This is a genomic window from Cryobacterium sp. TMT3-29-2 (assembly GCF_004564305.1).
Classification (GTDB): domain Bacteria; phylum Actinomycetota; class Actinomycetes; order Actinomycetales; family Microbacteriaceae; genus Cryobacterium; species Cryobacterium sinapicolor.
Map to the genome: position 1 here is coordinate 1 of NZ_SOGK01000091.1, position 55,843 is coordinate 55,843.

Consider the following 55,843-nt stretch of genomic DNA (forward strand, 5'->3'; position numbering starts at 1 on the left):
CGGGGAGATCGATATGCTTCCTGCGCGAATTCGCGAGGGTGAATCCCGCCGTGCGATACAGCCACGGCAGCACCGCCTCCCGTGGCAGGTCGTCGCGGCGCCGCCAAGCTGTCGCGAAGACCTCAGCGGCCAGGTCCTCGGCATCCTGACGCGGTCCGCGTCGGGCGAAGTAGCGCACGAGCGCAGTCGAGTGCTCCCGGACGATCACGGTGAACCAGTCGACATCGGCCGCCGTCTCGGCCGGGCCCGCGCTGTCAGGCATCGCCTCTCCCTCACTTACGTCGGCGCTGGCTGGGGTGTTGGCGATGCTCACACAATGAATATGTCGCTTCCGCCGTAAGTCTTGCACGCAGCACCCCCGAATTTGCGGAGATCGTGTCGCCGTCCTGCTGACAGACTTCACCCTCCGCACAATCACTGCCTGCATCAGCGACAACATCAAGGTCCACGGGGAACCCGTTATCTATACGATTCGCCAACGCGACAGCAAATCGCACAACCCCGGCGCCTACCCGGCCGGCCGGCGTAGTGCGGGCAGACAAGGACAAAAACCCCGCGTCACACGCGACCGGCGGGGCTGACCGCGGACCTCTATTCGTCCCGGTCCGCAGACAAACGATTCCTGCTCCCGATAGCGACGCCAAGCGCAACCGTGATGAGCGTCGCTGCGACCGCAAACGCCCAACGTGTACCAGTGGCGACATCCTCTGAAGCCGCAGTGGTGATATCCGTTGCCCCTGATGCGAAGGCGAAAACCGCGCCCATCACAGATGCACCGGTGAGAAGGCCGAGATTGCGCGACAGGTTGAGCATGCCGGAGATCACACCGCGCTGGTCAGCGCGGATGCCGGTCATGACGGTGGTGTTGTTGGCCGTCTGAAACAGCGCATAGCTGGCAGTGATGACAACGAGAGAGGTGACGTACCCCGCGATTCCGAACGATACCGGTACCAAAGACATCGAAATCGACCCAACCACCATGCCGATCAACCCGACAAAGACCACACGCTGGGCGCCCAGACGATCTACCATCCGCCCGGCCGGGACGCCGGTTAATGCGGCGACGACGGGACCGGCCGACATCACGAGTCCGATCAGTGCAGTCTGGATCCCGAGCGCACGAGAGAGATGGAATGGACCCACCACAAGTGTTGTCATCATCACGGTCGAGACCAACGCGCTCATCGCAAGGCCGGCGCTGAGTACGGGTTTACGGAAGTTCGCCAGGCGCACCAACGGTGACGTCACTCGCCTCTCGACGAGCACAAACAGGCCCAACCCCACCACGGCAGCCAGCATCAAAACCAGACTCAATGTTCCGAAAACACCGTGCTCGAGGGTCACGGCGAGCAAATATGCCCCGAGCGTGAGGGCGAGCAGCAACATCCCCACATAATCGAAGCCGAGCCGCCCTACCTTTTGTGTTGGGCCGTCAGCTGGCAGGTACCGTCGCGCAAGAACGAAGGTCAGGAGGCCCAGCGGCGCAGTGACGAAGAAGATTGCTCTCCAGCCGAAGCCGGCGATCAAGACGCCGCCGAGCGACGGCCCGAGGGCGGTGCCGACCGCCGACATTGTCCCCAACAACCCCATGGCCCTCCCGATCCGGGACGGTGGGACCGTCTCAGCTACGAACGCCATACTGAGCGCCATCATGCTGGCTGCGCCGAGACCCTGAGCTGCGCGGGCAGCAATGAGGAGCCACAAGGTCGGCGCCACTCCGGAGAGGAACGTGGCCGCTGTGAAGACAGCGATCCCTGCCAGTAAAAGGCGTCGACGTCCTGCTATGTCTCCGAGGCGTCCGACGCCGACGATCAGGGTGGATATGGCAAGAAGGTAGGCCAGGACAATCCATTGGACTTGCTGGAAGGATGCAGAGAACCCCTCCGCCAGGCTCGGCAGGGCTACATTGACGATGCTTGTGCTCAGCGCGGGTAGCAACATGGAGAGCGAGAGGGTGAGAATCGCCCACCGAAACGCCGGCGCTACGCTCGGTTTTCCGGGCAGTGGCTTGTCTTGATTGACGCTCGTGGTTGTCACTGTGAACTCTGCTTCCCTGCACACTCTGGATGGACTCCATCAGAGTAGGGCCGCCCGTGAGTATGGCGGAAGACGCAAAATAAGCAATTGACTAATGTGTCTGACGCCATAGTTGGCCCTTCCATGGGAGACTTGTCCTATGGCAAGACCAGACTTGAATCTCTTGGTTACCCTGGACGTGCTGCTTCAGGAGGGTAATGTCACCCGGGCGGCCGAACGGCTTAGACTCAGCCCCTCAGCGATGAGCAGAGCGCTTGCCCGATTGCGCAAGACAACAGGCGATCCCTTGTTGGTCAGGGCCGGGCGTGGGCTGGTGCGCACGCCCCACGCGCTGGAGTTGGGCGAGCGTGTAGGGGAGCTTGTGCGTGAGGCTGAGGCCTTATTGGGCCCACCTGAAACGGTCGACCTCGGTGCTCTGTCCGGAACTTTCACCCTGCGGACCAGTGATGGTTTCGTCGAGAGCTTTGGCCCCGACCTTATGCGCCGTGTCATCGACAAGGCTCCGGGCGTACGGCTGCGCTTCATGCAGAAGGTTGACAAGGAGACCGCTTCCCTGCGAGACGGTACCGTCGACCTTGAAATCGGAGTGGCAGACCAGATCATGAGGGATGAGCTTCATGCTGAGTCATTGTTCAAGGACCGCTTTGTGGGCGTCGTCCGCACGGGGCATCCTCTGATGCAAAGCAAAATCACTCCCAAACAATATGCGTCCGGTGGCCACATCCGCGTCTCACGGCGAGGTCGCGAAAGGGGGGCTGTCGATGAAGCACTCAAGCCGTACGGACTGGAACGAGAGATCACCGTCGTCGTCGGCGGCTTTGCAGCGGCACTGGCCCTGGCCCGTGGGTCAGATCTGATCGCAACGGTTCCCGAGCGGCACACCAGGAACCTGCGCGCCGACCTGTCCATGTTCCTACTCCCGATCCCCACACCAGAAATCACGGTTTCGATGCTCTGGCACCCGAGGCTGCACGTAGACCCAGCACATCGATGGCTCCGGGCCTGCATGCGAAGCGCGTGCGCGGAGATCGACGGCCCCGGCTAAGCCCACAATGCCGCTGACCGCTGCCGACGCGCCAAACTCCGGGTAGGCACGTCTCCCCGTTCGAGCCGGATTGTAGGTAGGACCCGCCGACCACGAACGTTGCGCCCGTCGTGGAGCCTGATGACAACGCTGTTCTCAGCTGAGCCCCTCGCCTCTGGGATAGTCGCGCCCGCCTGCTGATGACTGGCCGCGGTGGCCATCTGGTGATGGGTGCTGGTCGCCCGCTCCGTGCCTCCTTAGGATGAAACAATGACGATGGTGGTTCTGGCGACAAAGCTCTTCGTCCCGCCGCCGCGCTCCCAAAGCATCGTCCGTCCACGTCTCGTCGACCAGCTGACTGCTGGAATCCGAGCGGGACGACGATTGAGCCTCGTCTCCGCACCGGCCGGGTTTGGCAAGACCACACTGTTTGTCGAGTGGGTTGCGCAGACCCGTCAGCTTGATCCGACCGTCCGAATTGCCTGGGTGTCCCTGGAGCAAAGCGATAACGACCCCGCCCGATTCCTCATCTACCTGGCTGCGGCTCTCGACCGGGCCTACCCCGATGGCGGCCCGGCGGATCACGACCCGCGCCTGTCCACTGAAGTGACCCTCACGTCACTCATCAATAGGATGTCGCGGAACACACAGCCGACGATCCTGTTTCTGGATGACTTCCAACTCATCGAGGACCCATCCGTCCGGGATGCCGTAGCGTTCCTCCTCGACCATCTGCCTCCCACGATGCACCTTGCCATAGCGAGCCGCTCCGACCCACTTCTTCCCCTGGCGCGCCTGCGAGCGAGCGGTGACCTGACGGAATTGCGCGCAGCCGACCTGCGCTTCACGCCCGATGAAGCGGCCGCGTTCCTCAAGCACTCGACAGGCTTGGCGCTCACACGAGAGGACGTCGCAGCCCTCGAGACCCGCACCGAAGGCTGGATCGCGGGCCTTCAACTTGCCGCGCTTTCCATGCGCGAGACCGCAGACATCCCCGCCTTCATAGACGCCTTCACCGGCAGCAACCGGTTCGTCATCGACTACCTCATCGAAGAGGTACTCCACCAGGCACCACTGCACATCCGAGAATTCCTCTGCCAGACCGCAATTCTTGACCGACTCAGTGGCCCACTCTGCGACGCCGTGACCGGGCGCACGGACAGCGCCCTTATGCTGCAGTCGCTGGAGCGGGCAAATCTATTCATCGTTCCCCTGGATGACACGCGGCGGTGGTACCGATACCACCACCTCTTTGCGGACGTCCTCCGATCCAGGCTGCTCATGCACGGCACCGAGCATGTGGCGGCACTCCATCGCCTCGCTAGCGAGTGGTTCGAGAAGAATGACTTTCCCGACGACGCGGTCAAGCACGCGTTCGAGGCCGCAGACTTCCCGCGGGCCGCGCGTGTGATCGAAGCCACCATTCCCGCCGTCCGTAGAAGCAGACAGGATGCGACTCTCCTCGGCTGGCTTGCGACGCTGCCGGATGATGCAAAGAAACGCAGACCAGTGCTTCGGGTTTTCTCCGCGTGGTCCTCACTCCTTTCCGGTGACAATTCCTCCGCGGATCGCCAGCTGACCGAGGCCGAACACCTCCTCGGTGCCGGCAGCGAAGACGGGGCGCCCGCGCACGATTCCGAGCCGGGCGAGGAGCTCCAGACCCTGCCCGTCACGATCGAGCTGTACCGTGCGTCCCTCGCTCTGGCCACGGGAGACCTGCCAGGGGTCAGGCTCCATGCCCAGCGCGCGTTCGACACCGCAAGACCTGATGATCATCTGGGGCTAGGCGCCGCGGCAGGCCTGCTGGGCCTCGCATCCTGGGCCGGCGGGGACCTCGAGTCGGGCGTGACCACGTTCCGGGGCTCCGCGAACAACCTCCGTTTGGCGGGCAATGTGACCGACGCGTTGAGCACGACCATGGTGGTCGCCGACATGCTGAGGCCACTCGGGAGGCTTCGGGAAGCCGAGAAAAACTATGCGGATGCGCTTCAGCAGTCCATCGCGCATGGCAACGACGGCCAGCCAACGGCCGACCTTCACGCGGGCATCAGCGACCTGCTACGGGATCGCAATGAACTCACACTCGCCAAGAAGCATCTCGAGGCAAGCCACAAGCTCGGCGAGCGCGCCCTCTCGCACGAGCATCGATACCGGTGGTTCGTGGCGATGGCGAGAGTGCACGAAGCCGAGGGCGAGCCGGATCTCGCGCTCGCGTCACTTGATCAGGCAGGTCAGCACTACCGCAGTGGATTCTTGCCCGAGGTCCGCCCGATTGCGGGCATGAAGGCGCGCATGTGGATCGCACTGGGGCGCCTTCCCGAGGCACGGGCGTGGGTGGAGGAGCTGAGGCTCACGCCCGCCGACACCGCGGACTACGCCCAAGAATTCGGACACATAACCCTCACCCGGCTGCTCATCGCGGAGCACCGCGCTGACCCCCTGGGCGAATCCCTCAACGACGCGAAGGCGCTGCTCGATCGACTGCTCCGCGCAGCCGAGGCGGGCGGGCGGATGGGGAGCGCCAGCGAAATCCTGGTGCTGCAGGCAATCGCATTCGGGGCGCAGGGTGAGGCAACCCGCGCGCTCGTCCCGCTGGCTCGCGCCCTCGCGTGGGCCGAGCCGGAGGGCCATGTCCGTCTTTTCGTCGACGAGGGCGCACCGATGCTAGCGCTCCTCCGCACAGCCGCCGGTGCGGGCATCCGCCCGGACTTCGTGCGTCAACTCAGCCAGGCCCTGCGCGACACCGCGGGCGCCTACGCTCCGGGTGCGCCGATCGAGACGCTGAGCGAGCGCGAACTGCACGTGCTCCGACTCCTGGCCACGGAACTGTCCGGCCCGGAGATCGCCCGCGAGCTCTACGTCTCGCTCAACACCATGCGGACCCACACCAGACACATCTTCCTCAAACTCGGCGTGAGCAGTCGCCCGGCCGCCGTCCGCCGCGCCGAATCGTGGGGCCTGATCTAGGTACCCCGTTCCACAACAATCACCATGCGATCCACGGATGTGGTGATGTCGCGTCACCACATCGCTCCGTAGTTTTCGGATGTGCCCGGAAAACCGTCCGGGCAACCGAAACACAGGGAGCGCACCTTGAGCATCTCGACATCCACCCTTACCCGCGGGGCCGCGGTCGCCGCCGCCCTCGCGGGATTGGCCTACATCGTCATCCAGTTCATCCACCCTGCCGACGCCGTCGCCTCACTGTCGACGCAGCGGTGGGTGGTCGTGCATATCCTGAGCTTCTCCGAAGCGGTGCTGGCTCTCGTCGGAATTACCGGCATCTATCTCAGGCAGGTGCGGCAATTCGGGATCCTGGGGCTCATTGGGTATCTGATGTTTGGCTTCTTCTTCATCCTGCAGTCCGCCTTCAACTTCGCTGAAGCGTTCATCGCCCCCCTCTTCGTATCCGACGCCCCCCAGATTTCCATGGACTTCGTCGGCCTGTTCGGACGGTACGCGGCCGTGACCGACCTCGGGCCGCTCGCTGCTCTTCCGCAGGTCGGCGCACTCCTGTACATCGGTGGCGCGCTGCTCTTCGGAATCGCCGTCATCCGGGCCCGGTTGCTATCGCGCGGAGCGGGCATCCTACTGATCGCCGCCGCTGCCGCGACCCCCATCGCCGGTGCGCTGCTGCCCCACGCGCTCGAACGCATGGCCGCCGTTCCCATGGGCCTCGCCCTGGTTTGGCTCGGCTTCTCCCTTTTCTCCGACCAGCGCCTGAACACTGCGGCGCGACGGGTGAACGCCAACGAGGCCCACCTCGACAGCGCGGTGAAATGAGCCGGTACGAAATCCGCCTTGGAGGGCAGCTTGACTCGAGGTGGAGCGAATGGTTCGAGGGCCTCACTCTCATAACCGATTCAGATGGATGCACCACCCTCACCGGGCCCGTCATCGATCAAGCCGCCCTGCACGGATTGATTCGGCGCGTGAATGACCTGGGAGTGCCCCTCATCTCGGTCAGCATCCTGCACGACGACGCGCCCGCCAGCGACGCCACCCATCTATCCAGGGAGGAGAACAGAACATGACCGCTGACATCGCCACAACCCGGGCGTCAAAATCATGGCTCACACTCGCTGGACTCATTCTTCTCAGCCTCATCCCCATGCTTGCCGGTGCCGTCCGGCTCGGCGAGCTGACCGGCGGAGCCGCGCCGACTGTGCACAACGAACGATTCCTTGACTCCCCCATTCCCGTCCTGATCCACATCATTAGCGTCACCGTCTTCAGCCTGCTCGGGGCTTTTCAGTTCGTTCCGGCACGACGACGCCGCACCAACCGATGGCACCGGGCGGCGGGCCGCGTCCTCATCCCGACCGGACTGCTGACAGCACTATCCGGCATCTGGATGGCGGCCTTCTACCCGCACCCCCTCGGAGATGGCGACGTGCTGGAAGCTCTCCGCCTGCTCTTCGGGTTCGCGATGGTCGCGAGCATCCTGCTCGGCATTCGAGGCATTGTACGGCGCAAATTTAGTGCGCACGGCGACTGGATGACACGGGCGTACGCGATCGGCATGGGCGCCGGAACTCAGGCGATCGTACTCATCCCCGGCTCGATCATCTTCGGATCAACCCACGAGCTCTCGAGGACCGTCCTCATGGGAGCGGCCTGGGTCATCAACCTCGCTGTTGCCGAGGCGGTCATCCGGAGCAGGGCGCGGCGACTGCTAGACCGCTCGGCAGGGACGCATAAACACTCAACCAACCTGACAGGAATCACAGCATGACGACCCAAATTACATCACCAGTGCAGCTGCACGGCCGGTTCGATGCGAGCCCATCACGATGGTTGTGGCTGGTGAAGATGGTGCTTGCCATCCCTCACTTCGTGATTCTGGCCGCGCTGAACGGTGCGTTCCTACTCGTAACCCTGGCGTCAGGCATCGTCATCGCGTTCACCGGACGCTACCCACGGTCGCTCTTCGACTTCACAGTCGGGGTGCTGCGGTGGAACTGGCGGGTCGGGTTTTACGTCTACGCCGCCCTCGGAACCGACAGCTACCCGCCGTTCACCCTGCGCGACACGGAATACCCTGCCCGCTTCGACGTCGCCTACCCGACACGCCTCTCTCGAGGGCTCGTCGTGGTCAAGTGGATGCTTGCCCTCCCCCACGTTGCGATCGTGATCCTCGTGATGGCCAACATCCTCACCTTTGTGCCCTCCTCAACGGGTTCAAGCGGCGGTGCCTTCTCAATCGTCAACGTGCTCGCGGTAATCGCCGGAGCATTTCTCCTCATGACCGGTCGGTACCCGCAACCCCTGTTCGACCTGCTCATCGGCATCAACCGTTGGATCTACCGGGTCGTCGCCTACGTCGCGTTCATGTCCGACGTGTACCCGCCGTTCCGGCTCGACACGGGTGCGAACGAACCGCGTACGGCCACAGCCGAGCGTGAAGCCGGAGCCATATTGCCCAGCTGAGGGGAGAAAGCGTTGCCGCCCCAGTACCAAAAAGCCACGAAAGTCCCGTGGATGTCCCCATCACTAGAACGGACGACTCACCATGACACCAGGAATCGCTATTGCCTTTGTCTTAACGCTCACAGCCCTCGCCACCTTCCAGCTACTGCTGGCGGCGGGACTTCCCTTCGGCCGTTGGGCCTGGGGCGGACAGCACCCTGTTCTCCCCCCGCGTCTGCGGGTCGGCAGCGTGCTGGCGGTGGTGACCTATGCCATCTTCGCTTTCATCGCGCTTGAGCGCGTCGACGTCACAAACGTCTTCACCGATCCCCTCGTCGCGGTCATCACCATGTGGGTGATCGCGGGCTACCTGATGCTGAGCGTGCTGCCGAACCTCGCCTCGAAGAGCGCAAAAGAGAAGAGAGTGATGGTTCCCGTCTCGCTCACCCTGGGGATTCTCGCGACACTCATCGCCGTCAGCTGAGCCTGGAAGGCCAACACGTCCGCGCTCCACCGCCCCAGAAGGATGTGATCATCGTCACGCCGTCGGCTCCATCTACCGCCGGTGCGGCACCTCGCCGATTGATCCTCGTGTCATGTGTCGGTCGTCGGGTGTCGCTGGTCCTATGAGGGCTCCAGGCTCATCCGCTCGTTTCATTCTTTTTGGCGCGGGACCAGGATTCTCGGCTGCACTACTGCCACAGGCCGACGGCGTCGGGAAAAAACGCAATGTTGTTTATCGCTCCTTTATTTCGGCGTATAGGCGTCCCGTGTGTAGGGCAAGATATGAGATTTCGTCGATGGAGACTACTCGGTGAATCGCATCGCCAATCAATTGGGCGATGTCGATTGCGGCATCCACGGCTTCCGGGTAGAGCTGCCGTACCGCGGCGAGCAAATCCTGATGGGAGCTGTGAAGCTGTTCGTCGGCGGCAGCTCGGGCGAACACGTAGCGCAGATGCGTCACAAATCGTGCGGCACTGCTCGCGTTCTCGTCGATTGGCTGACCCCACCGCTCCGCCAGACGAAGAAATACGCGGCCAATAGTCTCGGTCATGACGACGGTCTTTGAAAAATCTCCCTTCGTCCACTGCTGGTTGACGAAGTGCAGGGCGAAGGCCACCCACTCATCGTCTTGCAGTCGGACCCCAAGTCTTTCGGACACCAAGGTCACCACCTGACGCCCCAAGGCTGCTTCGGACGGGTAGAGCTGGGCCACCTCCCAACGGAGCGGGAAATCGATGCGAATCCCCTCAGTAGCCCGACGCACTGCGAAGGTGAGGTGGTCCAGGACCGGGATCATCAGAGATTGTCGGGGCTCGAGGCCGAGTGCTGCATGACCCAGTTCAGTGATGGTCTGGGCCAAGGCGATTTGGTCCAGGGGTGCCTCACTCAGCAGCCCCGCGACCTGGGCCGCGCGGTACGCCCCGTCAGCGACGAAGCGCTGATTGGCCACGATGGTGTCAATGGTCTCTCCTGGACTCCGCTGAAACCCTATACCTTTGCCCAGTAACACGACCTCTATCGTGTCGAATTCTATGGCGAGAACCACATTGTTGTTGTATACCCTTTTGATTCTGGCTTGCGTGGATCGTGTCACTTCCATCGGGTGCGCTCCTGAAAACGTTGGCAGTCTTGTTTGTGACGGCGAGACTCCTCGTCGCGCTCGTTCCCCTTCTGTTCCGAAGTCTTCGTACGAATCAGGACATCATGAACGGACAGATGCAATTGAGGCACCGCCTCGTGGCATCGAGACATGATGGGCTCGCAAACCCAAAAACGTGGCTTTCCTCGTCGGCCCAGATCTACGTTTGCCGCCGGGGGCGAAAAACCCGTCGACAGACATAAGTCCGTTTCCGGATCGCGTTTGCCGGCCGACCCGGCAATTGTAGGTGCCAAAAGACAATCCGTATCTGCGGGCGATTCGCGGGCGATTCCTTCCATGACTACCTTTTCACTTCCGCCGGACCGTGATCACGGACTCGCCGTTGGCCTCAAGGTCTGGCGAGCTCATAACAAATTTGGCGCCGTTCATCAAGATGACGGGGGTGACCATCGAGGGCACCTTCAGTTTGATGTCGTCGAGGTCGCAGCTGATGATGACGTCTCCGCGAGCCACCCGCTCGCCAACCTTTCGGTGCCCGACTAACCCTTCCCCTTTGAGAGTGACGGTGTCGATTCCGATATGAACCAGGACCTCCGCCCCAGCGTCGGTGCGGACAGCGTAGGCATGGCGTGTCTCCGCTATCAGGACAAGCTCGCCGTCCACCGGGCTGCGGAACGAACCGTTGGTCGGCTCGATGGCGAATCCGTCACCGACGGAGCGCCGTGCGAAGACAGGGTCCGGGACTTCATCCAGAGAAACGATTCGCCCTGCGACCGGGCTGTAGACGGACTCGCCCCTTTTTTTGAATGGGTTCTGCATCGCCGTGCTCCTTTAATCGTCGAGGCCGAGGCTCTCATTGATAGCGTTCTTGTACAAGATGGCTTTGCCGCCGTAGACGGCCTGAACGCCACCCTGGACTTCAAAGACATCCGTGGCTCCGAGCCTGCGCAGCGCGGTTTTATCCACCTTGGCGGGGTCCTTCACGGATACGCGCAAGCGTGTGATGCAGGCGTCGACCTCTTCAAGGTTGGCGGCACCGCCAAGCGCTTCTAGGACCCTTGCGGCTTCCATTTGAACCGCGCTTTCGCCGGTGCGGCCGCCGACCACAGCAGGCACGAGGGCGGCGCCTTCCGGGACATCCGGTTCTGCATCCCTGGCGATAGTGTCCTCCAAGTGTCCGGGAGTGCCGATTCGGAACCGTTTGATCGCGAAGCGGAAGGAGAAGTAGTACAGGGCGAACCAGACCACGCCAATAGGTAGCACGAGCAACCAGTTCGTTCGGTCGTTGCCCTGCAGAACGCCAAAGAGCATGAAGTCGATCACGCCGCCGGAGAAAGTGTTTCCAATACTGATGTTCAGGATGTCAGCGATGAAGAAGGAGGCACCATCGAGCAGGGCATGGAACACGTACAGCAGCGGCGCGACGAACAAGAACATGAACTCGATGGGCTCAGTGATGCCCGTGATGAATGAGGTCAAAGCCACGGAGAGGAAGAGGCCCGTGTACTTGGCGCGGCGGCCCTTGGGGATGCAGTGCCACATTGCCAGGCAGGCTCCCGGAAGGCCGAACATCATCGTCGCGAAACGGCCGGCAAAGTAGCGGGTCCCTTCGGTGAACATTCCGACGTGATTGGGATCGGCCAGCTGGGCGAAGAAAATCTTCTGTGCGCCGTCGACCGACACTCCGTTGACCAGCTCAGTTCCACCCAGTGACGTGAACCAGAACATGGGATAGATCATGTGATGCAGGCCAACAGCTCCACTGAGACGCAAAAAGAACCCGTAGAAGAACGTCCCTACAGGCCCAAGTCCCGCAATCGCCATACCAGCGCTGACCATCACCTGCTGGATGGGCGGCCATGCGAGGAAGAAAAACATTCCCACGAAGATCGCGGCGAACGCTGTCACGATCGGCACAAAACGGGATCCGCCGAAGAAGCCGAGGACGGCCGGCAATTCGATATTGCGGTAGCGGTTGTGCAGCCAGACGGCCGTGGCGCCGATGACCAGAGCGCCGACTACGCCGGTGTCTACCGGCTCGGCGCCAGGCTTGAAGATGTCCAACATCGCTTTGATGGTGGCGGTCATCACCAGGTAGCCCACGATACCGGCCAAGGCCGCGGTGCCCTTGTCGCGCTTCGCCAAGCCGATGCAGAGCCCAATAGACAGAAGCAGAGCAAGGTTAGTGAAGACCGTCGCCCCGGCGGCGGACATAACGCCGAAGATTCCCTGCAGGATCGCGTTGTCCAATCCCGGGTATGCCTTGACAGTATTCGGGTTAGACAGTGCGCCGCCGATGCCGAGCAGGAGACCGGCGGCTGGAAGGATGGCGATCGGTAGCATAAATGCTTTTCCGACCTTCTGAAGTTGCTTGAACACTATTGCTTCTTTCATTTCGGGCACGACGACTCCGTCGTGGGTGAAGGGAAAAACGACCTCTTAAGCGAGAGCCGTTACGAAGTCCGAAGTAATTTCCATTGGACGGGTAATTGCACCGCCGACCACCACGCAGAAGGCACCCAGATCGATCATTTGGCGGGCCTGCAGCGGGGTGCGGATCCGGCCTTCAGCGATGATTGGCACGTCAGCCCTGGCCACCAACTGCTCGACCAGCGAAAAGTTCGGACCGGGGGCCCCTTGTGATTGGGGCGTATACCCGCTTAGCGTGGTCCCCACGAAGTCGACACCACACTCGGCCGCGGCCAAGCCTTCCTTGAGGGTGGCGACATCTGCCATAAGGACAAGATTCGGGAATGCGGCCCGGATCTGAGCAATGAAGCCAGCCGGGCTGAGTTTGTCCACCCGCTCACGGAGAGTGCAATCCAGTGCCACGATATCTGCACCAACGGCCACAAGAGCTTGCACTTCAGCCATGGTGGCGGTGATATATGGCTCGTACGGCAGGTACTGGTTCTTGATGAGACCGATCACGGGAAGCCCCACAGCCGCCTTGATTTCGAGGACGTCACGCGCGGAGTTGCACCGGATCCCGACTGCCCCTCCCTGCTCAGCGGCCATCGCGAGGAGCGGCATCACGCCGCCTCCAGCAGCGAACAAAGGTTCGCCTGGAAGCGCCTGGCAAGACACAACGAGACCGCCACGGAGGCGGTTTATAAGACGGGGATTTGTCATGGATATTCCTCGGACCCTAGAAGACGTATTTGCCCATGCGCATAACGGCGCATGAAGGTACGTCTCAGGTTTTGCCGAAAGTAACAATCCCGATGACTTACGCGAAAATTCGCGTCTGATTTGAAGCATACAGCTACCACGCCAATTTCGGTCGCACAATGTCGAAAGGCCCGAGCAAATTGTGGCCATTTATGACGAGGAATGAAGGCGGTGCCCGAGATCGTAGCCCGAAATCGGAAACCTACCGACGGGCCTCTGGCAGAACCAATTCGATAAGACGAGTAAACGTGCCCCCAAACATTATTGCCATGTGGAGCTCCGTGGAGCGCGCAGCGTTCCGAGCATCCGTGTTAGTCAGCCTGTTCGTGCGCATACGTTCCATGACCTCCTCCAATGCAAGCCGTGTGACCGTTGACGCGACTGGGAGATGCGTCCCCGATGAGCCCTCCCCTGGTTCTCCATCTCCGCCTCAACGCGGCGTATCCGTTCGCTGAGCAGCTCGACAGCTCGGGCGTAGACGATATTCTTCCCCGGCACAAGCGTGAGCCCGATGCGCGCGCTGTGCGCTGCATGTAACTGAGCGGGCCGCCCGCCCAGGGCGGCGCCACGTCGATCCCCCTCACCGGCACCGTCCCTGACCGCATCGAAAATCAAGTGGTGCGGATGCCCCCACCCGCGGATATCGCCGAGGATGTCGTTGAACTAGTGGGACCGATAGCAGGACCCCTTGTCGGTCATCGTGCGCAGCACGGTGATGCCACTGCCAGTCGGTGCCCACAAGGCGTTCCCAAACACCACACCCTCGAGACTTTTGGGCTTCTGCGGGTTAGCACCGAATCTGCCTCCGTGGACGGCCCCGCGCAGACGCCGGACCGTTCGTGAGCAGGTTCTCTGCGCATACCGCGACTGCGCTGGTCATCGTCGGCCCGGTGTCCGCGGCGGCGGGCTTCACGCCGGAGGACTTTCCGAGGCGCGTTCACACGGCGAAATCAATTGGTCGTTGCGGGTCCGACTGGGACGGCGGGGGTTCGAGGCCAGGTCCCGGCGGAGCGCAGGATGAAGGCCAGGATCAGCACCTCGACTCCGATGGTGAGGCCGTAGTAGAAGGCCCAGTCCAAGGAAGCCCCCGCCGCGTTGAACACCATGACGGGGATGTACAGCGATGCAACAACGAGGTTCGTCGCCCGGTTCACACGGGCGGGCAGCGTCATGGAGAGCATCACCATCAGGGCCGGGATCGCGATGATCGCGAAGAAAATCGACATCAATGTCCCGCTGATGTCGAAGTCGAAGATGACGCCACCCCGGATTACGTCGATTTCGCCGGGCTGGTAGAGGTGGAAGTAGTCGACGTAGATGACGAGGAACATGAGACTGGTCCAGGCTGCTGCGAGCTTGGCTTGCACGGGGATCGGCGGGTTGTCGAGCAAGTGCGGGGTGTTCGTTTGGATAGTGCTGGTTCTGGACATGGCGGACCTTTCAGAATTTCGGATAAAACTTACGACTGTAAGGATTGATCGCCAGCGTAGCCTTACGGGCGTAAGTGCGCAAGGATGGGTGAATGACGCTGCGCACACCGCTAAGCCGGGAGAGGATCGTCGGCGCGGCCGCCGCAGTAGCCGATCGCGCGGGTGTTGCGGCCGTGAGCATGCGCAGTGTAGCGAAGGAGCTCGGCGTTGAGGCGATGTCCCTTTACCATCACGTTCCTAGCAAGGAGGCGCTGCTGGACGACCTCGCCGACTGGGTATTCGAGAGGATCGAGATGCCCGAGGTGGGCGACACCTGGCGCGAGGCGCTGACCGATCGGGCACGATCGGCACGATCGGTACTCACCGCTCATCCGTGGGCGCTCGGAATGATGGAATCGCGACCCAACCCGGGCCCGGCACTGCTGAAGCATCACGACCGACTGCTTGGCGTGCTGATGATGTCGGGCTTCAGCGCCGCGCTTGCGACACATGCATTCTCGGCGATTGACGCCTACGTGTACGGATTCGCGCTGACCGAGACGAGCCTGCCGTTCGAACCGGGGGGCGGCGCCGAGGAGGCGTTCGCCGTCAAGGTCGCGGCGCCGGCGGAGCTGTATCCGCACATTGCGCGGTCGCGCGCCGAGCTGTTCGGCGATGGCGGTTACGCGTTCGCGGACGAGTTCGATTATGGGTTGGAGTTGTTGCTGGAGAGCCTGGAGCGTCGGGTCGCCGACGCGGGCCCCGCGCCGCGAGCCTTAGCGCATCCGCCGCAGGACTTGCCCGACTAACGCAACAAGCCACGGGTGTAGGACACTGGCCAGGGAAAATACCCTATGGTGGCCGCGTTAAGGGCGCTTGCATCATATTCGGGCTCGCAGGCTGGTTTGTGGACGCAGCAGGAGGATGACAAGGGCGTCGGGGCGCCAGTCGTAGAGCTGTATTGCACCCAATTTCCGTGTATGCGGCTGTGAGATTTGTGAGGTTGGGGAGCGCAGTGAGCGCCCGCATTGGGTTCCCTCCGGGAGCCGTCCTACTTCTTGTCGCGGGGAGCCGTGTGGTGTTCGGCACGCACTTCGGCGCCGTGCCAAGGCTCATACACGCCAGAAATTGGACGCCACGCACTGCTCGTGACAACTGAAACCGCGCTGACCCTCGACGCTACAGCGACGCCCTCAAACGGTTCCGGCGAAAGTTGCCAGAAGACAGAGCATCGGCATGCTCGGGCGCTGGGTAGGGTTGTGCCATGACTTTCGCAAACGCGGGAACACTCGGTGTCGTCCCCGGTAAACGTGATGAGCTGGTCGCTCATCTGACTCAGCGCAGCGACACCCTCAAACAGATCGGCTGCCTGGCGTATGAGGTAGGGGTCAGCGACGACGACCTCGAAACAGTGTTCGTCGTGGAACTATGGGACAGCGCCGAAGCGCATCAAGCCTCGCTCGCCTTGCCCGAGGTCCAAGCATCTATAGCGACCGCAAGGCCGCTTCTGTCCGGCGCTTTTGGCGGGTTTCGCTTCAACGTCGTCGGATCTCCACTACGCGACTGAACGGCGGCGCTCCAAGCGCACGCTCTACGATCCACCGTTTGACGCTCAGGGCGGATGTTCGCTGGATCTATTTGCCGGCCAGAAGAGCGAAATATCCCGGAATCTGCTGCGAAAGACCGGTGGAGTTCATCGGGACCACTTCGATGTTCACCGGCCCGTCCGCGATCAACAGCCAGTCGGAATCCGAAAATGTGCTGTGCCGTTCCTGGGCGCCGAAACGCCCGGGGCGGGGCAGGTTTTCCAGGGCGCTCTGCAACTGCCGGGGTATGCTTCGCGGCGTGGCCCCCAGCTGCTGCAGGTAGGCGAGGCTGGTTCCTTGGAAGTTGGTTTCGGCGAGGAACACCCGGCCGCTGCGCCCTATGACGGTTCGCAGGTTGGCAGCCAAGCTGGACTGCTTGTCGGGTTTCAGCACGTGAAAGACTCCGCGGACAAAAACGTTGGCAGGCCCTATCCGCTCCAACAGGCGCTCTCCCGCACCTACTTCCGCAGCATCCATGACCATGAAGTCGGCGTTCAGGACGCCTTCAGTTTCCCTCTTCGCCAACTCGACCGCGCCAGTTGAGACATCGATGCCGAGCACGCTGGGAAAAAGACCAGCAAGCCAGCGGGTGTAGGTTCCGTTGCCACACCCGACGTCAATCACCGGAAGAGCCGGATCAAAGTGGGCTACTACGGCGTCGGAGTACTGCGCATGCTCGGTCCGGGATCCGGAGTCCCACAGCACATCTCCGGAACGGCCGGTGGTGTGAATTCCGCGCCAGTACCCATCCCACGCGGCCGCCGGGTCTCTCGGTACCCGGGAAGTGAGGCGTACTACTGTTGGAACAAGCAGCAGCTGTTCCCAAAGCTTTGACATGCCCTAACTCTACCGACGCTGCGCGAGACCCCGGAGCTGATCCAGTACCTTCTCGGGCGGCAGCGGGTAGCCGTAGTAATAGCCTTGCCCGTATAGGCAACCCATGGCCTGCAACTGGATCGCCTGTTCGGCGGTTTCAATGCCTTCCACGATCGCTTTCAGTCCCGCAGAGGAAATCAGCTGAAGAATGGCAGCAATGAATTTCAGCTGCTGCGGGTCCGAGCCCATGTCCTGAATCAGGGATTGGTCGACCTTCACCGTGTCCGCAGGAAGCGACCGGAGATAGCTGATGGACGAATAGCCGGTACCGAAGTCGTCAATTTGCAGCCCCACGCCCAGGTCCCGCAGCCCGCTGAAGACCTGTTCTTCCGCCGTTCCCCTAGACATCAACACGGTCTCGGTGATCTCCAAAACCAAACGCCGCGGAGCCACGTGATGCCGGTCCAACGTATCCCTGATGTCCTCCAGCAGATCACTGCGAAGCAGTTCAGCGGCGGAAAGATTGATGTGCAGACGGAAGTCCGTCAGGTCAGGTGCGGTTTCGCTCCAGCGTCTCATCTGGGCGACGCCTTCATGCAGCACCCACCGCCCCAGCTCCAGGATCAGGCCGGTTTCTTCCGCGATGCGGATGAAGCTGTCCGGCATAATAATTCCGCGCACGGGATGATGCCACCGAAGGAGGGCTTCGATGCCTATGACCCTGCCGGAAGCCAATTCGACCACCGGCTGGTACCGCAGTGCCAGTTCGCCGCCGGCAACAGCGCTGCGCAGTTCGGCGGTTATGCGTGAGCGTTCCCGGACAGCGTCGAGCATATCGGGGTGGAAGAGCTGGACGTTGTTGCGACCTTGCTCCTTCGCCTGATACATGGCGATGTCAGCATCGCGCATCAGCGCCTCGGCCGGATATCCCGGCGTGCCGATGCAAACCCCGATGCTGGCCATTGCCCAGACCGTTTCGGTTCCGACACGCACGCTGTCCTGCAGTTGCTCGGATGCCCGGTGCGCAATTTGCAGGATCTCCTCTTCCGTGGCCTCGGTGATGACGATGGCAAATTCATCCCCACCCAGACGGGCCACTGTATCGGCGGCCCTGACGACGGACCGGAGACGCTTGGCAACCTCGACCAGCACGGCGTCACCGGCACCATGGCCCAGCGTGTCATTTATAGCCTTGAAAGAGTCGAGATCCAGCACCAGAACGGCCGGGGCTTTCCCGCTGTCCGCACTGGCCAGGATTGCCTCCTGTATCCGCTCGTTGAGCAGGGTCCTATTCGCAAGGCCTGTTAGGGCATCCGTCTTGGCCATCTGTTCCAGCTCAGCCTGCGCTCGCCCCAACATGGCCGTACGGTCGGCAACCCGCCGTTCCAGATCCGAGTAAATATGGTCAAGTTCCTCCGCGAGCAGGTTGACACCCGTGATGACAGCATCGATGTCATCCCTACGTTCCGAAGTTTCCATGCGTGTGTCCAGCTCTCCGGCAGCCAACCGGACAATGATCTCCACCAACTGCTGCAGGCGCGGGTCCTCAGCGGCCTTTCCCGAGGTCAGGTCGTCCAAAAGTGCAATCCACGACGGGAAGTCTGGCCCTTTGCAGACCCCGGCTGAAGAACTGGCAGCTGCCCCGGGGTCCCCTTGAATCGATCTGTCACGTCCTGAATCCTACGGTCACCAGCAACCTCCGATATGGGCCCGCTATCGATACTCCACCAAGAGGAGCACCCACCCGAAGGCACCTGCCAACCCGACGGGCGGTCAGTATCACTGCCGGTTGGCCGGAACGTGTCGGGCACCGCCACCGGCGGTTCCCCGCTCAAAGGGCAGACGCCCGGTGTGGCCCTCATCGCGGCAGGCAGTGCTTCCCGGCGCTCACGCACGGGCACTAAGCCAGTCCAAGGCCTCGCTGCGCGATGTAAAAAAACGAGTCGGACAAGGCGGGACGTGCACACCGAGGAAGAAGTTCGCCAGAACCCGATCTACGGGCGATTCGCCTAACAGAGCAATGCGTGAGGCGCTGCAGGGAATGGACCAAACAGCCCTGGCCTCACGGCTAACCGAACCGACTGCTGCCATATCAACGAGCATGGGATGCTCTTCCTGCTGGCAGACCTCGTTGACTTTCGCCATCGCGGCTCGAGCGTCCTCGACCTGAACGTGGACCCCGGGCAGCCAGCGCAGATGGAGAAGCCCTGCATCACTCATTTCAATGCTGAGCTTCGCCTCGCTTGCAGCGACCGGATCCACCACCACGTGTCCTCCCCGAGCACGCCGCCGAACCATTCAGCCGCTCCTCAAAGGTACTCCGGTTCATCGATTTTTCCCGTCACGAGGACGGTGGGTTGCAGGCTGAGAGCGCTTCCTGCCTCTGCAGGCCCGGAGGATGCAATCAATTAGCGCGAGTATCCAAATGCCGGGTCCAATACCGATCAGGTATGCAGGTTACTGATCTCACAGCGACTTCGAACGCACTACAACTGAGCGACCTCTCACGGGACATCTAAACCTCCTTCACGGCAAAAAAACTGGGGCCTGTCTCCCGACGTAGCTGTGGGCGGAGTGACCCCGGGCTGCTCCCCAAGGTTCGCTTTTGTTTATCGCGGATCAGTTGTTGGTCACGAGGCCAGTTGCAGAATCGAAGGTTAAGCCGGCACCGTAGGAGTCGTCGGTGATGCGGATCCGCTTTGCGTGCAAAAGTGAAAGAGGAGCTCGGTCTCGAGGTCGACATTGTCGCCGTGTTCGATAGCTATGGTGGCGTCGACTTGACGAACGACTATCCGAACGGTGACGTTGTGAGAGTTTGCTGCGGACATAGCTGGCATCCGGATGATGCGCGAGCCGACCTTTTCGAGTTGGTAGGTCTCTACGTGGACCCGCAGGCCTGGAACCGAGGAATCGGCAGTCGACTCTATGAAGCCTTCGAGGCCAAATGGCTGGCCACTGATTCCGCAACTGCCGTCCTCGAGGTGTGGAGCGAGAACGACCGTTTCATGCCAGGTCGCGCAGTCGCGCCGCGATGCTGTTGTCGTGCCCGGCTCGACGCTCATAGGTGACGGCGATGATGAGCAGCACGGCGCCGACGACGGCCAGCGTGATCCACCACGGCACCGATTCGATGCCGCGGCCGATCTGCACCACGAACACGAAAATGTTCTCGATGGGCAGTACGAAAATGCCCAGCAGGAAAGGAGCCGCGAGTTTCAAGCTAGAGCCGACGAGAATGGCGACGAGCGCGATCGCGATCACGAGGATGGCCCGCCAGGTCTGAGGGTCGGTGAAGGTCGCGAGGATCGAGGCCAAGAACATCACGCCGAGTCCGGGGGCGAGCAGCGGCCACGAGCCGTGCCAGCGGGCGGGCCAGCTGCCGAGCGTGCCACGCTTGATGTCCGCTGTATCCGATTGCCTTCCGCGTATGGCGGCAACACCGGCTAAGAGCAAGAAGAGGCCCAGGGGCAGCGAGAACCACTCGACCCGCAAGTCACGCGGGCTCCAAGCCACGATCGCAGTGACGAACGCGAGCGTGAAGAGGAGCCACACGGGAGGCAGGCTCGTCCGGCCGTTTCGCATCCGCACCGCGATAAGGACCATGGCGGCGAGGTAGGTGACCATGAGCGACCACATCAGCCAGATCGTGAACCAGTCTCGTTCGATCGCCGTCCAAGTCGCCAGCCCGACGTACAGGGTGGCGGGGGCATACAGCCAGCGAGCACACAGACGACCGAAAGACGACCATCGGCTGCGCGCCGCGTGAGGTACCGCGGCATGGGAAAGGATGGCCCCCGCCGCAACGGCAGCTGGCACGGCACCCGCCAGGCCGATCCCGAGGCACAGAACGACCAACGGTATCGCCCCGGTCGCGACGATGTCGGCACCGACGCCGAATCGCACGCCTTGGATCGCCCCGGCCGCACCCGCCACGATCGCGACCCCGTAGGTCGGCTTGCAGAGTGTGCGCAGCCGATCTGCACGCGGCGACGTGCCCCGGTGGAGCAGCAGGCCGAGCCCGAGCAGCGCCCACGCCGCAGCGACCAGCCCGTAGCCGCGCCACGCTGCTCCGCCGATTTCACCTGCCTCCGACACCGCCAGCACCACCAGGGTCGGCACGATGGCAACGAGGAGCCCGCAGGTATACAGCGGCACGCCCTGTGCGCCGCGCGCGGTGAGGAGCAGGCCGATGGTCGCCGCTGCGAGGCTCGGCGGAAGCAGGTACGGCTCAAGCAGGCTGATACCGGCCAGAGCCCACACACACCACAGGGCTCCCGTTAGGCAGGCAGCCGCGGTCCACCACCCGTAGCGGCGCTTCGCCCAGAACGATGTCGCCGCTGCGCCGAGGGCGAGAATGATGAGCACGAGGAATGTCGTCGGCAAGCCAGCCGCCACCCGGATGAGCGCCAGCCCGACGGCGATTGCGCCGGTGAGCATGGCAGACGCCTCGATGGCGATCCGCGCGACCGTGGCGCCCCGTTCGCCGACGCCACGTCGCAGGAGGGCCGAGCGAATCACCCCCGTGCTCGGGAGCGCGAGAGCGACAATCGCCGCGATGACCGGCAAAGTCAGAGGAGAGGCGCTGCCCCTGAGCACCTCGGCGCCGAGACATACGACGACGACGGCCAGGGACGGAATGAGCAGGCCGGCGGCGATTGCGCGAAGCAGGATGCCGAGTCCGAGCCGGCGGGAGACGAGGAGGGTCATCGCAAGCAGGAACATGATGCCAGTTGAGAGAGCAGTCCAGCCGCTGCGTTCGAAGACCACCTGGATCACGCCGATCACAAAGGGCACGGACGTCACGACCAGGATCGAGTACCAGGCTGCGGGTTTCACTTGCGGAAGAGCGGTCGCGACGATGGCGCCGATCAGCCCGATCGACGTGGTTAGGCACATGAGCGCGATCGCGCCCATGCCGAGCTGTCCGAGCGCTGTCGCCACGACCACGAGAGCGTAGGCGTAGCCGACAGCGACGTGGAGAAAACGAGTCCCGGCGGGCACGGTTCGCGCGAGCGCGATGATGGCCGTGACCACTGCGATGCCCGCCCACGCCGCGAGGCGATCGTCGGTCCACGAGATGATGCCCGCGAGAAGCACAGCCAGATGAGCCGCGACAATCAGGGGAAGGCGCAAGCGGAGGGAAGCCGCCCGGAGGCTCGGGACGAGAATGAGCGCAGCACTCGTGGATACCGCGAGTCCCAGGGCGATCCCGATTTGAGCCCAGGGTAAGAGGCCGGGGGTGCAGACGAGCACGAGCCCAGCGAGCGACGCCAGCCAGATGGCGAGGGCCGCCACCCCGTTCGCGCGGTGCGCCTGGGCGATGTCCCGGTGCAGGGTGATTGCGGCGAAGGCCCCGAAGCCAAAGGCACCAGCGGCGAGGCCGAGCACGACCGCGAGCACGCCGCCAGTATCGATCACTGAGGAGACGAGATCGGAACCGCTGACGGAACCAAGCACCTTCGCGGCGCCGATCATCAGCGCCACGAGCACCGTCGCCAGGACGCTCACCACGGCCATCCCGAACGCGCCGCCGGTGTACCGTCGCCGCTCGATCGTCGCCGGGGTCGGCGCCAGGGCGCCCAGGACGATGAGTCCTGCGGCGCCCGCGACAGCGCTGAAAGCGAAATACCAATGATCGGCGCCATACGCTCCGAGGTCGAGGGCGAATGGCAGCCCGGTGAATGCGGCCACGCCGGCAGCCCCGGCGACGAAGCTCCAGAGACCGCGTGCGAGGTTCCGGGTGGCGAGGCCAGCGAGCACCGCAATCGCGGCAAGGACGGCGCAAATTCCGAGCCAGTATCCCGTGGTGCTGCCGGCCTCGATCAGTCTCGCCTGAGCGAGCACGATTGCGACGGCGACCACCTGCACCACCGTCAGCGTCACCTGTTCCGCCCGGAGGCCCCCGTCGAATCTCCTTGCCGTGGCGCGGACGAGTGCGACGAGTGCGAAAGCGACGAATGCGGTGCCGAGGTGTCCGATGACCGCCGACAACACGGTGCCGCCCGCGTACCCGAGCATCGAAGGCACCACGGAAAGGCCGAGCAGGGAGATCCAGAGCCAGGTCCGGATGCGCGCCACCCGCGACAGGGCCACCATGACCGAGCCGCTGGCGAGTGTGCCGACCGCAGTGACCACCCACGGGCTAAAGCCGCTCGGGGTCAGTTCGGAAAGCGCGTACACGTCGAGGGCGACGAACAACATGCCAAGCGCACCGACAGCCTCGGCCGAGAACTGCAGCCTGCGCCGGGCGAGCAGCCAGGCGCCGCCCAGGAACAAGAGGGTGATGACGCCGACGATCACGCTGCGCAGCACACGATCGCTGAGGTCGGGGTTGAAGAAGGTGAATACGATCGCCGAGATCGCGAACAGCCCAGCGCCCGCGACCGCCAGCACCGACTGAACTGTGACGCTCGAGCGCGGATCCGCGACAGCTGGGCTGGCTGCGGCGGGCGCAACAAGGGCTGCGGATGCTGGCGACGGTTCGGTCGCACTTGCTGCAGACGGCTCGGCGAGCACGCGCGGCACACGTTCGAGCACCGACTGCCGCGCTAGCAGTGCGGTGGCCGCCTCCCGGGAGGCGGTCCAAAGTTCGAGGCCGATTTTCCCGTTCAGGTCGACGCCGCAATCACGGCAGCGCCTGTTCTGCAGGGCGTCGACCCCGCAGGACGGGCAGGACGCATCGTCCAGAAGACGTGCGACGGCGAGGTCGCTCCACTGGCTCGTCATTCGGGCAGGCGTGTTCACGAGGCTTCCGTCGCATCGCTCGTTCGCGGCGGGTTGTGCGGATCCGAGGCATCTGGCCCTGAGCCGTCCGGAACCCAGATGAGGATATCGCCCGGCTGGCACTCAAGTACGCGGCAGATCGCGTCGAGGGTCGAGAAGCGCACCGCTTTGGCCCGGCCGTTCTTGAGCACAGATACGTTCACCGGGGTGATGTCGATCGCGGCCGCGAAGTCAGCGACGGACATCTTCTTCTTGGCGAGTTCGACGTCGAGGTTGATGACGATGGGCATCAGACCACCTCCGACAGGTCCTGCTGCAGTTGTCGCGCGTTGCGCAGGAGTCCGCGGAGCACCAGGATCAGCAGCGCGAGTCCCGCACCGACGACAACGCCGAGTGCGCACAGCAGCATCACCGATGGGGAGGCGACATTCGCCGATGCGAGGGTGGCCATCGACACGGCGATGAGGAGGGTCGATAGGACGATGGCGCCAAGAATGACGTCGACCCATACGAACGCGTCGTCGCTGAAGATGACGGACGTGCGTACCATCGACAGGAGCCGCCACACGCACAAGAGCACGACTTGCACGCAGAGTAGGAAGAGTACGGCAACGATGATGCCCGGCGTCTGAAGATAGCGGAGATCTGCGTAGATCTCGGCAGACTGCCGCGCCACCCCCGGGACCATGAATAGCTGGCAGGCCAGGAGAAGGACGATCATCGCGACGATGAGGGCCTTCAATGAGACGATGGTTGCCTTGTGCATGTGATTCCTATCGATAATCAGTACACTACTATCGACAAACGATACATCGCGCCAGCGTATAACGGAAGCCACGGCAGCATGCGGCTTCACCGCATGCTGAAAGCACAAAGACCGCTCGGCCGGGACCGTGGCTGATTCTTGGGGCTAGGAACAGGGACTCCCGGGCGTGACGCTGACCACATTCTGAGACGAACCGTGGACGCGCCATACTACGAGCACCTCGGCTTACGTGCTTTCTTGACACGTGACTGGGGCCGGGCGATAAGCGTTCGAATGGATAGAGAACCTGCGCGAGGGCTCGAGGCCTGGCCGCACGTGGCGATGATCCGAACCATGAACAAAACCAGAACGGCAGAAGCTGACGTTCACGGATAATCGCCAGCAAGGCGTTCCGCTAACAACCCTTTAGGTTGGAGGAATGGATGAAGAGGTTCTGGCTGGCGGAAACTCGAGTGTGGTTGTGCGGGTGGGCGATACCGTTCGCCGCCCCGCGGGACCTTGGACTCCCGCGGTCCATCAATTTCTGACCACACTCCGCGCGGCGGGAGTGACGGAAGTACCTGAGCCCTTCGGCCTGGACGAGCAGGGCCGAGGAGTGCTCTCCTACCTTCCGGGAGTCGTCGGCAACTACCCGTTGCCCAGCTGGATCTGGTCGCCGACGATCCTGCATGAGGCTGGGTCCTTGCTCCGACGGGTACATGACGCGAGCGCACCCCTCGCGCACGCGGCCGCTGAATGGCAGTTGCCTGCACACGAACCAATACAGGTGGTGTGCCTGAACGACGTCGCACCGTACAACATGGTTTTCCAAGACGGGCACATCACGGGTCTCATCGACGTTGACATGGCCTCCCCCGGGCCACGGATTTGGGACCTCGCCTACCTCGCATATCGACTCGTCCCGCTCGGCGAGTACTCAGACCCTGACGCGCCAGGACGAGATGCTCGCCCGGGCCGGCTCGATGCGCTCATCCGTTCCTACGGCTATGTGTTTGACCAGGCTGCCGTTCTTCGGGCAGCAGCGGACCGCATGGAGGATCTGGCCGTTTTCACGGATCAACGGGCCGCCGACACTGGCCGCATAGATTTCCTGGAGCATGCCGCACTGTACCGCCGCGACCGCGACCGACTTATCGACATGATCGCAAGCCTGCAGGCCCCGTGAACGCGGATATCCAGGTAGTTTCTACACGGCCACTATCCCCTGGGCGGCGGTTCATGCCCTGAAGCGGCGTTCAGGCCCAAGGCGGGGAAACCGAGGCGCCGCCACGCAATGCCACCTGGAGGTTCAAATCGTCACCGGCCTGGAGCTGGCGACTGGTGAGCGGGTTGAGGAAGCCGAGGTCGTCGTCTGTGATGCCGAAGCGTTCGGCGATGTCGTTGAGCGTGTCGTCGGCGACCGCACGGTAGGAGAGCGGGGCACCATCGGCTGAAGCGGTGGCACCGCCGGCTCCGAACCGGGCGCCGGTGTCGACGGCGAGCAGCCCGGGGCGGGTGTCCGGCAGGTCCCAGGTGATCGTGCCGACCGCCCCGGGAGTGAGCACGCAGCCGTCAGGAGCCGACGTGAGCTCGGCCGTGCCGATGACACCGTCGGGGATGACGACGTCGACCGCGCCGTCGGGCGGGGCCGACGCATCAGTGTGGACGGCCGTGTCGACCGGTGGAGTCTGCGTTGTCGGGGGCGAGCAGGCCACCAGCCCTAGCACCAGAGCGATGCTCCCCAGAACGGATGTCGTCAGTCGTGGCATCAGGTCCCCTCCCCGCCGCGCCCAGTATGGCAGTCGGCCGCATCGCCGGTCCCGCCGCGGGCCCGAGGGACGAGATGGCTCGACCGACGTCGCCACCGGACGCACCGGTCGCTATGAACCCTCCCGTTGGCGGTTGGGCTTGCGGGCGAAGCAGGGGGACTTTTCAGTCGCCTGAATTGCCCGGATGCCGCGGGCCGATGAGCAGATCGCTGAGCTCTCGATGCTTTGCGGTCGACGAGCACATGGTGAGGGGCAACGGCCAGCACCACGTTTGCCTATAGGCTGAGTATGGTTGCTCGCAATGTCGATTGGTTCTTTGGGCTGCTGACGCCCGTCCAGTGGGATGCGTGGCGCACCTAGCTCGCGACCGATGGGGGGCTCACCGCGCTGCTCATCAAAGTCCTCCGGTCCAACGCCTAAATGAGGTCGGGTCCATCCGCTTCCGAGATCAGACGCAAATCGCGACCTTTCCACGGGCGTGCTCGTCGACGAAGTACCGCATGGCAGCGGGCACCTCGGCAAGCCCATAGATGCGATCGATTGCGGGGGTCACCCGCCCGGCCTCAATCAGGTTGCGTAGCTCGTTCAGCGTTTTCGTGCTGCCGTTCTGGGTGAATGGTTTGAGTTTCTGGTCAATGAATGGCGATACGGCAACGGCTTTGAGGATGCGCCCCATAGGCCCGACCACGCGTCCGCCTGCGCCACTGGAGAGCACGAGGACTCCCTTGGAAGTGAGTGCGCTGCGCAATTCGGTCAGCGTGTGGTTCCCGATCAGATCAAAGATGACGTCGTGCTGAGCGGTTCCACGGGTGAAGTCCTCGCGTCCGTAATCGACGACGTGGTCGGCACCGAGTGATTGCACGAGCGCAGCATTGGCGGCGCTGCTCACGGCGGTGACCTCGGCGCCGAGCGCCTTCGCGATCTGCACAGCAAAAGTCCCCACTCCCCCGGATGCCCCATTGACCAGCACCCGCTGACCGGGGGTCACCGCACCGGCATCGCGCAAGCCGACCAAAGCTGTCATCCCGGACAGAGGCACCGCGGCGGCTTGCTCGAAGGTCAAATTGACCGGCTTTCGCGCCAGAAGCGAGGCGGGTGCGGCGACGTACTCCGCAAAGGTTCCTGAACTGAGCTCTCCGTAGACCTCGTCGCCCTGGCGGAAAGCCGTGACATTGGTGCCGACCGACTCGACGACGCCCGCGACATCCTTGCCCCGCGTCATCGCTTTCGGTCTTCGAATGCCGAAGGCCAATCGCGCGACAAGCGGCATGCCCGACATGTGAATCCAGTCGGCATGGTTGAGGCTCGCGGCCACCACGCGGACGAGAACGTCGTTGTGGCCAACGACCGGATGGTCGATGTCTTCCACTTTGAGCACTTCTACGTCGCCGTATTCCCGCTGAACTATTGCCTTCAAGATGTGCCTCCTAGTTCGGCTGCAGGGTACCGCATACCGGTAACGTCTTTCGACGCTGCCCACAGCCGGGCGGCGGTGACGTCACCGGTGGCCGGGCCGGAGCGGTGCCCAAGCACGGCTGGCCTTTTGTGGGACAGGGGACGGTCATGCCCGAGCCGTTACGGCTGCGGTCGTGCCAAAGCCCCGCACAATGAGCCAAATGGCGAAGAACAGCTCGAACAGGCCACCCGGAACGGTGGAAACGAGGCCGGCACCCACTACGCCGGCGAGTTCGAGAAAGCACCCGCCCGCGAATAACGCGTAGCCAATAAATCCCCACACGGCCAGGAACCGTGGCACGAGGCGTGAGCGGTAGAGCGCAAGGCAGAACAGCAGGCTACCGACGCCAAGGCCCGCCATCGCAATGTTGTATGCAAGAAAGTTGGTGCCGCCCATGCCGGCGAGTAGCGCGACCGCGCCGACCGCCAAAAACCCACCCTCGAAGATCCGGGTGGCGAGGTAGCTGGCCGCGATTCCTGGAGCGTGTGGCCGAAGGACAGGAAGCATGACAGCTCCGATCGCGATCACGGCCACCGAGTTCAACACCATGAGCACCACGCCTGCGGTGAGGAGCCCGCCGGGGGAAGCGGTCGTCGCGATAGCGCTTCCAGTGCCGTAAAGAAAAAAGGCGGCAAGCATCAGCGCGCCGACGGTGCGGGCAATTGTGCGTGGATTACTCATACGTTTCTCATCTCCAGTCGTCGCACCATACGGTGTATGGTGAATAGTGCGAAAGTACCATACGGCGTATGGTGGTGTCTATGGCGAAGCTTGAAGATAGAACACCGGTCACCCGTGAGCGAGCGATCAGGGTCGCCATGGCGCTGGCCGATGCCGACGGGATCGAGTCGCTCAGCATGCGCAAGCTGGCCGCCGCACTCGACATAACGGCCATGTCGCTCTACTACCATTTGAAGGACAAGGAAGATCTTCTCGACGGGATGCTCGACATCGTGCACTCCGAATTCGCGACGCCGAGTGCTGGGGACGAGTGGCGGGCGGCCATGCGGAAGCGGGCGGGGTCGACGCGCAGTGTCCTGGCACATCATCCCTGGGCCATCAGCATGAAGGCCCGAACATCCCCTGGGCCGGCGACCCTCGGTCACCTCGATTCAGTCATCGGCTGCTTAACGGCTGCGGGCTTCTCGATGGCCATGACGGGCCACGCCATGTCGATCCTGGACAGTTACGTGCTGGGCTTCGCCCAGCAGGAGGCCTCGCTGCCGCTCGACCCGTCCGGCGACATCGGCGACGCGACCGAAGCCATTATGGCGCAGCAGGAAGCCATGGCCGACTCCTTCAAAAACCTCGCCGCGATGGCAATATCGCTGATCCTGCAGCCCGGATACGCCTTCGGTAACGAATTTGACTTCGGTCTCGAACTGATTCTCGACGGTCTCAAAGTAGCCCTTCTCAGCGACTCCGTTTCTCCTAGTCAGTGACGTTCGGCCGGACAAGGCCAAACACCTTTCATCGGATGAGACCGGCGGACCACCGCTACGGACCTAACCGTCCCGCGACGGTCCACGTACTGCCCGAGAGGACAAATCACCCAGCATTCGAGACAATTCGACGCGCGTGAATACAGACAAAGCAGCTTGAGCGGCGTCGTTGAACATGAATTCGCAGCCACGAAGAGCCGCAAGATCCGCTGTAACCAGAAATCGCTCCTGAGAAGCCTGAGGAGCGATTTCCTTTTGCTTCGACCGGACCGTTTCGTGAAGAGTTTCGCGAACGGCCCTTGGTGGGCTGACAGGAATTAAACCTGCGAGCCCTTGAAGGTACAAGCCTTAATTCAGTCATTGCTGAATGTCTCCGAAAACCCTCGGATCCCCTTGTGTTTACAGGGAACCGGTGATTTGAGCACTGAATCGAGGGGCCATTCTCAGGTACACGGCGGTCAGAATGCGCAGGAGCCGTGCGCGATCAGAGCGACATCTCCCTCAACCATCGCAGGCAGCACCCGCGTGAGCACCCGCGACGCGCGGGCGGCGACCTCCTCGACCGTCTCGCCGGGCGTCTCACCGCGAATCACGCCGTGGGTGAATGCGCTCCAGTTGTAGCCGAGTTCGCTGCGGATGTCCCGCGTCGTACGCCCCTCGTACCCGCCGTAGTCCCACTCAACGAGAAACGGATCGACCTCCGCTTGAAGGCCAGCGAGCACTCCGTCTCCCCATGGCGCAAGAGAACCAGCTTCCCCGACGGGTCATCCGGAGCGGGGTGGCTGGGCAGCGGCTCGCTCGTGAACATACGGCAACAGTAGTAGCGCGCCGCGGTTCTCATGGAAGTCATTAATTGCTGCAGAGGCCAGTGTTCACCCCTGCGACACGGCGGGGCCGATTACCCTCGGCCCTCGCTAGGCAGACTCCCCCGCACCAGTCGATGCGCTGCTGGACCGCTCAGTTGGAGCGAGCGGATGCCCTCCAATTCGGCCGGGTGACCTACGAGATGATGGAGTCGGCGTGGCAGCATCCGTGAGCGCCACCTCCTATTGCAGTGCAGTCACCCACCCAATGAAACGGGCTGGGCTCGCGTAGTGGATGACGCCGTCGCGGTACCGGTACGCGGAGTCGAACTCCGGTGTCGGCCGGCTGGCCGACCACGGGCCGGTCTCGGTGTACCCGTCAGCTAGAAGCTGAGCTCTCAGAACATCCCAAGCCGGCATATCCCGGGTCCAGTTCGCGTACCGAACGGTCAGGTCCGTCTGCGGTTTCGTCCACTCGCAGCGCAGGCCGTCAGCTCCGACCACTGAGTCCAGTTCACCGCCGGGGCCGTAATCACGAAAAGTGAGTCCGTCCGTCGCCATTTTCGAATTCAGGTCAGCGGTGAAAGCGTTGTCGCATGTATCGGTTTCAGGGATCAGCGTCGGGGTCGGAGTCGGAGTCGGAGTCGGAGTTATTGTTACGGTCATCGTCGGCGCAGAAACCGGTCCACCAGATTCCGGTACCGACCCAGAACATCCGATCATCGCCACCGCCAAACAAGCCGCCGCCAGAACCGCACTCGCCCCTCGAAACCCCCTGATACGCATAGCCACAACCTACTCGTTCCGGCCCGCAGCGATTTCTATAGGCCGTCGTTCCGTAACTGGCGCTATGACTCCCCCGCCAGTTCGGGGTGACGGATATGGTCGCGGAACGTCCAGGGTAAACAGGCGAAACGACCTGCTTGGTGCCCTCGATTTCAACCTGCAAGCAGTAGGTCAACGCTTTTTTGCCCCCGATGCCCGGTACGGACGTGAGTCGTTTCATCCAGACCGCGACCTGGCGTTCGTCGTGGGCGTCCACGTGCCCTGCCTGGAATTGATAACGATTGACGATAATAACGCTGAGCGTTATGCTAATGGTGTGATCCAGACGTTCGCAGAAAAAGACACTGAGCCTGTCTGGCAGCGGGTCCATGTGCGCAGGTTTGGCCCCGACTTGCAGCGAATCGCGAATCGAAAGCTACTGATACTCGACGCCGCTGAAACCATCAATGACCTGCGCGTTCCACCGGGCAACCGTCTCGATCAGCTGCAGGGCAACCGAAAAGGCCAACACAGCATCCGAGTCGACGACCAATGGCGCATCTGCTTCACGTGGACACCCGCTGGGCCAATAAATGTCGAAATCACCGACTATCACTGAGGAGATATTGTGACTGCCGCACACGAGCCCATTCACCCCGGCGAGATTCTTCTCGAAGAATTCCTCACTCCGCTTGGCATCAGCCAATACCGTCTTGCCCAGGCAATCGCCGTGCCCCCGCGCCGCATCAACGAGATCGTTCACGGTAAGCGAGGTATCAGCCCGGACACCGCCCTTCGGCTGTCACGAGCACTCGACACAACGGATCGATTTTGGATGAACCTCCAGACCCGATACGACCTTGACGTGCAATCTGCTGCTCACGCGGGAGAGCTCAACCAGATCCGGTCACTCCTGAGCGCCTAGCGAGGCCGATGCGCCCGTTGAGGGTTCCCAAACACCACTCCCCCGAGACTTCGGAATCTTCGTGACTTGGCGCTGAATCTGCGTCCGTCGAGGTCCGACTTGCGGACCAACAAAGGCGGTCGCCGTGGAGCCGGGGGCGAGTTGTAGGGTGGTGCCGAGCCCGCCCATCGCTAATTCAAAAAGCTAGCGTGTAGGAGTCCCTGCAATCGTGGCTCGGCGAAGGGAGTGGTCATGGCCGGCCGGTTCGTTTACTGGATGAATGTCTCGCTTGATCTCTTCATCGAGCGCGAGGTGGGTGAGCACGGTGACATCGGAGGGCCCAGTTGGATCCGCCTGGGCGAGCCGCTGCATCGCGAATTCAACGCTCGCGCGCGGGCGCTGGTGATGATGGTTCAGGGCCGCAAAGTCTTCGAGATGATGGATCCGTTCTGGCCGAACGCGCGCACAGACGAATCCCTTCCGGGCTTCCTGCGCGCGTACGGCGAGATCTGGACGGACAAACCCAAGGTGCTCGTCTCGCGCACGCGCACCACGGCCGAACACAACACGCGCATCATCGGCGACGACAACGCGATCGAACAGCTCGCCGTGCTGCGACAGGAGACGGACGGAGAAATCGGCATCGGTGGCGCGAACCTCGCCACCCAGCTGATGCGGGCTCACCTGCTCGACGAGCTCTTGCTGTTCACACACCCTGTCGTGCTCGGAGCCGGCCGGCCGCTCTTCGACGCTCTCGACCAGCCTCTCGAGCTCGACCTCTTGGAACAGGATTCGTTCGACCAAGGAGTGACGATGCACCGGTACGCGGTGCGCGGGGCACGTTAGGGGTCACTTTGTGGGCCCTGACGGCGATCAGCAGCCGGACAGTGCCGTGGAGACGATCACGCCGAACGGCGTGGTGGGCATCCCGCTCGTTCAGCCACTTTGCGTCCCACCCATGCTTCAGTGCGACTCGTTCGGCGGCGGCAGCGACGGAATCGTCCGAGCCGGGGCGGACGTGAAGGACATCCAGGTCTTGCGTGGTCCCCCGATCGAAGTAGCACAGGGCGAGTGCCCGCACCGCCCACGAGCCGGATGCCGGCCACCTCACCCGAATTACGAAGCTCGGCGACGAGATCACGGAGGCCGATGATGATCGCGTTGCGGTCCAGCGCGGTGCCGAACATCAGACGCTCGCGAAGGTATCTGCCCAGGCAAGAACGCCGCGTTCGGCGAACTCGTTCGGCACGTCATCACGTTCGGGCGCGGGGTCGGCCGGGTCGACCCGGAACACAATTGGTTCAGTCAGTGCGCGCTCGGGGTTGTTGACCCATCCAGGCAGCGGGATGTTCTCTTGATTGAGCCGCCATGCCACGAGAGCCGCGATGGCGGCATCCCACATAAGATCGCCGGTGGGTTCCGGCTCCGTCAGCCCAAGGATTCCTCGAACGAGTCCGTGTTCGGCGGTGAGATTATCGTTCAACTGAAGCAAAGCCCGGAGCGCGCGGTCTGCATCCTTCGCTCGAAGATACTCTCTGATCGCCTCTGCCGCGCTGGCAGCGTCATCACGACGCGTGGGAGCGGCATACAGGCGGTGTCCGGCGCCGGCGAGCAGCCGATCGACCGTACTGTAGGCCGCATCCCGTCCACGCTCATGATGGGAGACGCTGGCCTGGTCAATGCCGGTTAGCTCTGCGAGTCTCGCCTGAGTGAGGTGTTTGCTCCGGCGAGCGGCGCGGACGAGAGTAGATGAGGCTGCCACAATCGTTTCCGTCTTATATCCAATATGACTCGTACATCATATTTTAGCGCGTGCTCGATGCAACCCGTGCCTGAAAGCCGTCCAGAACCGTTCGCCGGATTCTCTCGACCGCGTCAGCCGCGTCGGGCCCCCCAGTCCGCTGGACGTCCCACGCCACGAGAACCGGGTCGGCCGTCCAGCCGGACACCATTGACGTCCACGCCCTGGCGGTCGACCAGATCGTGGGGTCCGCCGGAACGACGTATTCGAGGGTGGCGCTCTCCGGCGTGGTCTCGGAGAAGCCGAGTCGAGCCAGATCCAGACCTGTCCGTGCGTAAACAACCGCACGGCGGGCCACCCGCCACGGGGCGACCAGATCAGCGGCCGGGTCCCCCGACACGATGACGTCCAGCTTGGCGGCAGCATCCCGAAGCGTCTGCGCCTGACGCACGATGGCGTCCAGACTCAACCAGTAACTGGAAATGCCCTGCGGCCCCGGATACTCCGCCAGGAATCGGTCCCACAGGGTCTCCGGCCGCGCTGCCCGCCAGCCGCCCTCGTCGCGAACCACAGCAGTATCGAGTGCGCGGAGACCGTTGGAAACGGTCACCTGGGACACGCCGCACTCTGCGGCGAGGTCCATCTGAGTTCTCGGTCGTGACGTGCGGAGGAGCACCCGGAGCAGGGCGAATCGACCCCACGCGACACGCCCCCGTCCTGTCCCAGGTCCGCGGTCGGAGGAGAGCGCCCCGCGCAGCGTGTCGTCTTCCCTCTTGCCCACAAGAATGACGACCCCATCCTCCAGCGACACGACCGCAATCCCTGAGTCAGCTAGGGCGGCCTCGGCCAGTCCTACACTCGCTTTCGGGACCACGTAGAGAAAGATGTCGGGGGCAGGGCCCCGTGAACGGCCGGATTCAACATCGCGTTGGATGTCCCAGCGAGAGGGGGGTGAACGGCGCACGTGCACGCGGGCAATGATGCGGCTGCCGGACAGAGTGAGGGTCACGGTGTCCGCGTCCAAGACCAGGACGTTCACGCCCAGCGCGGTGAGGAGGTTGAGGCCCTCCGAGGCAGTCACTGCTCTCATGGCTCTGGTCGGCTTCCTATAAGGTGAAGTTCAATACACGACTATAACTTATAGCCCCCGGAATCACTACAGGTTATAGAGTCGCGAGCAACACAACGGACGCGCCACCGCGCGTCACCTCGGCAGCCGCGTCGCAAAGCTCGGGCAACTCGCCATCTAAACTGGTCGTTTGCCCACGGAAGGACCCTCAATGAGCATGGAAGGCGCGGCCTGGAGCTCGCTGTACAAGATCTCTACCGCCAGGGACGGCAAGCACGGCATCTCCCGTGAGTCCGTGCGGCGGATCATGACGTTCGCGGTGCCCTACCGGTCCAAGCTGCTGATCTTCATCGCCCTCTCCATCGTGGGAGCTTTCCTCGCGGTCGCGACGCCGGTACTCGCCGGCCAGGTGGTCGACGTCATCGTCGCCCAGGGCGAGGTCACCACGATCGTTTGGATCGCCGTCGTCATCGCCCTCGTGGCCGTGGCCGACGCCGCCGTGTCACTCGTGACGCGCTGGTACTCGGCGCGGATCGGCGAAGGCGTGATCCTGGACCTCCGCACCTCCGTCTTCAACCACGTGCAGAAGATGCCGATCGCGTTCTTCACCCGCACGCGGACGGGCGCCCTCGTGAGCCGCCTCAACAACGATGTGATCGGCGCCCAGCAGGCCTTCAGCGGTACGCTGTCCGGCGTGGTCACGAACCTCGTGGCGCTGACCCTCACCCTGATCGTCATGCTCAGCACGTCCTGGCTCGTGACGGTTCTCGCCATGATCATGCTCCCCATCTTCCTGGTACCCGCGCGCCGCATGGGCAGCCGCCTCGCCGCGCTGCGCCGCGAGGCCGCCGATCACAATTCCGCCATGAGCACGCAGATGACCGAGCGCTTCTCAGCGCCCGGTGCCACCCTCGTCAAGCTGTTCGGCCGGCCCGACGAGGAGGCCGAGGAGTTCCGCGTCCGCGCCGCCCGCGTCCGCGACATCGGGGTCCGGACCGCGATGCTGCAGTTCGTCTTCTTCACCGCACTGATGCTCGTCTCCGCTCTCGCCCTCGCGCTCGTGTATGGGCTCGGCGGCTCCCTCGCCCTCGACGGCCAGCTGAACACCGGAGACGTGGTCACCCTGGCGCTCCTCCTCACCCGCCTCTACGCGCCGCTCACCAGCCTCGCAAACGCACGGGTAGAGATCATGAGCGCGGTGGTCAGCTTCGAGCGCGTCTTCGAGGTGCTGGACCTCGACCCGCTCATCAAAGAGAAGCCCGACGCCGTCGCCGTCCCCGAAGGCCCAGTGGCCGTCGAGTTCGACAACGTCCGCTTCGCCTACCCGTCCGCGGACAAAGTCTCCCTCGCCTCTCTCGAGGAGGTTTCCACGCTGGACACCCGCGGCGGCGAGGAGGTGCTGCACGGCGTGTCCTTCAGGATCGAGCCGGGGCAGACCGTTGCCCTCGTTGGTACGTCCGGTGCCGGCAAGTCCACAATTGCGCAGCTCCTCTCGCGCCTGTATGACGTCGACAGCGGCGCCGTGCGCCTCGCGGGGACGGATGTCCGCGATGTCACTTTCGTCTCCATGCGGCACAGCCTGGGCATGGTGACGCAGGACGGCCACCTGTTCCACGAGACCATCCTCTCCAATCTGCGCCTCGCGAGGCCGGAGGCGTCCGACGACGAGGTGTGGGACGCCGTCCGCCGCGCGCGGCTCGAGCCGCTCATCCGGTCCCTGCCGGACCAGCTGGACACCATGGTGGGAGAGCGTGGCTACCGGCTGTCCGGGGGTGAGCGCCAGCGGATGACCATCGCGAGGCTCCTCCTCGCCCAGCCGCGCGTCGTCATCCTCGACGAGGCGACGGCGGCGCTGGATTCGACGTCTGAGGCCGCCGTGCAGGCGGCGCTCAGCGAGGCGCTCAAGGGACGGACGGCGATGGTGATCGCACACCGCCTCTCCACCATCCGCAACGCGGACCTGATCCTCGTGGTTGAGGACGGCTCGATCGTGGAGCGCGGCACGCACGAGGAACTGCTGGCTGTGGGTGGGCGGTACGAAGAATTGCACCGGACCCAGTTCGCACTGCAGAAGGATGTTGCGGCCGATGAGGAAGCGCTGAGCCGGACCTAGTCGCTGAGCTCGGTGCCCCTCCCCCGAGCGCCTCGGACAGTCGCCTCATCACGTTTCGTTTAATGGGAACTGATGACGACTGGCCTGACAGTACGCTTGGGTCACCAGGCCCCAGAGGCGCTGAGGCGCTGAGGAGGCACCATGGTCAAGCCATCTCGATCAATCACCACGGCCATGCCGTCAGATCTCGCTATCTCGCGCGCTGCGGCCCGTCGCCCGCTTGAAGAGGTTGCAGCCGACATGGGCATCGGTCCACACCTGCTGGAACCGTACGGAAGTGCGGCGTCGAAGATCTCCCTCGATGCGATCGATGAGCTCCGTGACCGTCCACGGGCCAAGTATGTCGTCGTCACCGCAATCACGCCGACTCCACTCGGGTCGGGCAAGACGACCACCGCGGTCGGGCTCGGTCAGGGCTTCCGGCACATCGACAAGCTCGGGATCGTCGCGATACGGCAGCCGTCGATGGGGCCCACGTTCGGCATCAAGGGCGGAGCCGCTGGTGGCGGCTACGCTCAGGTGGTCCCAATGGAGGCACTGAACCTGCACCTGACCGGCGACACCCACGCTGTTACCGCGGCCCATAATCTACTGTCGGCGATGATCGGCAACCACATCCACAAGGGAAACCGTCTCGGGTTCGACCCCCATGAGATCACCTGGCGACGTGTCCTCGACGTCAACGATCGCGAGCTGCGCACCATCATCACCGGGCTCGGCGGTCCTGACGACGGCAACCCGTTCCAATCCGGTTTCGACATCTCCGCAGCCAGCGAGGTGATGGCGTTGTTGTCGCTGTGCACGTCGTTGCGGGATCTCCGTGAACGGATGGGAGGAATCGTCGTCGGCTACAACCGCGGCGGCGAACCGGTGACCGCCGAGATGCTCAAGGCGGCCGGCGCCATGACCGCGATACTCACGGACGCCATCAAGCCGAACCTGATGCAGACCGTGGAGCAGACGCCAGTGCTCGTCCACAGTGGTCCGTTCGGGAACATCGCCACCGGTAACTCCTCGGTGCTCGCCGACCTGATCGGCATCCATGCCGGCGACTACCTCATCACCGAGGCGGGGTTCGGTGCAGACATCGGCGCGGAAAAGTTCTTTAATATCAAGTGCCGTGCCTCCGGGCTGGCGCCGGATGCCGCCGTCATCGTCGCGACCGTGCGTGACCTGAAAACTCACTCAAACAAGTACCGGGTCGTCGCCGGCCTACCGCTGCCACCGGAGATGCTCGCCGAGAATCCCGACGACGTCATCGCCGGGGCAGCGAACCTGCGCCGGCAGATCGCCAACATTCGACGGCACGGAGTGACGCCGGTCATTGCGGTGAACGCATTTCCCACCGACTACGACAGTGAGCATCAAGCGATCATGGACGTCGCGGCAGAGGAAGGTGTGCGCGCGGCGATCAGCTACCACTTCACCGAAGGCGGCAGGGGTGCGGTCGAGCTGGCCGAGGCGGTTGCGGAGGCCTGCGCTGAACCGTCAAGCTTCCACCGGCTCTATCCCGACGAACTTCCCTTGGTCGACAAGATTGATGTGATCGCGCGCGAGATGTACGGCGCCGACGGCTTGGACCTCTCGCCTCTGGCAGCTCGGCAACTCGACAAGTACGAGCGGGCAGGCTTCGGCAGCCTGCCGGTGTGCATCGCCAAGACACACCTGTCCCTGTCGGCCGACCCCAAAATCAAGGGAGCACCCACCGGGTGGCGACTGCCGGTGCGTGAGGTGCGTGCGTCGATCGGGGCCGGGTTCATCTATCCCATCTGCGGCGACATGCGCACCATGCCTGGTCTCTCGTCCACACCGGCAGCCGAACGCATCGACATCGACGACAACGGCGAGATCGTCGGGTTGTCCTGATCGGCGGACCCGGCCAGGCACGGCGGGCTTCTCGATGAAGCCTTCCCCGCTCACGAACTCGAAGGCTGTCACGCCGCCGTTGCTCACAAGACCATCATCTCTGACGCCGTCTGCCGGAATGCCGCAGCGCCTAACACGGAATCTTGGTGTACCGGCACCCCTTGTCGTCGATTGACGTGCCGTTAGGACCATTGGCTCGACACCCCGTGTACTTATCGGCGCTCCCCGAGGACGGCGGGGGCTCACCGGAGCGGGGCAGAGGCAGCTCGCTCCTCTGCCGCAACGCGCGCATCGTCCGCCGCCTGAGCGTCAGCCGCCGCTTGGACTGCGGCAGCAGCTGGAGCTATCGCTCCATCTGGCAGCAGCCTGCGATTCCTCGTCGTCGGTGAATAGCTCCAAAAGCGTCGCTTCCGATCAGGCGCTCGCTGGTCGGCGCCCCGTGAGTCACCAGAATGCTGAGCCACGCATCGCTTGGCGTGACCGAGCTGGTCGACGTCGAACGCCGACGCCATGCAACCCGCGCTTCTGTTCGGTTGGTCCGGCCGGCCTGTCCGACCACCTGAGCCAGCCCTCGTTGTGATGCTCATGTCGGCCCGGCCGCTCCCGGCCAGCCACGCGCCGGCCACCTTCTTAGGCGTTCAGCGCGACGCTCAGCCGCGCGATTCCCCCGTCGGCCCCGTGTTCTCGAAGCTCATTTTCACTCCATCGCGGCCTGGATGCGTCGGTCAAGATCATCCAGTTCGGCCAGCGCCTCTGACGCAGCCCACACGCGGTTCCTTTTGCGACCGGTGATTTCCTGGATGTACCCGGCTCGAGTGAGCTGGTCGATCGCCCGGTACGCCTGGGAAGCAACGGAGCCGGACCGTGCCTCGATCTCGGCTGCACTCATCACTGGGTGGTCATAGAACGCCTGAATCAGTGCGGCGGCCGCGGATCCGGCGCGAGGGCGCAGCTCTGCTGCCCAAGCATCGGGCATCGCCTTCAGACGAGCGATGGTGCCGCGAGAGCAGTCGGCGGCAGCACGCGCTGAGTGCGCGAACAAGCCAATTAGCAGCGCGGGGTCGCCGCGGCGGTAGGCGCCGAGCGATGCGAAATAGTCGTCGCGGCGGGCGAGAAGACCACTGGCCAGAGGCACAACGGCGTTACGGGTGACGCCGCGGCGACGCAGCACAGCGGATACCAGCGCACGTCCGATGCGACCGTTGCCGTCGGTGAAGGCGTGGATGGACTCGAACTGGGCGTGGCCGATCGCGGCCTGCACCATCACTGGAACGTCGTCGCGGTTGAGGTACGCCACCAGGTCAGTCATCAGCTCAGCAACTCGCGCAGGCGCCGGCGGCACGTGGAGGGCATCCCGGGGTGAGTAATCGCTTCCGCCGATCCAGTTCTGCATGTCCCGCAGATGACCTGCGTAGCTACCCTCGGCGGGGTCATCCGCCATCAGTGCGCGGTGTGCGCTCGTAATGTTCTCCAGCTCGAAATGGCCGTGCTGCTCAACGGTGGTGATGAGTTCATGAAGCGCAGCCGAGGCGGCGACCATGCTCATCGCAGAGGCATTGCCCCGGTTGCCTGCAACCGCTTGGGCGTAGTCCAGCGCCGATGCAGAGATGCGCTCGATCTTCGAGGAGGCCACAGATTCCGAACGCACCATGAAACGGCTCAGTGCCGCGGAATGGCCTTCCGCGTCAGTGTCAGCCTGCGCGACGGCAAGGAGGGCTTTCTCGGTTTGCAGCAACACTGCCAGAGGCGGCATGTAGTCGAGCGTCTCGATCAGTGGCGGGATTGTCGCGTCGACGGAACTCAGCACTCGGTCTTCACGCGTGCCGCCACGTACCTGCTGACGCCAGGGCAGAGTCTCAACCCCGTGTGGAGGCCAAACGGTGTTGGTGATCGCAGCGTTCATAACCACAACTTTATCGCGCCTTGATGGTCTTTGTTACTGCTTAACACGAATTAGCGCACGAACAGTGGTGATTACCTCCTTCAGCGCCTGGCGGAGGGGTACTTCCGAGCAGGTGTGTCGCGCGCAGCCCGCGGCCGCTTCACCGTTCTCGCGTCAAGCTTCCACGACCTCGCACGCACCAACTACGACGTCGACCGAACCCGCCGCTCAGTTGCAGGCACCGAACGAGATGCTCTAGCCGCCCAGAAGGCAGTTTTGCTCGAGGCGGAGCACGCTCGCGCCGGCTCTGCTGTGCTCGGAATGTGAAGCCAACGATGGCAGAATCCCTGGTCGACTGGGCGGCCGGCGACCAGAGTGCCACATTCGGCGAAGACTAACTCGAGGGGCCGCTCTCGGCTGAGCCGCCGCATCCGATCAATTGGAATCTCCTCAACGCAGACGACGCCGAAACAGAGTGGATCGAACTCAACCGGTGGGTGAACTGGATACGACGGACCTACGGGCTCCCGGCATCCGTCGTGCCACCCTTCTGGCACCGCCGCCCGCAACTCCATTGAATCCCTCAACGCCCAAGTCAAAGCCCGCGGAACCGAAGACATCGAAACTGCGGGACGACGCCGGGTGCGCGGACTCGGAGCTGCCCAGATCATCGTGACGATGCTGCTGACAAACTTCAACCTCCGCAAGATCGCAGCGTTCATCAGCGACAAGATCAAAGCCGACGCGAAGAGCGAGTCCCGTGGCGAACCCGCGATCGCTCTGGTGCGACGCCGAGATCGCGAATGGCACAACCCCTACACGGACACCTACCCGCCCGGAGTTCTCCGCCCAGACAAAACGAAACCACCAGGCTCAGTCGACGGGACCGGCGGGCCACCCCTGAGGAGATAGCCACCCAGGCGGCCACCCACACTGCCCGAGAGGGCGAACACCCAGCATTCGAGACAATCCGACGCGCGCAAAAAAAACGCCCGAAGACACCCTGAACAACCGAGATCCCGCACACAGCTCAAGAGTCGCGACCAGAATCGGACGCGAGAAGCCCTTAAACCAGAAATCGCTCCTGAGAAGCCTCAGGAGCGATTTCTTTTTGTTTCGACCGGACCGTTTCGTGCAGAGTTTCGCGAACGGCCCATTTGGTCGGGCTGACAGGATTTGAACCTGCGACCCCTTGAAGGTTCTGACCTTAATTTAGTGGTTGCCGAATGTCTCCGAAAACCCTCGGATTCCCTTGTGTTTACAGGGAACCGGGCGGTTCACTGTCTCCAATTGTAGCCCATCGTTTTGGGTCAAATAGAGATGAATTTGATGAGTAAATGATGGCCGGGTGAACCGCTTTGAGCGAGACAACGAGCCCCTCCAAACTATCCACCGCATGCTTGCTAGGTGGGTCCGCTGGCGTCGGAGTGGAGTCCCTGCAAAACCTCAAGGAAATAACTGGGTAGGGGATTGAGGACCTCAGTCACCCTGTCGGTATACATCGGAAGGGCCTCTCGAAAACTGTCCCCTTTGAACCCGACTTCCCGCAACTGTTCTCGGAGCAAGAGTGCCACAGCTCTATCGGCGAATCCTGCCTCATATGCAGATATCGACAACGAGTCCGGAACTCCATACTTAAGCGTCTTCAAGAAGATACCGAGCGGAGTCTGATCGCCGCCCGCTTCGTGTCCGAGGAATTGGCAAACCGCTGACACGATAAGCGCCGAATCGAATGCAAGCGTTGAGTGTAGGAATTTTACTAGATCCTCTTCGGTGAGTTTCCTCCGGACTGCGCCGTACGGCTTGGTGTAGCCGTTGGCTGAGGCCATCTCGAACAGTCGCTCGTAGCTTGATCCATGAATCCAGGAACTCGCAAGGGCGAAAGTTGAACCAGCGGGTTCCATGAAAACGGATACTCGGCCTTCAAACGTCTGTTCCAGGAGCGGCCAGAGGACCGAGAGCAGTTCCTCATTGGTGCTTGCCTCAAGCAGCGCATCTCGATGACCGTTGACCCAATCGAAAACGAGACGGGCCTTCTTGGCGCTCAATAATGTGCGGCCAAAGGCCGCCTGACGCTCAGGCTCACTGACCAAGTCGCAAATGGTCTCTGTCAGTCGGGCGAACAAGACTCTGAGCGCGCTCCGTTCGACCTCAGACGCAAGCGCGAAAGCAAATGTCTGCTCGCACAAGGAGACCGCGCGGGATTTGAAGTCTTCTAGAGATTCCATCTCGCTGTTCGCCATTAGGTAACTCTCGAGAGCCGCCAGGGAGTCCCGCCGACGCTTCAACTCCTTGGTGAACTCAGCAATCGCTTTCGCCGTGCCTTCCAAGCCAATTTCAGCATCGAAAAGACACTCCACGATTTCTGACGGCGACAGAGCTGCGCCTCCGTTGGGCAAATTGAACGGGAGTAGCACGCTAAGAATTGAGCTTGTGGTTTCTTCCGAGTTTTTTGGATCGAGAAGTCGAGTGGATTTCTCAAACTCCCTCGTACCAACTCGGCGCTTTCGGTGATCGTACGTGCGGGGATCGGCGAAAACAACGAGACCCTCAGTGTGCATCCCTGCCCGGCCAGCGCGCCCGAGGAGGTTCTGGAAGTCCCGCACACTAATACTCTCGGTACCTTGCCGCGTGCCGGAGACGATGAGGTACCGGATGGGGAGGTTGACTCCCTGAGCGAGAGTCGACGTACAGATCACGAATTGGATCAGTTCCTTCTGCATAGCATGCTCGATTGTGAGCCTGAGCCCATTTGGCGTGTCTGCGCTGTGGACAAAAATGCCGAGCTTTGCCGCGTGCCATTGGTCGCTGAAGGCTCCAAAATGCATGCGGACCAAATCGGCGAGGCCCGACAGCTCCTTCGGATCGGATATTTCTGCCGGACGGGTAAGCAAGACTTCCCGTTCAAAAATGTCTACAGCGCGGGACGCGATCTTACTCGCCGTGGCCTTGGTTCCGGCGAATATGGCCACTGCACCCTTAGGGGCCAGGCGGAGCCCCAGATACAGAGACACATCGGTGGCCACTTTTTTGTCGTCTTTATCCGGAAATACTCGAGTGGCCGTCTCTCGCCCGCGGCTCACCAAGGATTGACTCTCGATGGAGCGAGGGACGAAATAATCGGGATATTCGTAGTTATCTGTCTCAAAGAACTGAAGCTGGCCTCGCTGTTCAATCCATGTCGCAAAAGCAACCGCCCTCGCCGTCGGAGATAGACCGCTTCCGTCGACCACTACTCCGTCATCGCCAAGCATCCAGGCTCGCAAGTCATCTGCATTTCGGATGACCGCAGATATGGCAACAACCTGCGATCGCTCAGATAGCCCCGCTCGTAGTTCAGCGACCAGCAATTCGTAGGTCACGCCCCGTGCGCCCGAGTCGAACTGGTGAGCCTCGTCGTATATAACGAGATCGAACTGACGGACCAGTTGTGATTCCTGACGCAATACAAACTGGAGTTTTTCAGGCGTCAGAACGAGAATGCCGACTTGAGTCTCTTCACCCAGCAACGCCGCAAAGTCCGCTGCGAAGTCAAGCTGTAGCGCATCGGAGAGCTCGTTGATCCGCACACCTTCTCCAGAAAATGCAAGTTGAAGGGAAGAAGCGATCTCGTGACTTAGCGCCCGAAACGGCGCGACAATCACCGCCAATTTCACTCTTTTGGATAGGAAGCCGGCCCGCAAGATCATTTCCATCGAGCGTGTCTTTCCAGAACTCGTTGGCATCTGGATAATCCCTGAGGAGCCCGCAAAAAATCCACCTCGCCCAATTGCCAACTGCGCTGGCCACAGCTCCTTCGGGAAGCGGGAAGCACGAATTGAGTCCCGCCACAATGCGACCGGGAGACCACTGAACTCCGGCAGAGTAACCGCTGAAGATACCTGAAGCTTTCGTCGCAGCACCGCCAGCACGAGATCTGCAAGAAGGAGATCGCGTGCCGAGGGGCTCGAATACGCGATTGAACGAAGACGTTTCGCTCCCTCCAAAGCCAGGGAGGAATCCAAGCCGAGTAAGAAATGCGCCGCAGTGGATTCGGCGACGTGGACCGCAGACTGCAGGTTTGCACCAGCCACACATTCGAAGGGTTGAAAGCTGCCGTGAAGAATCCAGCGGAGCAGGCTCTCGATTGGAGATTCCGCCGGGCGCGAGAAGAGTCGGTCAGACAGTACCCGGCTACTCCCTGGCCGACCGGCCAAATAGTAGGCGGCAGACGCGAGTATGGCGATGTCGCCCGACGACTCTTCGGCCAGGTGGGAGCCTAGGAGTGCGTCGAAGTAACTCGCAGCGAAGTCGAGATCCTCATATTCGCTCTGCGACGGCACGTCATCGTCGTTCAATTGCGACGCCGTATCCCCGAGCGTGGCAATGGCCAGCAGGAGCAAAGACTCCGGTTCGTCATTCGCACGCAATCTGAGCTTCTGTTGCTCAAGGGGGAGACCGAGTTCGATCATTTTCCCCTTGGAACGGGTAACGCCAAATAGGCGCAGACTGTCCGCCTCAGGCTTCATCAGCTGCCCTTAGGTACATTGCGTGGGCCACATTCATGAGGTCTGCCCCGCGGACCACCATTAGTTGAAGGTCGTCTCGATGCGGATGGTCATCAGTCGTCGAAGCTTGGACCACATCCGTGTCGAAGATCGCATCGTTGAGAACCGCTCCGGCCCCAAAAAGTAGCTCGAATGGCCGATCAGCCTTGTTCTGAAACCGCGCCACGCCTTTGACACCGTGCCGATCTCCACGGCCGCGAAGAAGCCGCTTAGCTTTGTTGAGCGTATAACCGAGCCGCAGGAAATCGATGCCTGAATCCTTGATTGCATCCTGCAACCGGTCGCCTTTCCCTGTTGAGGACAGGCGAGCCTTGACTTCAAAAGCGAGCAGCTGGTCGTCGGGCTGAGAGCGAGCCGTATCGAGCTGAAGGAACCCGACGACATCAACTCCCTTCATCGACTCGCTCGGATTCGTCTTGTCGGCATATTTCAGACGCGGAACCCAGAATCCCAGGACGTGCTCTACGTAGTCCGATACAAGCAACTCGGCGAAGTCACCGGAGCGCGTAGCTGGGCCTGTGCCACCGCTTGCTGCAGGAAACACCATCTCTAAGAGATAGTCGCGCCGTGATAGGCCAGTGCCATCTCTCAACTCGTCGATCTCGTCGTCGAGGCAGTAGTTTTGCCTGAACTGTGCAGCCCAGTCGCTCAGCACCGTGGCATCGTCGGGCAAACACAAGGTCCATATGTCGATCACGTGGCCATCGTCATTGACCAGTCCTGGTACTTGTTTGACAAGGCTCTTCAGGTAAGCGGGCCTTGGTGGGACCAAGGAGGCAAGGGCGTTTTTGCGCACAACCGAGGTTGATCTGAGCGCAACCGTGTCAGGACACAAAAGCGATGCTCCATCTATAGCTAATTACCTGATGAGTTGCTGAATAAATCGCGGTCATGCCCTCAATATATCCGTCGCAATGCTGCCTCCGCTCCATTCCACTGACGCCACGAGTTCGAGGCTCTCGATGTTTAGCATCACCGGGCCTATCCGCACACAGGGAGTGCCGGATTTACAGGAGGAGATGTCTCCGGCCAATCCTCTGACAGGTCTGTGGCCTTCCAGCTCGAGACCGCGAGTCTTTGCGGTATGTGGGCACTCGACCAGCCAACGTGACATCTCCGATTGGATACTGCAGGTCATGAAGCCGGGCGACGCGGGAACACCTCGGTCACGACGCGTTGAGTGGTGGCGTTTCTCAGAACCGTGCGGATTAGCTGTTCGAGGCGGGGTCGACTTCTGGGCGTGTCACCCCCTCATCGATGACCTCGACGGGGTTGTTCATGACGGCCAACTCAAGCATGGACACTTCGAAGAAGACAGCAGGTCCCACCCGCCACGGCAGTTTGACTGGAGATGAGAGCAGAGTCGACCGCACGATAGACAACTCGATCACCACCGATCGTCCCGGCGTACTGACTTCACGAATCGAAGCCGTGGGTCCCCTGGAGCGTGCCGAGGTAGGTTCCCGATCCGGACCATAGCCGGTTACCATCGTGTTTCAGAGGGCGGCCAGAGCCTCGACAGACTGACAGTCGACAACTGCCCCGACATCGAGAGGGATGACCAATCAGACCGAAGAGGAGAAGGAAGCCCGCGATACGACGCGCCGCATGAAGCCTAGCTCGCGGCACGGCGGACGGGCATCACTGCACCGGGTGCCCGAAACTCGTGAGGCTCAACGTGCTTAAGAGCTGACCGCAAGCGTTATTTGCTCGGCGACGACTTCGCTGCCACACTCTGACCATGGCAAACTCACGCACCAGGAAGGGTACAGGCGACTTAAGGGCCGCGCTCATGGTGGACTTCGACAATGTGTACTCGGGTTTACGCAAATTGGACCCCGAGGCCGCTGAATCATTCGCCAGGACTCCTCTACTCTGGACGGAAGCCCTCGTGCAATCGGGCATTCGTGGCGAGACCCGTCGGTTCCTAATTCGCAACTGCTACATGAATCCGTCGGTCTACTCGCACTACCGCGCGTTTTGGACTAGAGCTGGTTTTCGAGTCGTCGACTGTCCTTCTCTCACGCAACAGGGAAAGAGCAGCGCCGACATCAATCTCGTCCTGGACGCAGTAGACATCCTGTCCGGCCCCGTCGATGAATTCTTTATCGTTTCCGCAGACGCTGACTTCACGTCACTCATCGCGCGCTTTAGAGCTGCGGACCGTTTGACGACCGTTATCGTCGCGGGCGAGGTGGCGAGCGCGTACCGGCATATGGCAGACAGCATCGTCAACGCGGACGGTTTCATCGCCATCCTCAACGGACGCGAGACCTTGTCGCGCGTCATCGAGCCTCGGCCCGTCGACGAGGCACCATTCCAAAGTCCTGGGAGGCTTCCCCACAAGAGTTTGGCCATAGTCGAACAGCCCTCGGCTGCAGCAACGGCAGTCCTCGACTATCTCCAAGCAGCGAAAGGTCCCGTGAAAGTGCCTTTGCTCGCCCATCGAGCAAGACAAGGTGGTCATTCAATAGGAGCTGATTGGGACGGGTTCGGGACGTTCCGTTCATGGCTAACGCAATTCCCCGAAGTCGGATCATCATTTGATGCACATGGCGAATGGGCATGGGACGTCGCTCGATTCTCCGACGAAGATCTGCCCGAGGCCGCAGGAGGCCAGCCGCCAATAATCGCTCAAGTGACTCAAGTTACAGAAATACCGGGATTGTCGAAGGAGCAGTTCAAAATGATCTTCACCTTCCTGGCTACAGAGTTGAGCAAGGGGACGAAGGGCCGGTTCGAGTTATCCAAGCAAGTGAGGGACGCTTGCACGGAGGCCGGTCAGGGAGTATCTCGGTCTGCCGTGAACTTCGTCATCGGGGGCCTGCTTTTTGCCAACGCGCTCAAGGAGTCGGCGACGGCTGAGGACCTTGCACTCGGCTGGACGAGGAACGTCGAGTCCTTGTGCGGTGGCGCTCGCATGGAATTTAGCCCTCAAGAACTGGAGGAGTTGCGGAAGTGGGTGAGTGGAGGTTACTGGAGCGAGGCTGTGTGACGTTCCCCCGTACACCCTCACGGCCGATTAAGATTTAGTACTCAAGTTCCCTGTGGAAAGTGTGGGCCGCTAACGCTTCGAATGAACTGAACTCGGGGCAGCCCCGTTCGTTCATGCCGAGGTGTCGACGCCCATTGAAGAAAAGGCCGTTGGCGATATTGATCCCCTTTTCAGAGAGCGCTTGATTCACGCCAAGATCCTCGTCACACCACCGTCGCCGCCGCCGCCGAGATGCTCGACCGGCGCCTGCACCGATCCGCCATCACCCTCGATAGCAGCTCCTGCCGGCGCCGCAACCACGCCGCCGCAATAAACGAGAGGATCAGATTGAGGTCCTGGCCGTGGATATTTGAGGCCCGCGATAGGCTCAACCACGCTGGTCAGTCAATTGAAGGTGAGGGGTCACATGCCCACTGGAGCGAAGCACAATCGAATCGTTCACGATCCGATCCACGGGGAAGGCGGCATGGAGTGTCGCTGCACCATCGGTGAGGACCATCTCGAAGGCGACGACAGTGCGCTTAGCAACTACCTGAGCGAGTCAGATGCTGAGGACATTTGGAATTCGAGCGGCAGGGACGAGGATTACGACTTCCGCTAGCCGGAGGGAAGCTGCTGCGCTTGCTGTCGCCTCCATTGACTCCACCGGCCTGCAATGCCGGTCGCCGGACGCCCGGCTGATAAGACCGGTTATGACAGTCTGTCCGAAACCCGCCAGAATCGGCGGGGTATCTCCCTGGGCCGGCACGACGGATCCGAGCTCACGATGCATGATCTGTGGACACCGTCCATCCGATGGCTGAGCTTGAAGGTTCAGACCGCTCACTGATGTGGATACCCTCAAGGTATGACTCTGGCTGTAGATCTCGACGTGCTTCGATCGCTTCTCGCCCGAGGAGCTGAGTCAGACGACTTGGACTATAAATCCTCTTTCGACTTGTCCGCAAAGTCATCGGTGATGGAGATCGCAAAGGATTTAGCGGCGATGGAGTCGCTAGTCAGCGGGGGCTACATCGTCATTGGCGCGGATGACGCTGGCGGACCGAGCGGCACCTTTGACGCCAGCGACGCCTCGTCCTTTGACGAGCAGCGCGTGCGGTCGAAGTTCGTCTCCTATCTTGGTGAACCACTCGATTTTTCCAGCGCTCTTCACGATGTCGACGGTCAGCCGTACCTCCTGATTGGCGTCGGGCCGAACCGCGACGGCATGCGGATCATGTCAAAAATTGGGCAATACGAGGACAAAACCGTATGGCACGAATCCGACGTTTTCGTAAGACGCGGCACGTCGTCTATCCGGTGGAATCAACACGAAGCCCGTGGCATTATCGAACGCATCGTCGCGGCCCGCAAGGAAGAATGGCGGTCCGACGTGCTAGAGACCATCAAGGCTGCGACGCCGGCCTTCGATCCCGGTGGGTTCGTCAACGTAACGGTAGAGATGCCGGAAGGTGCGTTTGCGTCAGCGGTTATCGAGCTGATACGAAGAGGCGACACCGTCGGCCTTGACCTACTGCGGCGAAAAGTTCTTTCGGACTCGTTGGGAGCGATCGGCGCAGCCGTGGTTCCGGGAGCCGACGCTTCCGCAGGTGCAATTGAACTATCCGATCAGCTCTACCGGCTCGACATCCTTCTAGCCCTTGCCGCGAGGTATGACCAGCGCAGCCTTTTTGAAGCATGTTCGAGCGATCTGCGTGTCATCTATGACGCTGTGGATGAGTCGTTCTACTACGAGGTGCCCCGTCGCTTCGCGCAGGGGCACCAGCAAGTTCTCGTTCACATGTACGCGATTGGATCGGTACTGGTCACCGACCGGAAGTGGAACTACCTCCACGATCTTTTCCACCTCGCGCCGATCTCAGACGGGGATGGATACTGGAAGACCATCGGTCGGAAAGCCGAGGTCATGGTGGCCCGATCTGGATTGCTGCAAGACGAGAATGGAACTCGAATCGGCCTTATCGAAAAGGCCAAGCCTGTCACAAGCCGACTTCTGGATCTCCTGGCCACGGTTGTGCCAGATCAGACCAGTCTCCTCGTGCAAGTCGACGTGTACAGGGGCATAGCGCTTTCCACCGGTACGGGAGAACGCCTCGGTGCGTATACAAACTTTGCATTCTACAATTCACCCCGCGCTGAGCCCGCATTCCTCACCGTTCTTGACGATGCCGAGGCAAGAGAAGCACTTTTCTCTGGATCTAAAGAAGATCTGAAATCTGCCTATCGAATGTTGAGTTCGACCGCCATGCGAGAGGCTTTTGCTTACAACGGCTGGGACGGATTCGAGAATCGCCGTTTGCATGAATTCGTCGGTGACCCAGAGGAATAACCGTCGGGACTGCCGCCGGTTTGGTTGACTCGTTGACGTGCCCCACGGGTTGGTTACCCGCTGCGGTCTGAGGATTAGGCGGAGATGGATCGTTCCCACCAGCGCACCAGTCGGCGCATTCACAAGGAACTGGTTCGGCATCTGGCCATCGGGGGCGGCGTCGATTTGTCGATTGCGCTGGAAATCGTCGAGACGCCGCGCGGAGAATGCTGCTGTGCTGCTTGCCCAGCTGGACGGCGAAAATGAGGTGTTGAACATCGGCGCTGAACTCGGCACCGCGGAATCCTTAGGCGACAAAGAGCATGCGAACGAGACCATTGCAGGCTAGGAGGCAACAAAACCATCGTCAGTCCCGCATTCGTAATTTGGCGCCTCGATCCAGGTATCGAAAGTCGGCTTCGACTTGACGTCAATCCTGTGAGCAGTATTTGTGAGTCCCGCGCCTGAACCAGGATTCTTGCTTCCGCATGTTTTGACGTCGAGACATCTCATCATCAAACGCTGCAAGCCAGACGATTGCCCTTGCCCTCCGCTCGTGTCGTGCATAGAGGCCATACGCGAATGGAGAGAGGATCACTAGCCCGACAACTGCCAGAATGGCTCCAAAGATGAACGAGGACAGCAGCGGCATGTCCTCCAAATGGATGGGGTTCGCCGGAGCGACAATAAACCCGAGAAGGGCAAGCATTAGACCGACGAGGGCGAATTCAATTGTCATCGATTCGTCGGCGACTCGATGCCGTAGCTCAGCGCGAACTCTACGCTGCACATCTGGCAGTTCGATTGCGAAAGCCTTAACTCGGTCCGGAGTGACATCGAAATCTGCAAAGACATGGGGCCTAACGTCTTCGGGCAATTTAATCATGCTTGAAACCTACCGGGAGCCAACGTCATGGGAGTTTGAGCACGCTAGTCGGAGAGCGTCGAAAACACCCTGTGTCTTCGGCACTATCCTTTGCCCACACCCGCCCCGAAGCGCCACGCCTTCCCGGCGGCGCGTGAAGGCAACTCAGTTCGATTGGCGCGAGCGACATCGCTCGCATCTGTCGGTGGGCAACTGATTGGCATGCTGGCGATGCGGGCGTGAACACCGGACCCCTGGCCGGTATTGCGCCCGCCACGTGGATCGGTCTCTTCACGAGTCGGGATACAACCTTCGAACTTGCACACGTCCGGTATGCCCCAGGCGACGCCTCTGAATGATATTGAGGTCCGCGAGGAGCTGTATGAACGACTCGTGCACGTTATCTGCCGGGAACGTAGGAGATTGCGGTACGTGACGGTCCACGATGGCTGCATAACTGCCGCCGAGCAGCGCCAGCGTTGCGGCGGGCTCTCCAGCGAATGCGGTGCGCGCAGGCTCCCGGAGAATCAAAGTCAGAATGCAATCGGGATGGGCGCCCGATTCCACGAGTTGATGAACAGTCCTGAGCTCAGTTGCGACGGATTCGCGGGCCAGGAACTGCGCGACAGCTTCGGCGTTCGCTTTCCGGTTGGCACCGAGCAGCAGCGTCTCGAGCAGCATTGGCGCTAAGGTTCGAGTGTCTCGGGAAATGCTCGCGCTTGCCAAGAACGCAGGAGTGTCCCCGGGGCTCAGGAGTGATTCCACCTCCGCAAGGGATGGAGCAGGCGCCCTGGCAAGGAGGAGCTCCCGGATCGGCCATGCGTTAGCAGGCGTCGCTGCTTCGCGGAGTGCTGCGGTATCGCCCCACCCATCAGCCACGATTCGAACGGCGACAGAATCGCTGGCTCTAAGGATTGCGCTTGGCTTGAGCGCCACCTGTTCCTCGGAATGGGCGAGGAAGTGACTGATGACATCTGCGGTCAGCAGGTCCGGGAAGTTGCTGGAGGCGGAAAGGACCGAAGTCGCAAAGGCGGACAAGTCCTCGTCTGTGATCAGCGGGCAAGGCTCAGCATGCAGGGAACGAGCGATTGCGAAAGTCACATCCCCAGCAGAAACAAGCCGTGCGCTTAGATTGCCTGTCGTCAGCTGAACCTTATCCTCTATAAGCAGGGCCTCCTGGACGAGACCTTCGATTCCCTCGATGTCGTCGATGTTGATCGAAGAGCTGGCCCGTCTAGCCACCTGACGCAGGAGCGCGAAAACGTTGTCGTCCTCCTTCTTCAGCTCGCGTAGGTTTGTAAGGACGGCCACGAGCCCAGCGGAAGACTCAGCGGTGGGCCTCGAGTCGTTGCCATCAGATCCGGCTTCGCCGACAGCCTCCATGTCCAAGTACTCGTTGACGCGAGCGAGCGTGGAATGGTATAGGACCGGATGGTCGCGGAGGTATTCCAGAGAGACCCAGTGGTAGTCTTCCTCGCCAACGAGCGCGCGCAGGTTTGAGGCAGTCATGATGAAAAGCCCATGGGGAACTAGGACGTCGCGTGCTTTCATCGAGAGCGGTCTGACGTCGCTCACACATGTGCCGAGTTCAACGAGGCAGTTCGCCGCGCGCGCTGCGGCGTTGTCGTCACGCCTGATCGACTCCAGCTGCTCGTGAAACTCCTGAGCAAACCGCCGGACGGACTCGTTGGTTGAAACCTCTGAGGTTAAACTCCCGACTCGGACGCGACTGATAGCAGAGTCGAAGAGCGTCGGACGTGATTCGTCGGGAATGGACAGGTCCATTGCAACAAACTCGACCACGTTTGCAGTCAGCTCTGCAAGGTAGCAAATCATGTCGCTCAGCGGTTTCAGTGGCGTCTTCGCTCCATAGCGGTGGAAGAAGTCGCCCAGGAACGCTTGATCTCGATCGGTCCAGCCGCGGAGCTGCGCAAGGATGCGGTACGCGTCTACCGAGCGTTCTGTGAGGAGATACTCAAGCACGTGAATATTAACCATGCCGGAGCGTTCTAAGATCGCCTCCGCCTTCTCCGCGAGGATTTGTGCGACTGATTCGTGCGAGACGAAGTCGAGATGGCGACGGCCAGGTTGCTCCGTCACCGCGATCACAAAGTTCTGTGCTTCGAGACCGAGGAACTCGGCGTCAAAGCGTGCGCTTAGGAGGGAAAAATGCTGTGTTAGATGCCCGGCAACGATGAGGTCCGCAGCGAGCCCCTCCCCCATGACCGCTACGACAATCTGAGAGAACGACCGGACACCTGGGTCACCGTATTGTTCCAGCCAAACCGGAGGGCTTGGCTCAAAGGTGAATTGCGGAGCTCGCCAAAGCTTCTGCCATGTGGCTTGCTCGAGGAAGTCCCGATCGGCTTCCAGTTGCTCGCGTTCGCTCGGATCGATAGGAACGGCCGTCGCGTCGGCGAATGAAAGGGTCACGCCGAAAGCTGTCTCAATTCCGTCCCGGTCGAGCGTGCTGCCACCGTTGTACGTGAGACTGTGGCCGGCTGCGACACTGCGCCAAAGCTCGAGGTCGCTGAGTTCGTCTGGCGACATCGAGGAATAATTCGCATTCCCATAGTGGTTCCTGGCGACGGTCTGGAAGCGGATGTTGAGAGGGGCGGCACGTACCGTGATTTCCCGAGCGAGGTCTTTCGCCTGCACTCGCTGAGATTCTTCTGAAGGGTGGCTTAGCCGCGTGTTGATCCGCTCCAAGTTCTCGGCAATAAGGGACCGGGCGAGCCCAAGCACGCTATGCAGCTGGCTCCTGCCGAGACGGATCCTTTCGAAGTCGGCCACTTCGAGGTTCTTGTAAAGGATGAGGCTCAGAAGCCGATCGGCCGTCAGCTCGGCGGGGTGCTCGCCGGGTCGGAGGAGTTGCTCGCGATACATGCTGAATTCATTGCGAATGTTGCGAATCTGCCTTTGGTCCGGGAAATACTGAGCGATTGTCCGCACGAAGGCGTCAGATGGTCGCAGTGCATCGCCGCTGTCATTTCCCCCGGAGAGGAGATCAAGCTCCTTCTTGAGCGCGCCTCGCGCGTTCTGTTCGGTGATGAACGGCACGACGGGAACAATGAGGTCGAAGAACTTTGTCCGGGTGAATGCGTCGTGCTGCACGTCATTACTGGACTTCACACGAGTGGTGAGCAGTGAATCCCGGATCGCATAGACAAACACGATCGGACCAAGGTAGAAACTCTCAACAGGGTTTTCGAGTTCCAGCGTTTGCTTCTTCGGATTACCGCGCCGGATTCTGGTCCAGAGTAGGCGTCCTCGATGAAGCCGGCCTGGTTCAAGTTGTGCGGCATTATTGAGGAGAACGTTGAGCGCCCGAAGGTCCTCGAACACTTCAACGTTGCTAAATCGGTCCATGTCCTCGAGGATCACGATCCGTTTCTTGGACGCCTGGAAGAAGTAGACGATCTCGTCCAGATAGTCATCAAAATAGCTGCCGCTCTTGTCTGAGAGCGTCAGTTTCGCTGGGCCCGCCGTCAGATCGCTAATTACCAATCTGCCGTTCGTCACTCGAAAGAGAATGAAGACGATCAACCCCGCTGCGAGGAAGGTGGGCAAATAGACCTCTGGGCGCAAGGTGAGGTTGACCGTTCCCTGGGCAAAGGCCGCGATGAGTGTGATGAGCCACTGGATACCTGCGCCTGTGAGACCGGCAAGGAGCGACCAGCCGATGCTGCGCATCCACCGGAATCGGCTCGTTCGCGGGAAGCGCGATGCCGGGGTCTTGGCCGGGTCAACGACGTAGAGAATCTGTTTGACGATCTCCTTCTGTAAGTCGTTGGCAGAAGTCGACCCCCAAACAGCGCCGGAGCGAACAGTAGCTAAAGAGACTTGGACGGTCTGTTTGCCGTACCGCTGTCGAAGACCGGCGAGGATGCTACTCTTCCCGGCCCCATATGGACCAGAAAGCCCAATGTTTGTCGCATCGCAGCCTTCGATCCCTTCAATGAGAGCACGGAGATAAGCTGCATGGAGATCGTGCACATAATGAGGCGCAAGATCGTCAAGTTTTCGCCACTGCATCTCCTGCGTGGCTACCAGGCTCGGCTCGGGCGGCACCGCCATCTCTGCGCCGACGTCGTCCTGTTCTCCGCTCAATTGCATGCCCCCTAGCATCCGACCTGCACTGATTTTCGCGAGTACAACCCATCCGCCTTCGCTCCTCAGAGCTACTTGTCCCGGGACGCAGGTAGATGCTGCGCCGGGATACGCCCGATTCCCCACGTTCAGGATGTTGTATATCCGGTGATTCTACAGTCCTGCCTGTCGCGCGTGTCTCGCTGGGCCCGGCCGACACCCGTGTGCCCATACTTCGCCCAGCCAGGGGACCGGGAATCGAGGCGATCTCGTTTGAATGACCGCAACAGCAGGCTAGAAGGCGCAGAACATGGGCTCACAAACGCCTGCGCCAAGATGCTGCAACTGAGGGCCTCAAGGAGGAAATACAACCCGACGTGCGCTGATCGCTCTGCCGAGTACAGCCGATAACACCTCATATGACAGTCCCGGTGGACTCCCCGGCCAGCGGGCATCATCACTCCCTGGTCGACCGGGAACTGATCGGCTACCGCCGATTCCTCAGCCAATCAGCGCGCTGAGTGTCGCCTCTGGAGAGCGTCATCGATTCTTGATCTTGATGGTGTCAGCGACGGTTGAAAAGTAGGCCAATAACGACGGGCGAAAAGTAGTCCACTGTTGTGTCTAACTATTCTGCCGTGTTCTCTGGTCGTGCCGAGGGAAGAGTGTCGATGCCGCTGTTTTTGAGTCGGTAGCTGGAGCC

Annotated in this window: 45 protein-coding genes; 19 read left to right on the forward strand and 26 right to left on the reverse strand. The window is 61.8% G+C overall.

From position 1 onward, the window contains the following. The coding region (locus E3O67_RS10065) for an RNA polymerase sigma factor (protein WP_135102616.1) at positions 1 to 262 on the reverse strand (262 nt) is incomplete at its 3' end. A 329-nt stretch (positions 263 to 591) separates the two neighbouring features. Beyond that, positions 592 to 2,037, reverse strand: coding sequence for an MFS transporter (locus tag E3O67_RS10070; protein ID WP_198418971.1), 1,446 nt, complete (start codon positions 2,035 to 2,037; stop codon positions 592 to 594). A 139-nt stretch (positions 2,038 to 2,176) separates the two neighbouring features. Here E3O67_RS10070 and E3O67_RS10075 point away from each other — a divergent pair, with 139 nt between their 5' ends. From E3O67_RS10075 to E3O67_RS10105, 6 genes are all read left to right on the forward strand, one after another. Next, positions 2,177 to 3,082: a LysR family transcriptional regulator gene (locus E3O67_RS10075; RefSeq protein WP_135102617.1), complete on the forward strand. Its 906-nt coding sequence runs from the start codon at positions 2,177 to 2,179 to the stop codon at positions 3,080 to 3,082. A gap of 249 nt (positions 3,083 to 3,331) precedes the next feature. Beyond that, complete coding sequence (locus E3O67_RS10080; RefSeq protein ID WP_134428130.1) at positions 3,332 to 6,028, forward strand: LuxR C-terminal-related transcriptional regulator; 2,697 nt, start codon at positions 3,332 to 3,334, stop codon at positions 6,026 to 6,028. A gap of 126 nt (positions 6,029 to 6,154) precedes the next feature. Continuing rightward, the gene (locus E3O67_RS10085) at positions 6,155 to 6,844 is read left to right on the forward strand and encodes a hypothetical protein (RefSeq protein WP_134428128.1); all 690 of its coding nucleotides are present in this window, start codon (positions 6,155 to 6,157) and stop codon (positions 6,842 to 6,844) included. A gap of 247 nt (positions 6,845 to 7,091) precedes the next feature. Continuing rightward, positions 7,092 to 7,796 carry a DUF2306 domain-containing protein gene (locus E3O67_RS10095; protein WP_134428124.1) on the forward strand — a complete coding sequence of 235 codons (705 nt, stop codon included), beginning with the start codon at positions 7,092 to 7,094 and terminating at the stop codon, positions 7,794 to 7,796. Further along, a complete protein-coding gene (locus tag E3O67_RS10100; protein WP_134428122.1) occupies positions 7,793 to 8,491 on the forward strand; it encodes a DUF4389 domain-containing protein in 699 nt (232 codons plus the stop codon). The genes E3O67_RS10095 and E3O67_RS10100 overlap by 4 nt, the downstream gene beginning before the upstream one ends. Before the next feature lie 82 nt (positions 8,492 to 8,573). Further along, positions 8,574 to 8,954: a hypothetical protein gene (locus E3O67_RS10105; RefSeq protein WP_135102618.1), complete on the forward strand. Its 381-nt coding sequence runs from the start codon at positions 8,574 to 8,576 to the stop codon at positions 8,952 to 8,954. A 252-nt stretch (positions 8,955 to 9,206) separates the two neighbouring features. On the opposite strand, the gene E3O67_RS10110 is transcribed toward E3O67_RS10105, so the two are convergent. From E3O67_RS10110 to E3O67_RS10130, 5 genes are all read right to left on the reverse strand, one after another. Beyond that, positions 9,207 to 10,076: a PRD domain-containing protein gene (locus tag E3O67_RS10110; protein WP_135102619.1), complete on the reverse strand. Its 870-nt coding sequence runs from the start codon at positions 10,074 to 10,076 to the stop codon at positions 9,207 to 9,209. 348 nt (positions 10,077 to 10,424) lie between these two features. Then, positions 10,425 to 10,895: a PTS glucose transporter subunit IIA gene (locus tag E3O67_RS10115; protein ID WP_135102620.1), complete on the reverse strand. Its 471-nt coding sequence runs from the start codon at positions 10,893 to 10,895 to the stop codon at positions 10,425 to 10,427. Positions 10,896 to 10,907: 12 nt separating this feature from the next. After that, on the reverse strand, positions 10,908 to 12,470 hold the full coding sequence (locus E3O67_RS10120; protein ID WP_241979417.1) for a PTS transporter subunit EIIC: 1,563 nt from the start codon (positions 12,468 to 12,470) through the stop codon (positions 10,908 to 10,910). Between the two features lie 45 nt (positions 12,471 to 12,515). Next, positions 12,516 to 13,397, reverse strand: coding sequence for an N-acetylmannosamine-6-phosphate 2-epimerase (locus E3O67_RS10125; protein WP_370260409.1), 882 nt, complete (start codon positions 13,395 to 13,397; stop codon positions 12,516 to 12,518). A gap of 800 nt (positions 13,398 to 14,197) precedes the next feature. Further along, positions 14,198 to 14,677 (reverse strand): DUF6326 family protein, encoded by a 480-nt coding sequence (locus E3O67_RS10130; RefSeq protein WP_134433345.1) that lies wholly within the window; start codon positions 14,675 to 14,677, stop codon positions 14,198 to 14,200. A gap of 92 nt (positions 14,678 to 14,769) precedes the next feature. On the opposite strand from E3O67_RS10130, the gene E3O67_RS10135 reads away from it, so the two are divergent. Then, positions 14,770 to 15,465, forward strand: a complete 696-nt coding sequence (locus E3O67_RS10135) for a TetR/AcrR family transcriptional regulator C-terminal domain-containing protein (protein ID WP_135102622.1) — start codon at positions 14,770 to 14,772, stop codon at positions 15,463 to 15,465. 455 nt (positions 15,466 to 15,920) lie between these two features. Continuing rightward, positions 15,921 to 16,223 carry a putative quinol monooxygenase gene (locus E3O67_RS10140; protein WP_135102623.1) on the forward strand — a complete coding sequence of 101 codons (303 nt, stop codon included), beginning with the start codon at positions 15,921 to 15,923 and terminating at the stop codon, positions 16,221 to 16,223. Positions 16,224 to 16,290: 67 nt separating this feature from the next. Here E3O67_RS10140 and E3O67_RS10145 read toward each other — a convergent pair whose 3' ends face one another. From E3O67_RS10145 to E3O67_RS10155, 3 genes are all read right to left on the reverse strand, one after another. Then, complete coding sequence (locus tag E3O67_RS10145) at positions 16,291 to 17,079, reverse strand: class I SAM-dependent methyltransferase (RefSeq protein ID WP_135102624.1); 789 nt, start codon at positions 17,077 to 17,079, stop codon at positions 16,291 to 16,293. 9 nt (positions 17,080 to 17,088) lie between these two features. Continuing rightward, entirely contained in the window at positions 17,089 to 18,636 is a 1,548-nt protein-coding gene (locus E3O67_RS10150; RefSeq protein WP_241979415.1) for a bifunctional diguanylate cyclase/phosphodiesterase, read from the reverse strand. Positions 18,637 to 18,945: 309 nt separating this feature from the next. Next, a complete protein-coding gene (locus tag E3O67_RS10155) occupies positions 18,946 to 19,320 on the reverse strand; it encodes an STAS/SEC14 domain-containing protein (protein WP_370260414.1) in 375 nt (124 codons plus the stop codon). A gap of 545 nt (positions 19,321 to 19,865) precedes the next feature. Here E3O67_RS10155 and E3O67_RS17835 point away from each other — a divergent pair. Continuing rightward, positions 19,866 to 20,126, forward strand: coding sequence for a GNAT family N-acetyltransferase (locus E3O67_RS17835; protein ID WP_370260416.1), 261 nt, complete (start codon positions 19,866 to 19,868; stop codon positions 20,124 to 20,126). Here the strand turns inward: E3O67_RS17835 and E3O67_RS10165 are convergent. From E3O67_RS10165 to E3O67_RS10175, 3 genes are read right to left on the reverse strand one after another with little or no spacing between them, the layout of a single operon-like run. Further along, entirely contained in the window at positions 20,062 to 23,784 is a 3,723-nt protein-coding gene (locus E3O67_RS10165; RefSeq protein WP_135102626.1) for an SCO7613 C-terminal domain-containing membrane protein, read from the reverse strand. The genes E3O67_RS17835 and E3O67_RS10165 overlap by 65 nt on opposite strands. 14 nt (positions 23,785 to 23,798) lie before the next feature. Beyond that, the gene (locus E3O67_RS10170; RefSeq protein WP_134433367.1) at positions 23,799 to 24,071 is read right to left on the reverse strand and encodes a helix-turn-helix transcriptional regulator; all 273 of its coding nucleotides are present in this window, start codon (positions 24,069 to 24,071) and stop codon (positions 23,799 to 23,801) included. Next, complete coding sequence (locus E3O67_RS10175; protein WP_134433369.1) at positions 24,071 to 24,547, reverse strand: DUF2975 domain-containing protein; 477 nt, start codon at positions 24,545 to 24,547, stop codon at positions 24,071 to 24,073. The genes E3O67_RS10170 and E3O67_RS10175 overlap by 1 nt, the downstream gene beginning before the upstream one ends. 547 nt (positions 24,548 to 25,094) lie before the next feature. Between E3O67_RS10175 and E3O67_RS10180 the strand changes: the two genes are divergently transcribed. Continuing rightward, the gene (locus E3O67_RS10180; protein WP_241979416.1) at positions 25,095 to 25,712 is read left to right on the forward strand and encodes a phosphotransferase; all 618 of its coding nucleotides are present in this window, start codon (positions 25,095 to 25,097) and stop codon (positions 25,710 to 25,712) included. Positions 25,713 to 25,782: 70 nt separating this feature from the next. Here E3O67_RS10180 and E3O67_RS10185 read toward each other — a convergent pair whose 3' ends face one another. The 3 genes from E3O67_RS10185 to E3O67_RS10195 all read right to left on the reverse strand — a co-directional run bounded on the left by E3O67_RS10185 (position 25,783) and on the right by E3O67_RS10195 (position 28,432). Next, positions 25,783 to 26,295 (reverse strand): LysM domain-containing protein, encoded by a 513-nt coding sequence (locus E3O67_RS10185; protein ID WP_135102627.1) that lies wholly within the window; start codon positions 26,293 to 26,295, stop codon positions 25,783 to 25,785. A gap of 448 nt (positions 26,296 to 26,743) precedes the next feature. Next, positions 26,744 to 27,712, reverse strand: coding sequence for an NAD(P)-dependent alcohol dehydrogenase (locus E3O67_RS10190; RefSeq protein ID WP_134433375.1), 969 nt, complete (start codon positions 27,710 to 27,712; stop codon positions 26,744 to 26,746). A gap of 144 nt (positions 27,713 to 27,856) precedes the next feature. Further along, positions 27,857 to 28,432, reverse strand: coding sequence for a DUF4386 domain-containing protein (locus tag E3O67_RS10195; RefSeq protein ID WP_135102628.1), 576 nt, complete (start codon positions 28,430 to 28,432; stop codon positions 27,857 to 27,859). An 80-nt stretch (positions 28,433 to 28,512) separates the two neighbouring features. On the opposite strand from E3O67_RS10195, the gene E3O67_RS10200 reads away from it, so the two are divergent. Further along, on the forward strand, positions 28,513 to 29,193 hold the full coding sequence (locus E3O67_RS10200) for a TetR/AcrR family transcriptional regulator C-terminal domain-containing protein (RefSeq protein ID WP_198418972.1): 681 nt from the start codon (positions 28,513 to 28,515) through the stop codon (positions 29,191 to 29,193). 458 nt (positions 29,194 to 29,651) lie between these two features. Here E3O67_RS10200 and E3O67_RS10205 read toward each other — a convergent pair whose 3' ends face one another. Further along, a complete protein-coding gene (locus E3O67_RS10205) occupies positions 29,652 to 29,915 on the reverse strand; it encodes a histidine phosphatase family protein (protein ID WP_198418973.1) in 264 nt (87 codons plus the stop codon). A gap of 688 nt (positions 29,916 to 30,603) precedes the next feature. Continuing rightward, positions 30,604 to 31,152 carry a hypothetical protein gene (locus E3O67_RS16955; RefSeq protein WP_167726573.1) on the reverse strand — a complete coding sequence of 183 codons (549 nt, stop codon included), beginning with the start codon at positions 31,150 to 31,152 and terminating at the stop codon, positions 30,604 to 30,606. Between E3O67_RS16955 and E3O67_RS10215 the strand changes: the two genes are divergently transcribed. The 3 genes from E3O67_RS10215 to E3O67_RS10225 all read left to right on the forward strand — a co-directional run bounded on the left by E3O67_RS10215 (position 31,153) and on the right by E3O67_RS10225 (position 32,511). Continuing rightward, positions 31,153 to 31,380 carry a type II toxin-antitoxin system RelE/ParE family toxin gene (locus E3O67_RS10215; RefSeq protein WP_304999323.1) on the forward strand — a complete coding sequence of 76 codons (228 nt, stop codon included), beginning with the start codon at positions 31,153 to 31,155 and terminating at the stop codon, positions 31,378 to 31,380. A 9-nt stretch (positions 31,381 to 31,389) separates the two neighbouring features. Next, a complete protein-coding gene (locus E3O67_RS10220; protein WP_370260412.1) occupies positions 31,390 to 31,686 on the forward strand; it encodes a HigA family addiction module antitoxin in 297 nt (98 codons plus the stop codon). 231 nt (positions 31,687 to 31,917) lie between these two features. Then, positions 31,918 to 32,511, forward strand: coding sequence for a dihydrofolate reductase family protein (locus E3O67_RS10225; RefSeq protein WP_135102630.1), 594 nt, complete (start codon positions 31,918 to 31,920; stop codon positions 32,509 to 32,511). 340 nt (positions 32,512 to 32,851) lie between these two features. On the opposite strand, the gene E3O67_RS10230 is transcribed toward E3O67_RS10225, so the two are convergent. Together E3O67_RS10230 and E3O67_RS10235 are read right to left on the reverse strand one after the other, a co-directional pair. Continuing rightward, positions 32,852 to 33,427 carry a helix-turn-helix domain-containing protein gene (locus E3O67_RS10230; protein ID WP_198418974.1) on the reverse strand — a complete coding sequence of 192 codons (576 nt, stop codon included), beginning with the start codon at positions 33,425 to 33,427 and terminating at the stop codon, positions 32,852 to 32,854. A gap of 43 nt (positions 33,428 to 33,470) precedes the next feature. Beyond that, positions 33,471 to 34,496, reverse strand: coding sequence for a hypothetical protein (locus E3O67_RS10235; RefSeq protein ID WP_135102632.1), 1,026 nt, complete (start codon positions 34,494 to 34,496; stop codon positions 33,471 to 33,473). 190 nt (positions 34,497 to 34,686) lie between these two features. On the opposite strand from E3O67_RS10235, the gene E3O67_RS10240 reads away from it, so the two are divergent. Then, a complete protein-coding gene (locus E3O67_RS10240) occupies positions 34,687 to 36,588 on the forward strand; it encodes an ABC transporter ATP-binding protein (protein ID WP_134433391.1) in 1,902 nt (633 codons plus the stop codon). 141 nt (positions 36,589 to 36,729) lie between these two features. Then, on the forward strand, positions 36,730 to 38,454 hold the full coding sequence (locus tag E3O67_RS10245) for a formate--tetrahydrofolate ligase (protein ID WP_198418975.1): 1,725 nt from the start codon (positions 36,730 to 36,732) through the stop codon (positions 38,452 to 38,454). A gap of 697 nt (positions 38,455 to 39,151) precedes the next feature. Here E3O67_RS10245 and E3O67_RS10250 read toward each other — a convergent pair. The 3 genes from E3O67_RS10250 to E3O67_RS10260 all read right to left on the reverse strand — a co-directional run bounded on the left by E3O67_RS10250 (position 39,152) and on the right by E3O67_RS10260 (position 45,679). Continuing rightward, a complete protein-coding gene (locus tag E3O67_RS10250) occupies positions 39,152 to 40,357 on the reverse strand; it encodes a Fic family protein (RefSeq protein ID WP_135102633.1) in 1,206 nt (401 codons plus the stop codon). Positions 40,358 to 41,739: 1,382 nt separating this feature from the next. Next, positions 41,740 to 44,844: a DEAD/DEAH box helicase gene (locus E3O67_RS10255; RefSeq protein ID WP_135102634.1), complete on the reverse strand. Its 3,105-nt coding sequence runs from the start codon at positions 44,842 to 44,844 to the stop codon at positions 41,740 to 41,742. Further along, the gene (locus E3O67_RS10260; protein WP_135102635.1) at positions 44,834 to 45,679 is read right to left on the reverse strand and encodes a Hachiman antiphage defense system protein HamA; all 846 of its coding nucleotides are present in this window, start codon (positions 45,677 to 45,679) and stop codon (positions 44,834 to 44,836) included. The genes E3O67_RS10255 and E3O67_RS10260 overlap by 11 nt, the downstream gene beginning before the upstream one ends. 945 nt (positions 45,680 to 46,624) lie before the next feature. Here E3O67_RS10260 and E3O67_RS10265 point away from each other — a divergent pair. Then, positions 46,625 to 47,878, forward strand: a complete 1,254-nt coding sequence (locus E3O67_RS10265) for an NYN domain-containing protein (protein ID WP_135102636.1) — start codon at positions 46,625 to 46,627, stop codon at positions 47,876 to 47,878. A gap of 34 nt (positions 47,879 to 47,912) precedes the next feature. On the opposite strand, the gene E3O67_RS16960 is transcribed toward E3O67_RS10265, so the two are convergent. After that, positions 47,913 to 48,068 carry a hypothetical protein gene (locus E3O67_RS16960; RefSeq protein ID WP_167726577.1) on the reverse strand — a complete coding sequence of 52 codons (156 nt, stop codon included), beginning with the start codon at positions 48,066 to 48,068 and terminating at the stop codon, positions 47,913 to 47,915. A gap of 216 nt (positions 48,069 to 48,284) precedes the next feature. Here E3O67_RS16960 and E3O67_RS17255 point away from each other — a divergent pair, with 216 nt between their 5' ends. Both E3O67_RS17255 and E3O67_RS10280 read left to right on the forward strand, forming a co-directional pair. After that, positions 48,285 to 48,479: a hypothetical protein gene (locus tag E3O67_RS17255; RefSeq protein WP_135102637.1), complete on the forward strand. Its 195-nt coding sequence runs from the start codon at positions 48,285 to 48,287 to the stop codon at positions 48,477 to 48,479. A gap of 246 nt (positions 48,480 to 48,725) precedes the next feature. Further along, a complete protein-coding gene (locus E3O67_RS10280) occupies positions 48,726 to 50,207 on the forward strand; it encodes a helix-turn-helix domain-containing protein (protein WP_135102638.1) in 1,482 nt (493 codons plus the stop codon). 409 nt (positions 50,208 to 50,616) lie between these two features. Here E3O67_RS10280 and E3O67_RS10285 read toward each other — a convergent pair whose 3' ends face one another. Both E3O67_RS10285 and E3O67_RS10290 read right to left on the reverse strand, forming a co-directional pair. Then, a complete protein-coding gene (locus E3O67_RS10285) occupies positions 50,617 to 51,072 on the reverse strand; it encodes a hypothetical protein (protein WP_135102639.1) in 456 nt (151 codons plus the stop codon). 270 nt (positions 51,073 to 51,342) lie between these two features. Then, positions 51,343 to 55,161, reverse strand: a complete 3,819-nt coding sequence (locus tag E3O67_RS10290; RefSeq protein WP_135102640.1) for a hypothetical protein — start codon at positions 55,159 to 55,161, stop codon at positions 51,343 to 51,345. Positions 55,162 to 55,843 lie beyond the last annotated feature (682 nt).

Excerpts from the sequence above, each read along its gene's own strand:
- E3O67_RS10170 (WP_134433367.1), bottom strand. The coding sequence starts at position 24,071 with ATGCCCATCGTCATCAACCTCGACGTCGAACTCGCCAAGAAGAAGATG.
- E3O67_RS10115 (WP_135102620.1), bottom strand. The coding sequence starts at position 10,895 with ATGCAGAACCCATTCAAAAAAAGGGGCGAGTCCGTCTACAGCCCGGTC.
- E3O67_RS10145 (WP_135102624.1), bottom strand. The coding sequence starts at position 17,079 with ATGTCAAAGCTTTGGGAACAGCTGCTGCTTGTTCCAACAGTAGTACGC.
- E3O67_RS10225 (WP_135102630.1), top strand. The coding sequence starts at position 31,918 with ATGGCCGGCCGGTTCGTTTACTGGATGAATGTCTCGCTTGATCTCTTC.
- E3O67_RS10095 (WP_134428124.1), top strand. The coding sequence starts at position 7,092 with ATGACCGCTGACATCGCCACAACCCGGGCGTCAAAATCATGGCTCACA.
- E3O67_RS10105 (WP_135102618.1), top strand. The coding sequence starts at position 8,574 with ATGACACCAGGAATCGCTATTGCCTTTGTCTTAACGCTCACAGCCCTC.
- E3O67_RS10245 (WP_198418975.1), top strand. The coding sequence starts at position 36,730 with ATGGTCAAGCCATCTCGATCAATCACCACGGCCATGCCGTCAGATCTC.
- E3O67_RS10175 (WP_134433369.1), bottom strand. The coding sequence starts at position 24,547 with ATGCACAAGGCAACCATCGTCTCATTGAAGGCCCTCATCGTCGCGATG.
- E3O67_RS10110 (WP_135102619.1), bottom strand. The coding sequence starts at position 10,076 with ATGGAAGTGACACGATCCACGCAAGCCAGAATCAAAAGGGTATACAAC.
- E3O67_RS10265 (WP_135102636.1), top strand. The coding sequence starts at position 46,625 with ATGGCAAACTCACGCACCAGGAAGGGTACAGGCGACTTAAGGGCCGCG.
- E3O67_RS10130 (WP_134433345.1), bottom strand. The coding sequence starts at position 14,677 with ATGTCCAGAACCAGCACTATCCAAACGAACACCCCGCACTTGCTCGAC.
- E3O67_RS10255 (WP_135102634.1), bottom strand. The coding sequence starts at position 44,844 with ATGAAGCCTGAGGCGGACAGTCTGCGCCTATTTGGCGTTACCCGTTCC.
- E3O67_RS10280 (WP_135102638.1), top strand. The coding sequence starts at position 48,726 with ATGACTCTGGCTGTAGATCTCGACGTGCTTCGATCGCTTCTCGCCCGA.
- E3O67_RS10125 (WP_370260409.1), bottom strand. The coding sequence starts at position 13,397 with ATGGCCACAATTTGCTCGGGCCTTTCGACATTGTGCGACCGAAATTGG.
- E3O67_RS10200 (WP_198418972.1), top strand. The coding sequence starts at position 28,513 with ATGGCGAAGCTTGAAGATAGAACACCGGTCACCCGTGAGCGAGCGATC.
- E3O67_RS10240 (WP_134433391.1), top strand. The coding sequence starts at position 34,687 with ATGAGCATGGAAGGCGCGGCCTGGAGCTCGCTGTACAAGATCTCTACC.
- E3O67_RS10075 (WP_135102617.1), top strand. The coding sequence starts at position 2,177 with ATGGCAAGACCAGACTTGAATCTCTTGGTTACCCTGGACGTGCTGCTT.
- E3O67_RS16955 (WP_167726573.1), bottom strand. The coding sequence starts at position 31,152 with ATGGACCCGCTGCCAGACAGGCTCAGTGTCTTTTTCTGCGAACGTCTG.
- E3O67_RS10135 (WP_135102622.1), top strand. The coding sequence starts at position 14,770 with ATGACGCTGCGCACACCGCTAAGCCGGGAGAGGATCGTCGGCGCGGCC.
- E3O67_RS10120 (WP_241979417.1), bottom strand. The coding sequence starts at position 12,470 with ATGAAAGAAGCAATAGTGTTCAAGCAACTTCAGAAGGTCGGAAAAGCA.
- E3O67_RS10250 (WP_135102633.1), bottom strand. The coding sequence starts at position 40,357 with ATGAACGCTGCGATCACCAACACCGTTTGGCCTCCACACGGGGTTGAG.
- E3O67_RS10285 (WP_135102639.1), bottom strand. The coding sequence starts at position 51,072 with ATGATTAAATTGCCCGAAGACGTTAGGCCCCATGTCTTTGCAGATTTC.
- E3O67_RS10100 (WP_134428122.1), top strand. The coding sequence starts at position 7,793 with ATGACGACCCAAATTACATCACCAGTGCAGCTGCACGGCCGGTTCGAT.
- E3O67_RS10235 (WP_135102632.1), bottom strand. The coding sequence starts at position 34,496 with ATGAGAGCAGTGACTGCCTCGGAGGGCCTCAACCTCCTCACCGCGCTG.
- E3O67_RS17255 (WP_135102637.1), top strand. The coding sequence starts at position 48,285 with ATGCCCACTGGAGCGAAGCACAATCGAATCGTTCACGATCCGATCCAC.
- E3O67_RS10140 (WP_135102623.1), top strand. The coding sequence starts at position 15,921 with ATGACTTTCGCAAACGCGGGAACACTCGGTGTCGTCCCCGGTAAACGT.
- E3O67_RS10185 (WP_135102627.1), bottom strand. The coding sequence starts at position 26,295 with ATGCCACGACTGACGACATCCGTTCTGGGGAGCATCGCTCTGGTGCTA.
- E3O67_RS10195 (WP_135102628.1), bottom strand. The coding sequence starts at position 28,432 with ATGAGTAATCCACGCACAATTGCCCGCACCGTCGGCGCGCTGATGCTT.
- E3O67_RS10165 (WP_135102626.1), bottom strand. The coding sequence starts at position 23,784 with ATGACGAGCCAGTGGAGCGACCTCGCCGTCGCACGTCTTCTGGACGAT.
- E3O67_RS10080 (WP_134428130.1), top strand. The coding sequence starts at position 3,332 with ATGACGATGGTGGTTCTGGCGACAAAGCTCTTCGTCCCGCCGCCGCGC.